Origin of the sequence: Sphingomonas sp. TF3, from assembly GCF_003985085.1 — a bacterium.
GTDB lineage: Bacteria > Pseudomonadota > Alphaproteobacteria > Sphingomonadales > Sphingomonadaceae > Sphingomonas.
This window is the reverse complement of the sequence record NZ_RWKS01000003.1, coordinates 57,181-114,851: the sequence shown is the minus strand read 5'-3', so window position 1 is coordinate 114,851 and position 57,671 is coordinate 57,181. Positions and strand designations below refer to the sequence as shown.

General features: G+C 66.6%; 48 protein-coding genes and 1 tRNA gene (2 of these 49 only partly in view). 20 read left to right on the top strand and 29 right to left on the bottom strand.

What is annotated here, in order from left to right:
- The 4 genes in view from EJC47_RS03350 to nagE are tightly spaced (at most 43 nt apart) and all read left to right on the top strand, a layout consistent with a single transcriptional unit that may run on beyond the window.
- On the top strand, window positions 1-315 hold the end of the coding sequence (locus EJC47_RS03350) for an SIS domain-containing protein (RefSeq protein WP_126845486.1). Its footprint begins 744 nt before the window's first position; only the last 315 of its 1,059 coding nucleotides appear in the window; the start codon falls outside the window, past its left edge; the stop codon is at window positions 313-315.
- Complete coding sequence (gene nagA / locus EJC47_RS03345; protein ID WP_126845485.1) at window positions 312-1,469, top strand: N-acetylglucosamine-6-phosphate deacetylase; 1,158 nt, start codon at window positions 312-314, stop codon at window positions 1,467-1,469. The genes EJC47_RS03350 and nagA overlap by 4 nt, the downstream gene beginning before the upstream one ends.
- A gap of 43 nt (window positions 1,470-1,512) precedes the next feature.
- The gene (gene ptsP, locus EJC47_RS03340) at window positions 1,513-4,023 is read left to right on the top strand and encodes a phosphoenolpyruvate--protein phosphotransferase (protein ID WP_126845484.1); all 2,511 of its coding nucleotides are present in this window, start codon (window positions 1,513-1,515) and stop codon (window positions 4,021-4,023) included.
- Entirely contained in the window at window positions 4,020-5,744 is a 1,725-nt protein-coding gene (gene nagE, locus EJC47_RS03335; RefSeq protein ID WP_126845483.1) for an N-acetylglucosamine-specific PTS transporter subunit IIBC, read from the top strand. The genes ptsP and nagE overlap by 4 nt, the downstream gene beginning before the upstream one ends.
- A 111-nt stretch (window positions 5,745-5,855) precedes the next feature.
- On the opposite strand, the gene galA is transcribed toward nagE, so the two are convergent.
- Complete coding sequence (gene galA / locus EJC47_RS03330) at window positions 5,856-8,759, bottom strand: beta-galactosidase GalA (protein WP_126845482.1); 2,904 nt, start codon at window positions 8,757-8,759, stop codon at window positions 5,856-5,858.
- Between the two features lie 40 nt (window positions 8,760-8,799).
- Window positions 8,800-9,537 (bottom strand): GntR family transcriptional regulator, encoded by a 738-nt coding sequence (locus EJC47_RS03325; protein WP_126845481.1) that lies wholly within the window; start codon window positions 9,535-9,537, stop codon window positions 8,800-8,802.
- A gap of 256 nt (window positions 9,538-9,793) precedes the next feature.
- On the opposite strand from EJC47_RS03325, the gene EJC47_RS03320 reads away from it, so the two are divergent.
- The 6 genes from EJC47_RS03320 to EJC47_RS03295 are packed head-to-tail and all read left to right on the top strand — an operon-like array spanning window position 9,794 to window position 23,003.
- A complete protein-coding gene (locus EJC47_RS03320) occupies window positions 9,794-12,166 on the top strand; it encodes a beta-N-acetylhexosaminidase (RefSeq protein ID WP_312845330.1) in 2,373 nt (790 codons plus the stop codon).
- The gene (locus EJC47_RS03315) at window positions 12,166-14,769 is read left to right on the top strand and encodes a beta-mannosidase (RefSeq protein WP_260591460.1); all 2,604 of its coding nucleotides are present in this window, start codon (window positions 12,166-12,168) and stop codon (window positions 14,767-14,769) included. The genes EJC47_RS03320 and EJC47_RS03315 overlap by 1 nt, the downstream gene beginning before the upstream one ends.
- Window positions 14,766-17,315, top strand: coding sequence for a glycoside hydrolase family 3 C-terminal domain-containing protein (locus EJC47_RS03310; RefSeq protein ID WP_126845480.1), 2,550 nt, complete (start codon window positions 14,766-14,768; stop codon window positions 17,313-17,315). The genes EJC47_RS03315 and EJC47_RS03310 overlap by 4 nt, the downstream gene beginning before the upstream one ends.
- Window positions 17,312-18,742, top strand: coding sequence for a glycoside hydrolase family 125 protein (locus EJC47_RS03305; protein ID WP_126845479.1), 1,431 nt, complete (start codon window positions 17,312-17,314; stop codon window positions 18,740-18,742). Before EJC47_RS03310 ends, EJC47_RS03305 begins: the two co-directional genes overlap by 4 nt.
- Window positions 18,739-21,057, top strand: coding sequence for a GH92 family glycosyl hydrolase (locus EJC47_RS03300; RefSeq protein WP_126845478.1), 2,319 nt, complete (start codon window positions 18,739-18,741; stop codon window positions 21,055-21,057). The genes EJC47_RS03305 and EJC47_RS03300 overlap by 4 nt, the downstream gene beginning before the upstream one ends.
- Before the next feature lie 14 nt (window positions 21,058-21,071).
- Window positions 21,072-23,003: an alpha-L-fucosidase gene (locus EJC47_RS03295; RefSeq protein ID WP_126845477.1), complete on the top strand. Its 1,932-nt coding sequence runs from the start codon at window positions 21,072-21,074 to the stop codon at window positions 23,001-23,003.
- Between the two features lie 3 nt (window positions 23,004-23,006).
- Here EJC47_RS03295 and EJC47_RS03290 read toward each other — a convergent pair whose 3' ends face one another.
- From EJC47_RS03290 to ygfZ, 9 genes are all read right to left on the bottom strand, one after another.
- Window positions 23,007-24,305 carry an Hsp70 family protein gene (locus EJC47_RS03290; protein ID WP_126845476.1) on the bottom strand — a complete coding sequence of 433 codons (1,299 nt, stop codon included), beginning with the start codon at window positions 24,303-24,305 and terminating at the stop codon, window positions 23,007-23,009.
- A 110-nt stretch (window positions 24,306-24,415) separates the two neighbouring features.
- Window positions 24,416-24,718 (bottom strand): hypothetical protein, encoded by a 303-nt coding sequence (locus EJC47_RS03285; protein WP_126845475.1) that lies wholly within the window; start codon window positions 24,716-24,718, stop codon window positions 24,416-24,418.
- 108 nt (window positions 24,719-24,826) lie between these two features.
- Window positions 24,827-25,894, bottom strand: a complete 1,068-nt coding sequence (gene aroC / locus EJC47_RS03280) for a chorismate synthase (protein ID WP_126845474.1) — start codon at window positions 25,892-25,894, stop codon at window positions 24,827-24,829.
- A 155-nt stretch (window positions 25,895-26,049) separates the two neighbouring features.
- Entirely contained in the window at window positions 26,050-26,841 is a 792-nt protein-coding gene (gene fabI, locus EJC47_RS03275) for an enoyl-ACP reductase FabI (RefSeq protein WP_033966815.1), read from the bottom strand.
- An 8-nt stretch (window positions 26,842-26,849) separates the two neighbouring features.
- On the bottom strand, window positions 26,850-27,815 hold the full coding sequence (locus EJC47_RS03270; RefSeq protein ID WP_126845472.1) for a YihY/virulence factor BrkB family protein: 966 nt from the start codon (window positions 27,813-27,815) through the stop codon (window positions 26,850-26,852).
- Between the two features lie 22 nt (window positions 27,816-27,837).
- Complete coding sequence (locus tag EJC47_RS03265; protein ID WP_185867549.1) at window positions 27,838-28,773, bottom strand: DnaJ C-terminal domain-containing protein; 936 nt, start codon at window positions 28,771-28,773, stop codon at window positions 27,838-27,840.
- 78 nt (window positions 28,774-28,851) lie between these two features.
- A complete protein-coding gene (locus EJC47_RS03260) occupies window positions 28,852-29,730 on the bottom strand; it encodes a transglutaminase family protein (RefSeq protein WP_126845471.1) in 879 nt (292 codons plus the stop codon).
- A 127-nt stretch (window positions 29,731-29,857) separates the two neighbouring features.
- A complete protein-coding gene (locus EJC47_RS03255; protein WP_126845470.1) occupies window positions 29,858-32,335 on the bottom strand; it encodes a circularly permuted type 2 ATP-grasp protein in 2,478 nt (825 codons plus the stop codon).
- A 174-nt stretch (window positions 32,336-32,509) separates the two neighbouring features.
- Window positions 32,510-33,220, bottom strand: coding sequence for a CAF17-like 4Fe-4S cluster assembly/insertion protein YgfZ (gene ygfZ, locus EJC47_RS03250; RefSeq protein WP_126845469.1), 711 nt, complete (start codon window positions 33,218-33,220; stop codon window positions 32,510-32,512).
- A 130-nt stretch (window positions 33,221-33,350) separates the two neighbouring features.
- Between ygfZ and EJC47_RS03245 the strand changes: the two genes are divergently transcribed.
- The 3 genes from EJC47_RS03245 to EJC47_RS03235 are packed head-to-tail and all read left to right on the top strand — an operon-like array spanning window position 33,351 to window position 36,449.
- Window positions 33,351-34,673, top strand: coding sequence for a dihydroorotase (locus tag EJC47_RS03245; RefSeq protein ID WP_126845468.1), 1,323 nt, complete (start codon window positions 33,351-33,353; stop codon window positions 34,671-34,673).
- Between the two features lie 58 nt (window positions 34,674-34,731).
- Window positions 34,732-35,736 (top strand): hypothetical protein, encoded by a 1,005-nt coding sequence (locus EJC47_RS03240; protein WP_126845467.1) that lies wholly within the window; start codon window positions 34,732-34,734, stop codon window positions 35,734-35,736.
- Complete coding sequence (locus EJC47_RS03235; RefSeq protein WP_033963573.1) at window positions 35,733-36,449, top strand: ATP-binding cassette domain-containing protein; 717 nt, start codon at window positions 35,733-35,735, stop codon at window positions 36,447-36,449. Before EJC47_RS03240 ends, EJC47_RS03235 begins: the two co-directional genes overlap by 4 nt.
- 70 nt (window positions 36,450-36,519) lie before the next feature.
- On the opposite strand, the gene EJC47_RS20955 is transcribed toward EJC47_RS03235, so the two are convergent.
- Genes EJC47_RS20955 through EJC47_RS03225 form a run of 3 tightly spaced genes read right to left on the bottom strand, consistent with a single transcriptional unit; the run spans window position 36,520 to window position 37,942 of the window.
- A complete protein-coding gene (locus EJC47_RS20955; protein ID WP_169313335.1) occupies window positions 36,520-36,669 on the bottom strand; it encodes a hypothetical protein in 150 nt (49 codons plus the stop codon).
- Entirely contained in the window at window positions 36,666-37,109 is a 444-nt protein-coding gene (locus EJC47_RS03230; protein ID WP_126845466.1) for a DoxX family protein, read from the bottom strand. The genes EJC47_RS20955 and EJC47_RS03230 overlap by 4 nt, the downstream gene beginning before the upstream one ends.
- Window positions 37,094-37,942 carry a DUF1134 domain-containing protein gene (locus EJC47_RS03225; protein ID WP_126845465.1) on the bottom strand — a complete coding sequence of 283 codons (849 nt, stop codon included), beginning with the start codon at window positions 37,940-37,942 and terminating at the stop codon, window positions 37,094-37,096. Before EJC47_RS03225 ends, EJC47_RS03230 begins: the two co-directional genes overlap by 16 nt.
- A gap of 170 nt (window positions 37,943-38,112) precedes the next feature.
- On the opposite strand from EJC47_RS03225, the gene EJC47_RS03220 reads away from it, so the two are divergent.
- Window positions 38,113-38,205 (top strand) — tRNA-Ser (locus tag EJC47_RS03220).
- Between the two features lie 105 nt (window positions 38,206-38,310).
- Here EJC47_RS03220 and EJC47_RS03215 read toward each other — a convergent pair.
- From EJC47_RS03215 to EJC47_RS03205, 3 genes are all read right to left on the bottom strand, one after another.
- Window positions 38,311-39,057 (bottom strand): HvfC/BufC N-terminal domain-containing protein, encoded by a 747-nt coding sequence (locus EJC47_RS03215; RefSeq protein ID WP_033963553.1) that lies wholly within the window; start codon window positions 39,055-39,057, stop codon window positions 38,311-38,313.
- The gene (gene bufB, locus EJC47_RS03210; protein ID WP_126845464.1) at window positions 39,054-39,896 is read right to left on the bottom strand and encodes an MNIO family bufferin maturase; all 843 of its coding nucleotides are present in this window, start codon (window positions 39,894-39,896) and stop codon (window positions 39,054-39,056) included. Before bufB (EJC47_RS03210) ends, EJC47_RS03215 begins: the two co-directional genes overlap by 4 nt.
- Before the next feature lie 161 nt (window positions 39,897-40,057).
- Window positions 40,058-40,705, bottom strand: a complete 648-nt coding sequence (locus tag EJC47_RS03205) for an NrsF family protein (protein ID WP_126845463.1) — start codon at window positions 40,703-40,705, stop codon at window positions 40,058-40,060.
- Window positions 40,706-40,993: 288 nt separating this feature from the next.
- Between EJC47_RS03205 and EJC47_RS20950 the strand changes: the two genes are divergently transcribed.
- Entirely contained in the window at window positions 40,994-41,680 is a 687-nt protein-coding gene (locus EJC47_RS20950; protein ID WP_185867547.1) for a hypothetical protein, read from the top strand.
- A 218-nt stretch (window positions 41,681-41,898) separates the two neighbouring features.
- Here EJC47_RS20950 and EJC47_RS03195 read toward each other — a convergent pair whose 3' ends face one another.
- From EJC47_RS03195 to EJC47_RS03180, 4 genes are read right to left on the bottom strand one after another with little or no spacing between them, the layout of a single operon-like run.
- Entirely contained in the window at window positions 41,899-42,363 is a 465-nt protein-coding gene (locus tag EJC47_RS03195; protein WP_126845461.1) for a DoxX family protein, read from the bottom strand.
- Between the two features lie 2 nt (window positions 42,364-42,365).
- A complete protein-coding gene (locus EJC47_RS03190) occupies window positions 42,366-43,094 on the bottom strand; it encodes an HvfC/BufC N-terminal domain-containing protein (protein ID WP_033963548.1) in 729 nt (242 codons plus the stop codon).
- Window positions 43,087-43,920 (bottom strand): MNIO family bufferin maturase, encoded by an 834-nt coding sequence (gene bufB, locus EJC47_RS03185; protein ID WP_126845460.1) that lies wholly within the window; start codon window positions 43,918-43,920, stop codon window positions 43,087-43,089. Before bufB (EJC47_RS03185) ends, EJC47_RS03190 begins: the two co-directional genes overlap by 8 nt.
- Window positions 43,921-43,931: 11 nt before the next feature.
- Window positions 43,932-44,210, bottom strand: coding sequence for a BufA1 family periplasmic bufferin-type metallophore (locus EJC47_RS03180; protein WP_033963547.1), 279 nt, complete (start codon window positions 44,208-44,210; stop codon window positions 43,932-43,934).
- Between the two features lie 238 nt (window positions 44,211-44,448).
- Here EJC47_RS03180 and bufA2 point away from each other — a divergent pair, with 238 nt between their 5' ends.
- On the top strand, window positions 44,449-44,727 hold the full coding sequence (gene bufA2 / locus EJC47_RS03175; RefSeq protein WP_033963545.1) for a BufA2 family periplasmic bufferin-type metallophore: 279 nt from the start codon (window positions 44,449-44,451) through the stop codon (window positions 44,725-44,727).
- A 78-nt stretch (window positions 44,728-44,805) separates the two neighbouring features.
- Here the strand turns inward: bufA2 and EJC47_RS03170 are convergent, their stop codons facing one another.
- The 4 genes from EJC47_RS03170 to EJC47_RS03155 form a co-directional block, all read right to left on the bottom strand.
- Complete coding sequence (locus EJC47_RS03170; RefSeq protein WP_126845459.1) at window positions 44,806-45,447, bottom strand: NrsF family protein; 642 nt, start codon at window positions 45,445-45,447, stop codon at window positions 44,806-44,808.
- The gene (locus EJC47_RS03165; protein ID WP_126845458.1) at window positions 45,437-45,973 is read right to left on the bottom strand and encodes a sigma-70 family RNA polymerase sigma factor; all 537 of its coding nucleotides are present in this window, start codon (window positions 45,971-45,973) and stop codon (window positions 45,437-45,439) included. Before EJC47_RS03165 ends, EJC47_RS03170 begins: the two co-directional genes overlap by 11 nt.
- Before the next feature lie 189 nt (window positions 45,974-46,162).
- On the bottom strand, window positions 46,163-47,113 hold the full coding sequence (locus tag EJC47_RS03160; protein ID WP_260591459.1) for a helix-turn-helix domain-containing protein: 951 nt from the start codon (window positions 47,111-47,113) through the stop codon (window positions 46,163-46,165).
- Between the two features lie 383 nt (window positions 47,114-47,496).
- On the bottom strand, window positions 47,497-48,045 hold the full coding sequence (locus tag EJC47_RS03155) for a rhodanese-like domain-containing protein (protein ID WP_209516010.1): 549 nt from the start codon (window positions 48,043-48,045) through the stop codon (window positions 47,497-47,499).
- 93 nt (window positions 48,046-48,138) lie between these two features.
- Here EJC47_RS03155 and EJC47_RS03150 point away from each other — a divergent pair, with 93 nt between their 5' ends.
- Both EJC47_RS03150 and EJC47_RS03145 read left to right on the top strand, forming a co-directional pair.
- Window positions 48,139-48,936 (top strand): quinoprotein dehydrogenase-associated SoxYZ-like carrier, encoded by a 798-nt coding sequence (locus EJC47_RS03150; protein WP_033963539.1) that lies wholly within the window; start codon window positions 48,139-48,141, stop codon window positions 48,934-48,936.
- Window positions 48,937-49,884 carry a quinoprotein relay system zinc metallohydrolase 1 gene (locus EJC47_RS03145; RefSeq protein ID WP_126845456.1) on the top strand — a complete coding sequence of 316 codons (948 nt, stop codon included), beginning with the start codon at window positions 48,937-48,939 and terminating at the stop codon, window positions 49,882-49,884.
- Window positions 49,885-49,952: 68 nt separating this feature from the next.
- Here the strand turns inward: EJC47_RS03145 and acs are convergent, their stop codons facing one another.
- The 4 genes from acs to EJC47_RS03125 form a co-directional block, all read right to left on the bottom strand.
- On the bottom strand, window positions 49,953-51,905 hold the full coding sequence (gene acs / locus EJC47_RS03140; RefSeq protein WP_409574468.1) for an acetate--CoA ligase: 1,953 nt from the start codon (window positions 51,903-51,905) through the stop codon (window positions 49,953-49,955).
- Window positions 51,902-53,914, bottom strand: coding sequence for a TonB-dependent receptor plug domain-containing protein (locus EJC47_RS03135; protein WP_126845454.1), 2,013 nt, complete (start codon window positions 53,912-53,914; stop codon window positions 51,902-51,904). Before EJC47_RS03135 ends, acs begins: the two co-directional genes overlap by 4 nt.
- 80 nt (window positions 53,915-53,994) lie before the next feature.
- Entirely contained in the window at window positions 53,995-55,422 is a 1,428-nt protein-coding gene (locus EJC47_RS03130) for a porin (RefSeq protein WP_126845453.1), read from the bottom strand.
- A 111-nt stretch (window positions 55,423-55,533) separates the two neighbouring features.
- Window positions 55,534-56,499, bottom strand: coding sequence for a PQQ-dependent catabolism-associated beta-propeller protein (locus EJC47_RS03125; RefSeq protein WP_033963533.1), 966 nt, complete (start codon window positions 56,497-56,499; stop codon window positions 55,534-55,536).
- A 147-nt stretch (window positions 56,500-56,646) separates the two neighbouring features.
- Between EJC47_RS03125 and pedF the strand changes: the two genes are divergently transcribed.
- Both pedF and EJC47_RS03115 read left to right on the top strand, forming a co-directional pair.
- Window positions 56,647-57,060: a cytochrome c-550 PedF gene (gene pedF / locus EJC47_RS03120; RefSeq protein ID WP_052192066.1), complete on the top strand. Its 414-nt coding sequence runs from the start codon at window positions 56,647-56,649 to the stop codon at window positions 57,058-57,060.
- A gap of 4 nt (window positions 57,061-57,064) precedes the next feature.
- Window positions 57,065-57,671, top strand: the 5' portion of a protein-coding gene (locus tag EJC47_RS03115; protein WP_126845452.1) for a substrate-binding periplasmic protein. Its footprint extends 248 nt past the window's final position; the window shows 607 of its 855 coding nt (coding positions 1-607); the start codon lies at window positions 57,065-57,067; the stop codon falls past the right edge of the window.

The following is a 57,671-nucleotide window of genomic DNA, read 5'->3' as shown; positions in this document are numbered from 1 at the left end:
TCGGCCGAGGTGCGCCACGGCCCGATGGCAATTGTCGGTAGCAGCTTTCCGATCGTCGCCTTCGCCACCTCCGATGTCATCGGCGATGACGTCCGCGCGGTTGCGGCGGAATTTGCCGCGCGCGGTGCGATCGTCAGTCTGGCCGACGCGCGCGCCGACGGGGCGGACACCCCGCCCGCGCTCGCCGCCAACCCCGCGATCGAGCCGATCCTGATGATCCAGAGCTTCTATCGCATGGCCGATGCGCTTTCGCGCGCGCGCGGGTACAATCCCGACGCGCCGAGCCATCTCAGCAAGGTTACCCGTACGCTATGACGTCTCATGCTTTCGTAAACGGCCATATCGTCACGCCGCGCGGAATCCTGTCCGCCGCAACGATCGACGTCGAGGCTGGTGTCATCGTCGCGATCATGGACCGGGCCACCCCCGGCGCGGTCGATCTTGACGGGGGCTGGGTGATGCCCGGCTTCATCGACACCCAGGTCAACGGCGGCGGCGGCGTGTTGTTCAACGACGAACCGACCGTCGACGGGATCGCAGCGATCGGTGCGGCGCATCGTCCCTATGGCACCACCGCCTTCCTGCCGACGCTGATCAGCGATTCGGCATTGGTCATCGGCGAGGCGCTGGAAGCGACCGACGCCGCGATCGCGGCGGGCGTACCGGGCGTCGTCGGCGTCCATATCGAAGGCCCGGTGATCAACGTCGCGCGCAAAGGCATTCACGATGCCGCGCGCTTCGTAACGCTCGACGATACGCTGATGGCGTTGCTGATGCGGCCACGTCGCGGTCGCGTGATGGTCACGATTGCGCCCGAACTGGTGCCCGCCGACCGTATCGCGGCGTTGGCACGCGCCGACGTGCTCGTCAGCCTCGGTCATAGCAACGCGACCTATGCCGAAGCGACGGCGGGGTTCGCCGCCGGCGTGACCGGGGTCACCCATTTGTTCAACGCCATGTCGCCGCTCATTCAGCGCGCGCCCGGCGCGGTTGGCGCGGCACTGGACAACCAGTCGGTCTATTGCGGGCTGATCGTCGATGGCTTCCATGTCGACGATGCCGCACTGCGCATCGCGCTGCGCGCGCGCCCGGCGGATCGCATGATGTTGGTCACCGACGCGATGCCGTGCGTCAACACCGCCGAAACCACCTTCCTGCTGCAGGGCCGCCCGATCCATGTCGAGGGCGGTCGCTGCCTCGGGGCCGACGGCACACTGGCCGGGTCGGATCTCGACATGGCGCGCGCGGTGCGCAACACGATCACACGGCTCGGCATCGCGCCCGAGCGCGCAGCGGCAATGGCGGCGACCCATCCGGCCGCCTTCCTCGGCCTGTCGCGGGATCGCGGGGTGATCGCACCAGGCAAGCGCGCCGACTGGGTACAGCTCGACGCCGCCTTCCACCCGACCGCTACCATTGTTGGCGGAGACCTTGCGGCGACGGCGCGGTCCGAGCCCGTTCCTGCCTGACCTCGCGCGCCCTGCGCGTCCCTGCCCCGTTTGAGGAGAAACCATGGCGTCGATCGTGCTGTCCGCACCGTTACAAGGCTGGGTCACTGCGCTGGACGATGTCCCCGATGCGGTGTTTGCCGGGCGGATGCTGGGCGACGGGCTGGCGATCGATCCGACGGGCGACTGCCTCTATGCGCCTTGCGCCGGGCGCATCGTCAGCGTGCAGTCGACCGGCCATGCGCTGACGATCGAAGCTGAAAACGGCGCGCAAATCCTGATCCACCTCGGCATCGATACCGTCGGGCTGGGCGGGCGCGGCTTCACCCCGCATGTGCGCGCCGGGGACCGAGTCGCTACGGGCGACGCACTGATCGACTTCGATCTCGATCTGCTGGTGCGTGAAGCCCCTGCCGTGATCACGCCGATCTTGCTCGTCGAGAGCGAGGGCTATCAGATTACCAACCGTGCGAGCGTTGGCCCGATCCTCGTCGGTGCACCGCTGATGATGGTGCACGAAGTCGCTTCGGCTGAGGGCACGACGGGCGAATCCGCCGACATCGATGCGGCCACCGAAAGCCGCATACTGCGCATCGACCTGCCCCACGGCATCCACGCCCGCCCGGCCGCCCGCATTGCCGCCTGCGCCCGCGCCTTCGGTGCCTCGATTACGATCGGCAAGGACGCGCGCACTGCATCGGCGCTCAGCCCGACCGGGCTACTTGCACTCGGCATTGGGCATGGCGACACGATCACGCTGGCCGCGCAGGGCAGCGACGGCACCGCTGCGCTCGATGCGCTGGTCGCGCTGATCTCCGGCGGCATGGACGAAGCGCCCGCGCCTGCCGCGCCGCCACCGATCGCGCCGCGTAATGCCGATGTGCCCGAAGGCGCACTTGTCGGCGTGACGGCGGCCCCCGGTCTTGCGATCGGCCCAGTGCGGCATCACCGCGCGATCGACCCCGAAGTGTTGCCGATGGGCAGCGGCGTGGCGCAAGAACAAGCCGCCTTCACCGCCGCTCATGCCGCGCTTGCGGCCGAGATGACACGTCAGGCCGCCACGGCAAACGGCCCGACGCGTGCCATTTTGGAGGCCCACGCCGCGTTGCTGGACGACCCGGCCCTGATCGACGCGACTCGCGCCGGAATTGCGCGCGGCGAGAGCGCTGGCTTTGCCTGGCGCGCGGCAATCCGCCCGCAAGCCGATGCGCTGCGCGCCGGGGGCGACACGCATCTCGCCGAACGCGCCGACGATCTGCGCGATCTCGAACGCCAGTTGCTCGCGCACCTTTTGGGAGTAGCGACGAGCACGCAGCTTTACCCAGCAGGCACGATCCTGATTGCCGAAGACCTGATGCCGTCCGATCTGATAGGGTCGGCCGAGGGCCTGGCCGGCCTGTGCATCGCCAAGGGCGGCCCGACCTCGCATGTCGCGATCCTCGCTGCCTCCATGGGCTTGCCTGCGCTGGTCGCGATCGGCCCCGACGTGCTGGATATCGCCGACGACACCCGCGTCATTCTCGATGCGAGCAACGGCCTACTCCACACCGCCCCCTCCGCCACGCAGTTGGCCGAAGCCGAGGCGGCGCAAGCCAAGGCCGCAGCACGCCGCGCAAGCGCGCTCGCGCGCGCCGGGGTCCCCTGCCACACCGCCGACGGCACGCGCATCGAAGTCGTCGCCAATCTCGGCTCCGCTGCCGAAGCCGCCCCCGCCGTCGCCAATGGTGCCGAGGGCTGCGGCCTGCTGCGCACCGAATTCCTGTTCCTCGAACGCGACACCGCCCCCTCGGTCGCCGAACAGGCCGCCGAATATCAGGCAATCGCCGATGCGCTGGAAGGTCGCCCGCTGATCGTGCGCCTGCTCGACATTGGCGGCGACAAGCCCGCCCCCTACCTGCCGATCGCGGGCGAGGAAAATCCGGCGCTGGGCTTACGCGGCATCCGCGTCGGCCTCGCCCACCCCGCCTTGCTCGAAGAGCAGCTGCGCGCGATCCTCAGCGTACAGCCCACCGGCCAATGCAAGATCATGCTGCCGATGGTCGCCCAGATCGAGGAATTGCGCCGGGTGCGCGCGCTGCTCGACCGGCTGTGCGCGGAACTCGGCATCACCACGGCGGTGCAGCTCGGCATCATGGTCGAAACCCCCGCCGCCGCCGTCACCGCCGATCTGCTGGCGCGCGAGGCCGATTTCCTGTCGGTCGGCACCAATGACCTGACGCAATATACGCTGGCGATGGACCGCGCCAATCCGGCAGTCGCAAGCGCGCTCGACGGCCTCCACCCCGCCGTGCTGCGGCTGATCGGCGAAACCTGTCGCGGCGGTGCCGCGCACGGTCGCTGGACCGGCGTGTGCGGCGGTCTCGCCTCCGATCCGCTCGCCGTGCCGATCCTGCTCGGGCTCGGCGTCACCGAATTGTCGACTGCGCCGGTCATGGTGCCGACGATCAAGGCGCTGGTGTCGGACGTCACACTCGCGGCCTGCCGCGATCATGCCGCCGCCGCGCTCGCCTGCACCTCCGCCGCCGAGGTGCGCGCCCTCGCCCGAACCTTCGCGACCAAGGAGATGTCGGCATGAAATCGATCCTGGGGGCGCTCCAGCCGCTCGGCCGCGCGCTGATGCTGCCGATCGCGGTACTGCCGATCGCCGGCCTGCTGATGCGGCTCGGCCAGCCCGATCTCATCCCCGGCGGCCTGCCCTTTATCGGCGCGGCGGGGCAAGCGATCTTCGACCATCTCGGCCTGCTGTTCGCGATCGGTGTCGCGACCGGCTTCGCACGCGACGGCAATGGCGCGGCGTGCCTGGCGGGTGTCACCTGCTTCCTGGTCACGACCGAGGCCGGCAAGACGCTGCTGACCGTCCCCCCCGAAGCGATCGCAGGCTTTACCGGCCCCTCGGTCGACCTGGCGACAGCGGCGTGGAAAGCCAAGGTCATGGCGCGGCTCGACGTGCCGATCGGCATTCTGTCGGGGCTGGTCGGCGGCCTGTTCTACAACCGCTTCTCCGCGATCAAGCTGCCTGAATATCTCGCTTTCTTCGGCGGTCGCCGCTTCGTGCCGATCGTCAGCGGGCTGGCAGGCCTCGCGCTGGCGCTCGTCGTCGGGCTCGGCTTCCAGTCGATCAGCAACGCCATCGACGCGCTCAGCACCGCGGCGACCAGCGCGGGTGCGCCGGGGCTGTTCGTGTTCGGCTTGCTCAACCGGCTGCTGCTGGTGACGGGGCTGCACCATATCCTCAACAACGTCGCCTGGTTCGTGGTCGGCGACTGGCACGGCACCACCGGTGATCTCCGCCGCTTCTTCGCGGGCGATCCGAGCGCCGGAAGCTTCATGGCCGGGTTCTTCCCGGTGATGATGTTCGGCCTGCCCGCCGCCTGCCTCGCCATGTACCACGCCGCCGCGCCCGATCGGCGCAAGGCGGTCGGCGGCATGTTGTTCAGCCTCGCGCTCACCTCCGCGCTGACCGGGGTGACCGAGCCGATCGAATTCAGCTTCATGTTCCTGGCACCGGTGCTGTTCGGCATCCATGCCGTGCTGACCGGCCTGTCGATGGCGCTGATGGACCTGCTCGGCGTCAAGCTCGGCTTCGGCTTCTCGGCCGGTTTGTTCGATTACGTGCTGAACTACGGCAAGGCGACGCGGCCGCTGCTGCTGCTGCCGGTCGGCGCGGTCTATTTCCTGCTCTATTACGGCATCTTCCGTTTCTTCATCAAACGGCTGGACTTGCCGACCCCCGGCCGCGAGCCGCTCACCGATACGCCTGCGACATCCTCCCCAGTCGCCGCAGGCGGGCGCGGTGCGGCCTTTGCGCAGGCACTTGGCGGCGGGGGCAACCTCACCACCGTCGGCGCCTGCACCACGCGGCTGCGGCTGGTGGTGCGCGATCAGGCATTGGTCGATGACGCCGCGCTCAAGGCGCTCGGCGCACGCGGCATCATCCGCCCCTCGGCGACCGCGCTGCAAGTCGTGCTGGGGCCGATCGCCGATGTCGTCTCGGTCGAGATCCGCGATGCGCTGGCGCTGGGCGGCGGTGCTGTCACCGCACCGGTCGCCGCCACGCCGACCGCTGAGCCCACGCTAACCCTCGCCGCGCCCCTGCTCGCGGCGCTGGGCGGCGCGGACAATATTGCAGACAGCGCGCGCTATTTCGGGCGGCTGCGGATCACGCTGCGCGACGTGGCCAAGGCTGACCAAGCGGCGCTCGACGCGCTCAACCTGCACGCGGTCGCACGCCCCGCACCGGGCCTGCTGCATCTGCTCGGCGACGAAACCACGCTCGGCCGGCTGATCACCGCCTGAGCCACCGGCCCGACGCGCGCTACCCGTTCGTTTCGAGCGTAGTCGAGAAACAGCCACAAGCGCTGTGCCAGGTTTCTCGACTTCGCTCGAAACGAACGGGGGAAGGTAACCCTACCCCGCCGCCAGCGTAACCGGCCCCAAAATCCCCGACTCCGCGCCGGCATCCGCCTCGATCAACAGCGCGATCCGGCGCGCGCCCGCCCCGGCGGGCACGCGCGCGGTCAACGGCCCCGCTGCGCCATCGGCCTTGTCCGCGAGGCGCTGCCCATCGACCCACAGTTCCGCACGCCCGCCGATCGCGGCAAAGCGGAGCATCCCGCCCCCCGCCGCCACCGCGCGCCACGGCGTGATCGCCGCGCGATAGACGCGCCAGCGCCCACCCGTTTCGACCGGCGTCGGCGTCCCGCTGCGCACGAACGCCCAGCTATTGTTATCGCCGTCGCTCGGCGCAAGATCGGGCGAGGGCCGCGCGTCGAACGCCGCCGAGCGCCGCCACTGCGCGATGCGCTGCTGCGGCGAGATCGCTGGAACCTGGCCGGGCGGATCGATCGCCAGCCGGTCGATCGTCAGCCGCGCCGGGGCCAGGCCGTCCGCCTGCGCCGTCATCACGATCCGCCCACGCCCGGTCTCCGCGCGCACGATAACTTGCGCCAGGCCATTGAACAACGAGCGCGCGCCATGGTCGGGCGGCGATTGCTCAGGCTCATGGCTGTTGGGGTCGCCATTGCCGAGCCCGATGATCGCCGCGCCCGCGACCGTGAAGCGCACCGGCAGATTGGCGGTCGGCACGTGCCGCCCCTTTGCATCGACCGCATCGACCGTCACCGGCTGCACATCCTCGCCATCGCCCGCCATCACGCTGCGCGCAGGCGTCAGGCGCAGCGCAACCGGTCGCCCCGCCGTCTCCTGCACCGCGCGCGCGACGATCCGCCCGCCGCGCCGCGCGACGGCCTCGATCCGGCCCGGCGCATAGGGCACTTTCCAACTGTTCCCCAGGAACCGATCGACCGCTTGCGTGCCCAACTCGCGCCCGTTCAGGCTGAGCGTCACCTGTTCGGCATTGCTCATCACCACGACATCGATGCCGTGCCCCTCACGCCCCGGCCACGTCCAATGCGGCGCGAGGCTCAGGACCGGCGCATCGTCGATCCATTGCGCGCTGCGCAGGCCGAAGGCGGTCTTCGGGAAACCGCACAGGTCCAGAATGCCGAAGAAGCTCGAGATCGTCGGCCATTCATACGGCGTCGGCTCGCCATGATAATCGAAGCCGGTCCATACGAACCCGCCAGCCACGAACGGCCGGTCGGCGATCATCTTCCAGCTCGGCCCGTGCGGTGCCCCCCAGCCCGCTGCTTCGCGGTCATAGGACGTCGCGATATGCGCCTTGGGGTCGCTCTCGAATGCGCCGCGCGTCTGATACGCGCTGGTGTCCTCGGTGCTGATGATCGGCTTGGTCGGAACCAGCCGATGATAGACGTCATATTGGTCCTGATAATAATTGAACCCGGTGACATCGACTTCGGTCGAGGTGTTGACCGGATCGTTGAACGCGCCGTTCATCGCGACCGTCACTGGCCGCGCGTCATCGAGCCGCTTCAGCACCGCCACCATCCGCCGCGTCATTTCGACGCCTTGCGGTGTCGATTTCAGCGGTTCCTCGTTCCACAGCGTCCAGATGATCACGCTGGGGTGGTTGCGGTCGCGCCGCACCAGCCATTCGAGCTGGGCCATATAGTCGGGCGATGGGTTGAAATGGCGGTTCTCGTCCATCACCAGCAACCCCATCCGGTCGCAATAGTCGAGCAGTTCGGCGGTCGGCGCGTTGGACGACATGCGCACCGCGTTGCAGCCCATCGCCTTCAGCCGCTGCAGCCGCCAATAGAGCAAGGCATCGGGCATGGCGGTGCCGACCCCGGCGTGATCCTGATGGATACACACCCCTTTGATCTTCACCGGCCGCTCATTGAGGAAAAAGCCGCGCTCGGCATCGAAGCGGATCGTGCGGAAGCCGATCGGGATCTGCCGCACATCCACCACGCCCCCGTCGCGCAGCACCTGCACGCGCAGCGTGTAGAGCGTCGGCGTTTCCACCGACCACAACCGCGCATCGCCAATGTCGAGCGTCAGCCTGGCGTCGGCCTGCTCCAGCACCGGCACCGTCGCCGCAACGCTCGCGCGCTCGACCGCATGGCCCTCGGGGTCGAACAGCGTCGCTTCGACCGTCACCGTCGCTGCGGCGCGCTCGCTATTGGCCAGCGTCGCGACGACGGGCACCTGCCAGCGGCCCGCGACATCGCGACGCGGATCGCAATAGACGCCATCGCTGATGATCGCGACCGGCGCGCGCCGCACCAGCCAGGCGTGGCGATACAGCCCCGCCCCTTCATACCACCAGCCTTCCCAGGCACTGGCATCGACCCGGATCGCGATGACATTGGGTTCGTCGCCAAAGGTCGCAAACGGCGTGATGTCGGCATAGACGCTGGCATAACCCGACCAGCTATGCGCGACGACGCTGCCATTCACCCAGATCGTCGCATTGGTGGCGATGCCGTCGAAATGCAGCTCGATCGTCTTGCCGCGATCGGCGGGATCGAGCAGCAGCGTGCGGCGATACCAGCCGATCCCGCGCGGTCGATAGCCTTGCGAGATGTTCGCGCTCTCGACGAAGGGCTGCGCCGCCGCCCAATCATGCGGCACGCGCACTGCCGCCCAGTCGCTATCGTCATACAGCACCGCCGCCGCACCGATCGCATTCCCGGCCATCGCGGAAAGATAGGTCTCGGCATGGCCCGCCGGTGCGGGTGCTGCGATATCGCCTTCATGAAAGCGCCAGCCAAGCTCGAGCAGCGTCCGCGCCGGGTCCTGGCGGACGGGCCGCGGCGGCAGGCTGTTTTCGGGACGCGGCATCGGAAACCCATCGGCCGTTTGCGGCGCTGCGGCGGCGGCGACGGCCGGAACGGCGCGCAAGGCACTAGCGCCCGCGCTGGCGAGCAGAAGCTGGCGACGGTTCATGGCAACACTCCGGGGAGGAAAGGTCGGCGCGCGAACGCGCCTACAGGTCGGACAGTTCGGCGACGAAGTCGTAGGCGTCACCGCGATAATAAGACCGCGTAAATTCGGCCGCACGGCCATCTTTCAGGAAGCCACGCCGCTCGATCAGCAAGCCCGGATGCCCGGCGCTGACGCCCAGCATCTTGGCATGTTCGGGCCCGAACGGCACCGCGCGCAACCGCTGCAGCGCGCGCACCGGGCGGCTGCCAGCCTTGTCGAGCGCGGTATAGAGCGAGTCCTCGACCGCGCTGATGCCGGGCAGGCAGTAACCGGCGATGGTCGAGAATTCGAGCGCCATCGGCTGGTCATCGGCATAGCGAATCCGGTGAAAGCGGTAGACCGGTGTCCCCGGCGACAGCCCCAGCGACATCGCTTCGTCGGGGTCGACCGTCCCCGCTGCCCGGCTGATCCAGCTGCTCGACGCGGTCTTGCCGCGCGCCGCCATGTCTTCCGAAAAGGACGACAGTTTCGAAAAGCTCTTTTCGACGCGCCCGGTAACGAACGTCCCCGCACCGCGCCGCCGCGTCAGCAGGCCTTCCTCAACCAATCCGCCAATCGCCTTGCGCACGGTGATGCGCGAAATATCATATTCGATGGCGAGGTCGCGCTCCGCCGGAATCGCATCGTCTTGCGCCAGCACATCGTGCGCGATAGCCTCGCGGATGAGGTGCTGAAGCTGCAGGTAGAGCGGTGCCGGATTGCCTTCGCGAAACTGTCCGATCTGTTGCGAAAACGCCAATGCCCATCCCTTTCGCCGCGACGTGATACGCCCCGTCTCGTGCGTGCGTCGCTGTGTGAGCAGCCAGCCTAATCAAAGCGTGGCAGGTGAGCAATCGGGATTGTTGCGATTTCATATTGGTATGCTTCGCACGAATGCCGCACCGGTCGATCCCGCAGTTTTATATCAAAAACCGTTATCCGGTCCGCTTGCAAGTGGACTTATATTGGTTACACTTCGAGCCAAAGATACGCCAGAGCGGCGGCAGGGAGATTTTATGATGCAAAGCAAGCAGCGCGGCACCGCGGAGCGCAATTTTCGGCGGTGCGGTGCTACGCTCGGAATGCTGTCCTCGCTGCTGATCACCGCATCGGCGACGGCGCAAACCACGCCATCTACGCTCCCATTACTCCCGCTTCCCGCCAAGATCACGCGCACGGCCGACAGCATCACCATCGCCAATGGCGCGGGCGTCGCCGTGCCCAACGGCGATGCCGAAGCCGAAGCCGCCGCGCGCCTGCTGATCGCGCAAGTCGCCACCACGCGCGGGCTCGCCCTGCATACCGCCAGCGACGGAGCGGCGATCCGCTTCGTGCGCGATCCAGCGATTGTCGGCGCAGAAGCCTATCGCCTGACCGCCGATGCGAGCGGCATCCGGATCGCGGCTTCGGCGCGCGGCGGTTTCGTCTATGGCGCGATGACGCTGGCGCAATTGCTCAGCCCCGATCAGGCGTTCGGCAAACCCGTCACCGTCCCCGGCGTCGATATCAGCGACGCGCCGCGCTTCGCCTGGCGCGGCGTGATGGTCGATGTTGCGCGGCATTTTCAGCCATTGCCCTCGCTCTACCAGATCGTCGACCAGATGGTGGCGGTGAAGCTCAACGTGCTGCATCTCCATCTGACCGACGATCAGGGCTGGCGTTTCGAGGTGAAACGCTATCCCAAGCTGACCGAACTGGGTGCCTTCCGCGCGCCGCCAAGCACCGGCGGCCCCGCCCCGACCACGCGCGTTGGCGGTTTCTACACCCAGGCCGAACTGCGCGATCTGGTCCGCTATGCCGCCGAACGCGGCATCACGATCGTCCCCGAAATCGATCTGCCCGGCCATGCGCAGGCGCTGGTCGCGGCCTATCCTGAGATCGGCGTGTTCGGGGATCGTCCGGTCGTATCGCACGATTGGGGGGTCAATCCCTATCTGCTCAACCCCGGCCCCAAGGGCGTCGCCTTTGTCGAGAACGTGCTCGATGAACTGATGGCGGTGTTCCCCGGCAGCTTCATCCATCTCGGCGGTGACGAAGCGGTCAAGGATCAGTGGGAACGCTCGCCCGAAGTCCAGGCGCAGATGGCCAAGCTCGGGCTCAAGACCGAAAATGCGCTGCAAAGCTGGCTGATCGACGAATTCGGCCGCTATCTCGCCAGCAAGGGGCGGCGGCTGATCGGCTGGGACGAAATCCTCGAAGGCGGACTGCCGCCTTCGGCCTCGGTGATGTCGTGGCGCGGCGAAAAGGGCGCGGTCGATGCCGCCAATGCCGGACACGATGTCGTGCTGACCCCGGCACCGACGCTGTACGTCGACAGCCTGCAAAGCGACCAGCGCGACGAACCACCCGGCCGTTTGTCGATCCAGACGCTGGCCGATGTCTACGCTTATGATCCGCTACCCAAGGGCATCGATGCCGACCGCGCGAAGCATGTGCTCGGCGCGCAGGTCAATGCGTGGAGCGAATATCTCGTCACGCCGTATCAAGTCCAGCACGCGATCTTCCCGCGTGCGGCGGCGCTGGCCGAAAACACCTGGTCGAACGCGCCGCGCGATTTCACGAGCTTCGCCACACGCCTTGCCCCGCAGGCGGCGCGCTGGCGGCGCGGTGGGATCGAGGTGGCCGACAGCGCCTTTGCTGTAACCTACGCCCTGCAAGGCGCGCGCGGCGATGCGCTGCGGGCAAATAAAGTGACGGTTGCGCTCGCTACGCAAGTCCCGGTCGGCACGATCCGCTATACGCTGGACGGCACCGCGCCGACGGCACGCTCGCCCGTTTATGCAGCACCGCTCAGCCTTGTCCCAGGCGCGACGATCAAGGCCGCCGCTTTTGACACAGACGGCATCGCCACCGCGCGCATCCGCGATTTCGCGACGAGCCGCAGCGCCTTGCTCTACCGCAACGCCTCCGACCTGGTGTCGTGCCCGCGCGGCGCGCTGGGGCTGCGCGTGCCGCTGACCGCTGATGCCGAAAGCAACGGTCCTGCTTTCAACATCAACCTGTTCGACACGTGCAGCGCCTATCCGGCGGCCCCGCTGGACGTGGCCGGCGGTTTCACGATCGAGGTCGCGCGGCTGGCACGCCATTACGGCCTGGCGCATGAGGCCTCGGCCGTGCGCGAGCCCTATAGCGTCACCGCGCATGGAGAATTGGTCGTGCTCACCGGATGCCAGGCAGGCCGCAAGGGCGCGCCCGACAAGGATGCCCCCAAACCCGTCGTGGTCGCGACCTTCCCGCTCCCCGACCCCGCCGCATCGCCGACCAAGATGACGTTCAAGGGCACCTTGCCGCTGATGACCGGGGACCGTGACTTGTGCTTCCAGTTCACCTCGCCCGTCGCCGAGCCTTATTATGCCGTATCGGCGGTCCAACTGACCGAGCGCCGCTAATGCGTAGGACGCTGCGCCGCGCGATCCTCGCCGCACTGCTCGTGGGCGCGGCAGCGCCGCTTGCCGCCGCACCGCGCACCACGGTTAGCCTCGACGACGGCTGGCAGGCGCGGATCGCGCCGTCGGACAGCGCTGCGGTCACCGCGCACAAGGAGTTGACGCGCTGGTTCCCGGCGCACGTGCCCGGCAGCATCCAGCAGGATCTGATCGCACGCCGCCGCGTGCCCGATCCGTTCCTCGCCACCAACGAAGCCGCGATCCAGTGGGTCGGGCGCACCGACTGGCTGTACCGCCGGGCGCTGCAAGTGACGCCCGCGATGCTGGCGCGCGATCATCTCGATCTGGTGTTCGACGGGCTCGACACCTTCGCCACCGTGACGATCAACGGGCAAGTCGCGCTCACCGCCGACAATGCCCATCGCCGCTGGCGCATCGCCGCCAAGCCGCTGCTCAAGGCCGGTGCCAACGAAATCCTGATCACCTTCGCCGCGCCGATCAAGACGCTGCAACCGATGGTGCTGGCGCAAAAGGCTTCGCTGCCGGGCGAATATGATTCCGCATTCGGCGACGAACCCAAGGGCCGCCAGACCTCGCCTTATATCCGCAAACCCAAATACCATTACGGCTGGGATTGGGGCCCACGCATCCTCAACGTAGGTCCATGGCGTCCGGTGCGGCTGGAAGCCTGGGACGAGGCGCGGATCGACACGCTGCGCGTCGACCAGGATGCGCTGAACGATAGCGAGGCGCGCCTGTCGGCCAAGGCCGTCATCCAGGCCGATCGCGAGACTGTCGCCAACGTCCGCGTCACGCTGACCGCGCCCGACGGATCGCAGCAGCAGGTCGTGCAGCAGGTGACACTTGCCCCAGGCAGCAACGCCGTGTCGGTGCCGATCACCGTCGCCAACCCGCAGCGCTGGCAACCGGTCGGCTATGGCACGCAACCGCTCTACCGCGTCACCGCGACGCTCAACCAGAATGGCGAGGCAACCGACACTGCCGAGCGCCGCATCGGCCTGCGTACGGTCGAACTGATCCGCGGCGGTGGCGCAATCGGCTTTCGCGTCAACGGCATCCCGATCTTCGCCAAGGGCGCGAACGTCATCCCGTTCGACAGCTTCCCGGCCCGCGTCACCCCAGCCTCGATGCGCCCGCTGCTCACCGCCGCGCGCGACGCCAATATGAACATGCTGCGCATCTGGGGCGGCGGCTATTATCTCGACGATGCGTTTTACGACATGGCCGACGAAATGGGCCTGATGGTGTGGCAGGACTTCATGTTCGGCGGTGCCGTCACCCCGCCCGATGCCGCCTATCGCGAGAATGTCCGCATCGAGGCGGAGCAACAGGTCGAGCGGCTCGGCAACCATCCCTCGATCGTTCTGTGGTCGGGCGGCAATGAAGTGCTGTCGGGCTGGGAGAATTGGGGCGATCGCAAGGCCTTCAAAAAGGCGGTCGGCGCCGATGAGCAGGAACGCATCGGCGCTGGCATGGCGGTGCTGTTCGATCGTGTGCTGCGCGATGCGGTGCTGACGCGCTCGCCCGGCACGCCCTATTGGCCCGGCTCGCCCTCGACCGATTATGAAGGTCCGGTCGATACCGATGCGTCGGGCGACCGCCATTTCTGGGATGTGTGGTCGGGCTCCAAGCCGGTCGAGCGCTATCTCGACGCGTGCCCGCGCTTCATGTCCGAATATGGCTTCCAGGCGATGCCCGACATGGCGACGGTGCGCGCCTTTGCTGGCAACGGCCCGCTCACCCCCGAAAGCCCGGTGCTGAAGGTGCATCAGAAGTTCCTCGCCGGGGAAGGCAATGAACGGCTGTTGATGTACATTCGCGACCGGCTCGGCGAGCCCAAGGACATTGCCGACTTCGTCTATCTCAGCCAGGTCAACCAGGCAGAGGCGATCGCACTCGCCGCCCTCCACCACCGTTCGTGTCGCCCGGTGACGATGGGGTCGCTCTATTGGCAGTTGAACGACGTGTGGCCGTCCATCTCCTGGTCGAGCATCGATTATGACGGGCGCTGGAAGCTGCTCCATTATGCCGCGCGCCGTTTCTTCGCGCCGCAAGTGATCGTCGCCGAACATAAGGACGCCGCCACCCGCATCGCCTTGGTGTCGGATGCGGTCACGCCGATCGCAGCGCGCTGGCGCGTCCGCGCGTTCGACATGGCGGGCAAGCCGCTTGGTGAACAAAGCGCGGCGGCAAATATGCCTGCTTTGTCCGCCACCGATGTCGCCAAGCTCGACGATGCGACGGTGTTCGCCGGGGCCGATGCCAACAACAGCTATGCCGTCGCCGAATTGCTGGTCGGTGACGCCGTGGTCAGCCGCGCCATCATCGAGCGCGGCGTGCCCAAGACGATGCACTATCCCGATCCCGGCCTGACCGCGACGTGGAGTGGCAAGAGCGTCACCATCCAAAGCACAGCGCTCGCCCGCGCGGTCATGCTCGACTTCGGCCAGATCGGCGCGCATCCCTCCGATAACGGCTTCGACCTGTTGCCGGGCGAAAGCCGCACCATCACCGTGACGTCCACCACGTCGCCCACGGCGCTTGCCGCCGCCCTAACCCTCCGTTCGCTGGGATCCCGTCGATGATCTGGATGTTGCTCGCCGCCGAGGCTGCGCAAGTTGCTCCCGCCCCCGAAACGCTGACCACCGCGCAAAAGGCGGCCCAGCTGCAAAGCAGCGCGCCCGCCGATCCCGCCGCCGGTCTGCCGGCGTATGACTGGTGGAATGAAGGCCTGCACGGTCTCGCGCGCAATGGCTATGCCACGGTGTTCCCGCAGGCGATCGGCATGGCGGCGACGTGGGACGCGCCGTTGCTCAACCGCATCGGCGATGTCGTCGCCACCGAAGCGCGCGCCAAGTTCAACGCGCAACCGGTTTCGGCCGATCGCAAGATCTATCAGGGGCTGACGATCTGGTCGCCCAACATCAACATCTTCCGTGATCCGCGCTGGGGCCGCGGGCAAGAGACCTATGGCGAGGATCCCTATCTCACCGGCCATCTCGGTGTCGCCTTCATCACCGGACTGCAAGGGCCGGACCCGAAGCACCCAAAGGTCATCGCCACGCCCAAGCATCTCGCCGTCCATAGCGGTCCCGAGGCCGGGCGCGACGGTTTCGATGTCGACCCGTCGCCGCAGGATCTGGAAGCGACCTACCTCCCCGCCTTCCGCCTCGCGGTGACCGAGGGCAAGGCGCAGTCGCTGATGTGCGCCTATAACGCCATCCACGGTGTCCCCGCCTGCGCCAATGCGCCGCTGATGGTCGATCGGCTGCGTCATGATTGGGGCTTTGCCGGCTTTACCGTCTCGGATTGCGACGCCATCGCCAATGTCCACCTGTTCCACCATTACCGGCTCGACGCGGCAGGGGCTGCGGCGGCCTCGCTCAAGGGCGGGACCGACCTCAATTGCGGCACCACCTATGCGGCGCTACCCGAAGCGCTCCAGCGCGGCCTGATCACCAGTCAGGACATCGACACCGCGTTCGACCGCGCGATGGCCGCGCGCAAGGCGCTCGGCATCGTTTATGGCGCAACCAGCCCGTGGTCGCGCATTTCGCCCAGCGACATCGGCACGCCCGAACACCACGCCGTCGCGCTGGAGGCAGCGCGCAAGGCGATCGTGCTGCTCAAGAATGACGGCAACCGGCTTCCGCTCAAGGCCGGAACCCGCGTCGCGCTGATCGGGGCGGATGCCGATGACATTGGCGTGCTGCAGGGCAATTACCACGGCACAGCTCGCACCCCGATCACCCCGCTCGAAGGCCTTCGCCAGCAATTTGGCACGGATAATGTCCGCTACGCGCAAGGCTCGGTGCTCGCCGATGGCGCGCCCGTGCTCGTCCCCGAAACCGCCTTGCGCTGGAATGGCGCGCCGGGGCTGCAAGCCGAATATTTTGCGGTCCCCGGCACCAGCGGCACGCCCGTCGTCACGCGCGTCGAGCGCCATATCGATCACGACATCAACCGCGCGGTCCCGGCCCCTGGTCTCGGGGCACAGTGGAGCGCGCGCTGGACCGGCGAACTCGCGCCTCCTGGCCACGGTGCCTATCGCCTCGTCCTTGATGTCCCCGCCTGCTGGAAATATTGCAAATCGCACGATGCCGCGCGGCTGTGGATCGACGGCAAGCAACTCGCCGAAGGAGAAATCAAGAAGGGCCGCATCGAAGTAAACTTCGACAGCGACGGCCAGGCCGTGCCGTTCAAGCTCGAACTCGACCATGTCAGCGACGATGAAGGCGTGCGGTTGTTGTGGCTGCCCCCCGCCGAACCGCTGATCGCCGAGGCCGTGGCCGCCGCCAAGGCCGCCGACGTGGTGGTCGTCTCGGTCGGCCTCTCGCCCGATCTTGAAGGCGAGGCGCTGTCGGTCAGCGTGCCGGGCTTCGTCGGCGGTGACCGCACCGACATCGCGCTGCCGCACGCCCAGCAGCGCCTGATCGCCGCGCTCAAGGCGACCGGCAAGCCGCTGGTGCTGGTGCTGACCAGCGGCAGCGCGGTCGCGCTCGATCCGAACGATGCCGACGCGATCCTCGCCGCCTGGTATCCGGGAGAGTCTGGCGGCACCGCAATCGCCGAGACGCTCGCCGGGCGCAACAATCCCTCGGGACGCTTGCCCGTCACCTTCTACGCCCACACCACCGACCTGCCCGCCTTTGTCGATTACGGCATGAAGGAGCGCACCTATCGCTACTTCACCGGCACGCCGCTGTGGGGCTTCGGGTACGGCCTCAGCTACACCCGCTTCGCGTATACCGCCCCGACCAATACGGTCAGCGTCGCCGCCGGGCAAAGCGCGACGGTGCGCGTGCGTGTCGCCAATGTCGGCGCGCGCGACGGTGAAGAGGTCGTGCAGGCCTATCTCGTCCCGCCGGCCACCAAGGGGGCTGGCTTCACCACGCCAGTGCTCCAGCGCCAGTTGGTCGGCTTCAAGCGGCTTGCGATCGCGCGCGGCAAGGCGGGCGATGCCAGCTTCACGCTCGATCCGCGCAGCCTCAGCCTGGTCGCGCGTGACGGCACGCGCGCGGTCGAGCCCGGCGCGTACCGCCTGTTCGTCGGCGGCGGCCAGCCCGGCAGCGCGCCCGGCAGCTGGATCGACCTGACGATCACCGGCACGCGGCAGGAGTTGCCCAAATGATCCTGACCAGGCGTGAAGCCATCATCGGTAGCGCGGCGGGCGCCGCGCTGGTCGCCTCGCCCGCGCTCGCCGCAGCGCCACTCCCCAACAAGCGCCCGCCGGTCAAGGAACGGCTGTTCACCAGCCGCGCGGTCGAGCGCGAGATCGCGCGCGTCTCGGCCAAGATCGGCGACCCCAAGCTGCGCTGGATGTTTGCCAATTGCTATCCCAACACGCTCGACACCACGGTGCGGATGAGCACGGTGGACGGCGCGCCCGATGCCTTCGTCATCACCGGCGACATCCCGTGCCTGTGGCTGCGCGATTCCTCGGCGCAGCTCGCCCCCTATCTCCATCTCGTCCGCGACGATGCCGCTTTGCGCACGCTGTTCCACGGGCTGATCGCGCGGCAGGCACGCTCGATTCTGATCGACCCTTATGCCAACGCCTTCATGGAAGATCCGACCGCCCGGACCAACCTCGGCTGGGCGAAGGACGACAAAACCGAGATGAAGCCCGGCGTCGCCGAACGCAAATGGGAGATCGATTCGCTCTGCTATCCGATGCGGCTCGCGCACGGCTATTGGCAGGCCACGCAAGATCCCGCGCCGTTCGACGCGCGCTGGGCGGCGGCGGCGCGGCTCAGCATCGCCACTTTCCGCGAACAGCAGCGCAAGCATGGCCCCGGCCCCTACCGCTTCCTGCGCGACTCCGATCGCAATACCGAAACCCAGCCGCTTGATGGCTATGGTAATCCGTCGCGCCCCGTCGGGCTGATCCATTGCGGCTTCCGCCCCTCGGACGATGCCTGCCTCTACCCGTACCTCATCCCCGCCAATCTGTTCGCGGTCAGCGCTTTGCGCGAACTGGCGGTGGTGGCGCAGGGCGCGCGCGGCGATGCGGCCTTGGCGCAAGACGCCAGCGCGCTCGCTGCCGAGGTCGAGCGCGCGCTCGCCCAATATGGCCGGATGCGGCTGCGCGACGGGCGCGAAGTATGGGCCTATGAGGTCGACGGCTTCGGCAATGCGCTCTTCATGGACGATGCCAACGTGCCCTCGCTCTCCGGCCTCGCCTATCTCGGCTGCGTCGCGCAGACCGATCCGCTGTGGCAACGCACCCAGGCTGCCGCATGGGGCCCGGACAACCCCTATTTCTTCAAGGGGCAAGCGGGTGAAGGCATTGGCGGCCCGCATGCCGGGCTGCGCCAGATCTGGCCGATGTCGCTCATCGTCCGCGCGCTGTCGAGCGACGACCCCGCGGTGATCCGCGCCTGTCTCAAGACGCTGCGCGATACCGATGCCGATACCGGCTTCATCCACGAAACCTTCGATCAGGACGACGCCCGCAAATTCACCCGGGCATGGTTCGCCTGGGCCAATGGCCTATTCGGCGAGATGATCGTGCGCCTGGCCAATACCCGCCCCGCTTTGCTGGAAGATACCCTGTGACCATCGACCGCCGCACCCTGCTCAGCAGTTCCACCCTCGCTCTGTTCGCCAGCGCGCTGCCATGGCGGCTCGACGCCCGCGCCCCCGCGACCTCCCCCAATCTGTTCGTCGGCACCGGCGGCGACGGCCATACCTATCCCGGCCCGACCTTGCCCTTCGGCATGGTCCAGCTCGGCCCCGATACCGATGTCGAGCGCTGGGCGACCTGTTCGGGCTATCACCATGGCGACGGCTCGATCATGGGCTTCAGCCACACCCATCTGTCGGGCACCGGGATCGGCGACATGCTCGACGTGCTGGTCGTGCCGACCACCGGACCGGTCAACCTCATCCCCGGACCGCTCGACAACCCCGATGCGGGCTATCGCCAGCGCTATTCCAACGAGATCGCCGAGCCCGGCTCCTATCGCGTCACGCTCGAATCGGGGGTGTGCGCCGAACTGACCACGACCGAACGCACCGGCTGGCACCGCTATACCTATCCGAAGGGGCCGGGGCATGTGCTGATCGACCTGTCGCATCTGATCCTCGACACATCGGACCATGCGCCTTTGGTCGATGAGGCGAGCCTGGCGATCGACGCCGACGGCACCATCACCGGCAGCCGCCGCGTGTTCCGCTGGGCCAAGGGGCGGCGCATCCACTTCGCGCTGCAAAGCTCGCGGCGGCCCGACCGCGTCACTTTCTACGGCGATGGCGATGCCGAGCAACCTGCGGGCACCGCGCAGGTCTCCGGCAAGCGTCTGAAAATGGCGCTGCACTGGAACGATGCCGGGTCGGCACCGATCCTGCTGCGCTGTGGCGTTTCGGGTGTCGATGTCGCAGGTGCGCGGGCCAACCTCGCCGCCGAGGCGTCGCATTGGGACTTCGACCGCACGCTCCGCGCCGCACGCCAGCGCTGGGCAGAGGCGCTGGGCGTGGTGCAGGTCGAAGGCGGCAGCGCCGACCAGCGCAGTATCATGGCCTCCGCGCTCTATCATGCGCAGCTTGCCCCCACGCTCTTCTCGGATGTCGATGGCCGCTATGTCGGGCTCGACGGGCAAGTCCACACCGTGCCGCAGGGCGGTGCCGCCCACAGCACCTGGTCGCTGTGGGACACTTATCGCGCGCTGCACCCGCTGCTGACGCTGGTCGCGCCCGACCGGACCAAGAGCCTGATCGACGACCTCATTCGCCAGACCCAGCAATCGCCCTACGGCCCGTTGGTGTGGCCGCTGCAGGGCAAGGAAACCGGCACGATGATCGGCTGGCACGGCGTCGTCCCGCTGGCCGAGGCCCAAGCCAAGGGCATCCCCGCCGATTATGCCGCCGCCTGGCCCGCCATCGCCAGGCGCAGCTTCGATTTCAAGGCACCCGAGCAGGACAACAGCCTGGGCCGCGAAGTTTATGACAGGCTCGGCTATGTCCCCGCCGACCAGGTGTTCGAAAGCGTCAGCCGCACGCAGGAATATGCCTATGACGATTGGGCCTCGTCGCACATCGCCCGCGCAGCCGGGGCCGAGGCGGACGCGCAGCGCTTGCTCGAACGCTCGGGCAATTGGCGCAATGTCATCGACCGCGACACCGGCTTCGCCCGCCCGCGCTTCGCCGATGGCAGCTGGTGGACGCCCTATGATCCGGTCCAGCTCGGCCATATGCCAAAGCCGTGGTGGCGCGATTATACGGAGGCCAATGGCTGGCAGGCGACCTTCCTCAACCAGCACGACCTCTATGGCCGGATCGCGCATGTCGGCGGCGATGCCGCGTTCGCGGCCAAGCTCGACGCCTTCTTCTCCGCACCCTCGACGCTGCCCGACAATGCTCCGCCCGACATTTCCGGGCTGGTCGGCCAATATGCGCATGGCAACGAACCCGACCAGCACGCCGCCTATCTCTATGCCTATGTCGGCCAGGCGTGGAAGACGCAGGCGATGGTACGGCGACTGTGCACCGAAATGTACCGCAACGCGCCCGATGGCATCATCGGCAACGACGATTGCGGCCAGATGAGCGCGTGGTTCGTCTTCTCGGCGCTCGGTTTCTATCCGGTCGATCCGGTCGAGGCGGCGTATGTGTTCGGCTCGCCCTTGTTCGAACGCGCGACGGTGCGCGTCGGCACGGGCCGTACCCTCACAATCGAAGCACCCGGCAACCGCGCCGACACGCCCTATGTCGCGGCCGTCACGTGGAACGGCAAGCCGTGGAGCAAGAGCTGGATCGACCACCGCACGCTGAGCGGCGGCGGCACGCTGCGCTTCACCATGTCGGCCACGCCCAACCCCAGCTTCGGTGCCGCGCGCGCCGATCGTCCCCCATCCTTCGGCCATTCGGCCTGATCCCGGAGCCCCACATGACCCATCCCTCGCGCCGCGGCGTGATCGCCTCCGGCCTTGCCGCCACCGCTCTGCCCACGCTTGCCACGCCCGCTTTGGCCAAGACCGCGCCCAGCGGTGCGCCAAAGCCATGGGGCGCGACCCCCTCGCCGCGCCAGCTCGCCTGGCACACGCGCCAGCAATATGCCTTCGTCCATTTCTCCATCAACACCTTCACCGACAAGGAATGGGGCTATGGCGATGAGGACCCGGCGCTGTTCAACCCGACCGATTTCTCGCCCGACCAGATCGTAGGCGCGGCGAAGGCTGCGGGGATGACCGGCATCATCCTCACCGCCAAGCATCATGACGGCTTCTGCCTGTGGCCGACGCTGCTGACCGAACGCTGCATCCGCAACACCCCTTACAAGAACGGCAAGGGCGACATCGTCGGCGAGATGGCAGCGGCCACCCGCCGCGCCGGCCTCGCCTTCGGCCTCTATCTCTCGCCCTGGGACCGGCATCATCCAGACTATGGCCGCCCGGCCTATGTCGACTATTTCCGCAAGCAGATCGTCGAGCTGTGCACGCGCTATGGCGAATTGTTCGAATTCTGGTTCGACGGGGCCAATGGCGGCGACGGCTATTATGGCGGTGCGCGCGAGACGCGGAAGATCGATGCCCCGGCTTATTACGACTGGCCGACCACGATCGCTTTGGTCCACAAATATCAGCCCATGGCCTGCACCTTCGATCCGCTCGGTGCCGAAATCCGCTGGGTCGGCAATGAGGATGGTGTGGCGGGCGACCCGTGCTGGCCGACCATGCCCAACCACCCTTATGTCCTGTCCGAGGGCAATAGCGGCGTGCGCGGCGCTGCCCTGTGGTGGCCCGCCGAAACCGACGTGTCGATCCGCCCCGGCTGGTTCTACCACGCCGATGAAGACGCCAAGGTCAAGACGCCCGAGCGCTTGCTCAAGCTGTTCGATGAATCGGTCGGGCGCGGCACCAATCTCAACCTCAACCTGCCGCCCGACCGGCGCGGCCGCCTGGCCGATACCGATGTCGCGGTGCTGCGCTCCTTTGGCGCGGCACAGGCGGCGACCTATGCGCGCGATTTGGCCAAGGGGGCTGTCGCCCATGCCAGCGCGGAGCGCTCCGCCGCGTTCAGTGCCGCGCGCGTACTCGACGGTCGGCCCGACAGCTATTGGTCGACGCCCGATGCCGACCACACCCCGACGCTGACGCTCGATCTACCGCCCGCGCGCAGCTTCGATCTGATCCGTATCCGCGAATATCTGCCGCTCGGCGTGCGCGTCACGCGCTTCGCGGTCGATGCCGAGGTCGACGGCGTATGGAAAACGTTCGCCGAGCATGAATGCATCGGCGCACAACGCATCATCCGCTTGCCCGCGCCCATCACCGCGCGGCGGCTGCGGCTGCGTATCCTGGAAGCGCCCGCTTGCCCGGCAATCAGCGAGATCGCGTTGTTCCGCCAGGTTCAACCCGTCGCCGTCGCCCCGGCGCGGTCGAGCGACCCGACGATCCTGTCGACCAAGGATTGGCACATCGTCGCTGCCACCGCGCCGGGTGCAGAAGCGCTGCTCGACGACGATGCCGCGACCCGCTGGACCACCCCGGCCCCGACGCCGGGCACCCCCGTCAGCGTCACGATCGACATGGGGCAAGTGGTTGCGCTGGCCGGGGTCAGCATCTCGCCCTCGCGCACCATCGCCAAGGATGTGTCCCCGCCGCGCGACTATCGTTGCGAAACCAGTGTCGATGGCACGCACTGGGAAGCGGCGGGCAGCGGCGAGCTTGCCAATATCGCGTATGCGCTCGCCACGCAGCGCCTGACCTTCGACCACCCGCGTCCGGCGCGTTTCCTGCGCCTGTCGTTCGACGCGCCCGCGCTGCCGACGGGATCGATAGCGCTGGCCGGGATCGGAGCGTTTACCGTCAAGCGCTGACGGTCACGCCGCCCAGGCGGCGATATCGTCCTGCTGGCCGATCAGCGCCAGGCCATGCGCGATCGAGGTCAGTTCGCCACCGGCGGCGATGCGCTCCTCCCCTAAGCGTTCGACGAACAGCCGTCGCACGCGCGGGGTGAGCGAGGTGCCGCCAGTCAGGAACACACGGTCGATGGCGCTCGCGTCGGTTTCGGCGCGGGCCAGCGCCTGGTCGACCGCTTGCTCCATCTGCGCGATGTCGGGGGCGATCCACGCCTCGAACGCATCGCGCCGCACCTCCGCCGCGATCGACAGCCCCGCGCCCGCAAAGCGGAACTCGGCCACATCGCTCTGCGACAACGCACGCTTCAGCGCACCGACCGCATCGTACAGTTGATAGCCCAATTCCTGATCGATGATCGCGATCATCCGCCCGATCGCCTCGGGATCGAGCGCGACACGGCGTAGCTTGTCGAGTTCGGCCATCGTGCGGCGGTTGCGCATCAGCGCCAGCCGTGACCAGTCGGCGAAATCGGTGAAATAGCCGCCGGGAATATCCAGCACCTTGTCGAACGACCGATACGACCCGCCCTTGCCCAGCAGCGGCATGACGAGATGATCGACAATGCGAAAATCGAACCGGTCACCCGCAACACCGACACCGGCATGGCCGAGCGGGGTACAACGGCGTACCGCTCCGGGGGCCTCGATCCGCACCACCGAGAAATCGCTCGTGCCCCCGCCGAAATCCGCGACTAGAATCGTCGCCGGGTCGGTGATGCGCGATGCATAGCTGAACGCTGCGCCGATCGGCTCGTAGACATAATGGATTTCCTCGGCGAGGTGGCCGAACATCGCATCATAGCGCGTCCGCGCCAGCGCTTCGTCAGGGCGACTGCCCGCAAATTCGACCGGACGCCCCACCACCAGCCGCGACGTCTTGCCGTTCAGCGCGCCGCGCGCGCGCGCCGCCATCTTACCGAGGAACAAACGCCCCAAATCCTCAAAGCGAAACCGCCGCTCGAACACGCTGGCATATTCGAAGCTCGCATTGGCGGCGACCGACTTGAACGATTGCAGGAAGCGGCTGCCTTGCGGAAAGGCGAGATACTCCTCGATCGCCCACGGCCCCGCTTCGCTCGCCAGGCCCTGCGGCTCGCCCTCTTCCTCCCACAGGCACAGGGCGGAGCGGAACACCGCGCTTGGCGCGGCCGGGCCATCGAACTGGAGCATATCGGCCACGCCGGGCTGACGGGCGAGGGCGACCACCGAATTGGTAGTGCCAAAATCGAGTCCGATCGCGGACGGGAAAGAAATGGTCATGGTCGGCGCGGCCTGTACGGGCAAAGCCGCTTTCACGCAAAAGCTACAGCCAAAAAATCCCGGCCTCGCTCGCGCAAGGCCGGGATCCGAAACCGCAGTATCGCGGTTGATTACATCGGGCGCTTTTTCGACTTTTTCGTGGTCGGCGTCGCCGGATCGGTTGGCGTCTGCGTCGTCATCGTCGAATCCGGACTGGTAGAGGTCGGGCTGGCCATCGGGTCCGCCGGAGTGGTGGCGGGATCCGCAGCCGGGGTTGCCGGTGTGGTCGTGGTCGGCGCGGGGGTAACGGGCGTCGTCGACGGCGTCGCGGGAACCGTGCTGGTCGGCGCGCCCGGTGCGGGCGTCGTGGTTTGCGCAAACGCCGCAGTCGAAAGGGTCAAAGCAGCAATACCGGTCAAAGTTGCAATACGCATTGGTTCTGGTCCTTTAAATCAGTGACCACCAAATGGGTCGGACCTAACAACGCGTCGCCGTACGATCGGTCGCTCCTTTTATCGCGTAGAGACCACGACTGGCCTGCTTTAGCCGCATTGACCCCGATGCAGCAGCTTATGGTCCGCCAATACTAACGCGACCATCGCCTCCACCACCGGCACACCGCGAATACCAACGCAGGGGTCATGCCGTCCTTTGGTCATGATCTCGGTGGCGGTACCATTGCGGTCGATCGTCTGGACCGGCGTCAGGATCGAACTGGTCGGCTTGAACGCGACGCGCAGCGTGATCGGCTGGCCCGTCGCAATCCCCCCGGCGATACCCCCGGCATGGTTGGCGAGGAACTGCGGGCCATCGGTGCCGGGGCGCATCGCATCGGCATTGTCCTCGCCGCGCAAGGTCGCCGCGGCAAAACCATCGCCAATCTCGACGCCCTTCACCGCATTGATGCCCATGCACGCCGCCGCCAGTTCGGCATCGAGCTTGGCATAAAGCGGCGCGCCCCAGCCCGCCGGCACGCCGGTCGCCGCGCACGCCACCACCGCGCCGAGCGAGGAGCCCGCCTTGCGCGCGGTATCGACCAGCCCTTCCCAGCGCGCAGCGGCGTGTCGGTCGGGGCAGAAGAACGGGTTGCGGCCAATCTCGGCGGCATCGAAATTGGCGGGGTCGATCGAATCGCCGCCAATCGCCTCGACCCAGGCGATGATGCGCACCTCGGGGATCACCAGCCGCGCCACCGCGCCCGCCGCCACGCGCGACGCAGTCTCGCGCGCCGAGGACCGCCCGCCGCCGCGATAATCGCGGAAACCATATTTGGCGTCATAGGCATAATCGGCATGGCCGGGGCGATACGCCTTGGCGACCTCTGAATAGTCCTTGGAGCGTTGATCGACATTCTCGATCATCAGGCTGATCGGCGTGCCGGTCGTGCGCCCCTCGAACACGCCCGACAGAATGCGGACCTGGTCCGGCTCCTGCCGCTGCGTGGTGAAGCGCGAGGTGCCGGGGCGACGCTGGTCGAGCCACGGCTGCACATCGGCCTCGGACAAAGCGATCCCCGGCGGGCACCCATCGACCACCGCGCCGATCGCGGGCCCGTGTGATTCGCCCCAGGTGGTGAAGCGCAAGAGGTGTCCGAAGCTGTTAAAGCTCACTTTCCCTCTCCCAACGGGAGAGGGAGGGGCCCATGCGCAGCATGGGAGGGTGAGGGTGATACACCCACGCCTGCTAGATCAATCATGGCGGTCGCCCTCACCCTTCCCACGCCTGCGGCGCGGGCCCCTTCCCTCTCCCAACGGGAGAGGGAGCTTTACGCCAGCGCGATGTCCGGCGCGTCTTCTGCCTTCATGCCGATCACGTGATAGCCCGCATCGACATGGTGCGTCTCGCCGGTCACACCGCTCGCTAAGTCGCTCAACAGGTACAGCGCCGAGCCGCCAACATCCTCGATCGTCACGTTGCGCTTGAGCGGCGCATTGAGCTCGTTCCACTTCAGGATCAGGTTGAAATCCCCGATGCCCTTGGCGGCCAGCGTCGTGATCGGCCCGGCCGAGATCGCATTGACGCGGATCTTGTCGCGACCGAGATCGACCGCGAGATATTTGACGCTCGTTTCCAACGCCGATTTGGCCACGCCCATCACGTTGTAATGCGGCACCACCTTTTCGGCACCGTAATAGGTGAGCGTCAGCATCGATCCGCCATTGGGCATCATCGCCGCCGCGCGCTGCGCGACTGCGGTGAAGCTGTAGACGCTGATGTTCATCGTCATCAGGAAATTGTCGAGCGTCGTGTCGCAATAGCGCCCGCGCAGCTGCGTCTTGTCCGAAAAGCCGATCGCGTGGACGACGAAGTCGATCGTCGGCCATTCCTTCGCCAGTTCGGCAAAGGTCGCGTCGAGCGCCGCCATGTCCGACACGTCGCAATCGAACAAGCGCGCCACGCCAAGCTGTTCGGCCAGCGGCCGCACCCGCTTCTCCATCGCTTCGCCCTGATAGCTGAAGGCAAGCTCTGCCCCCGCTTCGCTGAGTTTCTTGGCAATGCCCCAGGCGAGCGAGCGATCGTTGGCGAGGCCCATGATCAGCCCGCGTTTGCCTGCCATCAATTCCATCACGCCGGTATAGACTCCTTGATTCCGTGAGCGCTCTCTACTCCCGGTTCGGGGGGTTCCGCCAGTGCCGCGTTCAAATGCGCCCCGACGACAATGCCAAGCCCCACCAGAAAGAAGAACAACAGCGCCACGATCACCCCCGCCAGACTGCCATAGGTCAGGCTGTAGCTGCTGAGGCGCGACAGGATCACCGGCAGCAACGCAGTGATCGTCACCCACCACGCGCTGGTGAACAGCGCACCGGGCCATTTCGGGCATTTGCTCAGGCGATATTTGGCGGGGGTGACCGAAAAGAACAGCATGTAGAGCGCGATAAACATCACCACCCCCGGAACCGCGCGCGACACGCCGACCCAGCCCGCGACATCGCGCGCAACCGGCAGCACGTCGTAAATGAAGCGCTCGGCCGCCGTCAGCACGCCCTGCACCAGGAAAGACAGCAACGCCACGACCACCGACACGACGATAACCAGCATCGAACTCAGCCGGTAATGCCAGAACGGACGGCTCATCTTCACGCCATAGGCGCGGCGGAAAATGTCGCGGATCGTCTCGACGAAACTGCCGACCGACCACAGCCCGACAATCGCGCCCAGCCACAGAAGCGAACCCGTCCGCGCCACCAGCACATCGGCGATCGGCTTGGCGAGCAATTCGCTGACATTGGGCGGCAGCACGTGGAGGAAGGAGGCGACCGCGCGCTGCGTCTCCGCACTTTGCCCGATCAGCGATGCGATCGCCGCCGCCAGGATGAAGAACGGGAACACCGTCAGCAGCGCGAGATAGGCCAGATTGCCGGCGTGAATGAAGCCGTCCGAAAACACGCCTATCAGTACGCGCTGCACCACTTGCCATGTCCGCCGCAGCACCCGCCCGAACGGGGATGCATCGACCGGCACCAACGCCCGTCCCACATCGCCATGCGCTTCGCGTTCCTCGGGCGATACGGGGGAAATGTGGCTCACGCGGTCGGTCTCCTGGAACGGGTCAGACGCCCATTCCGCCGCGCGGGTTCCGTAAGTCCTTGTCTTTCCAGCCCTGAACGAACTCGATCAGCGCATCGTCATCGACCGGCAGATCGACCATCAGCGTCACGAGCTGATCGCCGCGCGTGCCGTCCTTACGGTGAAACCCGCGCCCGCGCAGCCGCAGCACCTTGCCCGAATTCGATCCCTTGGGGATGGTCAGCATCACCGCCCCCTCGGCCGTCGGCACGCGCACGCTCGCGCCCAGCACCGCTTCCGACAGGCTGATCGGCAAGTCGAGCCGGACATCGTCCCCGACCCGCTCGAAGAAGCGATGCGGCAGTACAGTGATAGTGACGATGCCGTCGCCATTGCCGCCCGGTCCAACCTGCCCCTTGCCCGCCAGCCGCATTTGCGCGCCGCTTTCGAGGCCCGCCGGCAATTTCAGGTCGATCGTCTTGTTGTCGGCAAGGGTAATGCGCTGCGGCTTGGCCGCCACCGCATCGACGAACGGCACGTCGAGCTTGTACAGCACGTTCGCGCCCTTGGGCTGTTCGCGCCGCCCAAAACCGCCGAAGCCCCCGGCAAAGCCCCCGCGTCCGCTGCTGCCCACGAACATGTTTTCGAAAATGTCGCTGAGATCGGGGCCGTCGGCCTGGAAGCCGGCGCCACCCGGGCCGGGGCGGAACCCGCCGGTATTGCCGCCGCCCGCACCGAAGCCAAAGGGCGAGGTCGGGTTGCCGTCGCCGTCTATCTCCCCGCGATCGAAGCGCGCGCGCTTGTCCTTGTCGAGCAACAGATCATAGGCCTGCGTCACCTGCCCGAAGCGATCGGTCGCCTTGGGATTGTCCTTGTTGCGATCAGGATGCAGCTCCTTGGCGAGCTTGCGATACGCTTTCTTGATCTCCGCATCGGTCGCAGTGCGCGCGACGCCCAGCGTTGCATATGGATCGGCCACGAATGTCCCCGGTGTGCTGATGTGGTCTTAATTGCTGTCTATTTGGGGTATCGCGGGGGCGAGTGCAAACGCCGTCGCCTAGATAAGCGGGGCCACGTCGACGCTGACGTCCATTTTCTGCGCGCTGGAACCCAGCACGACCCCATCGATCGGCGCGATTTCGCCATAATCGCGGCCAATAGCCATCACGATATGGTCGCCCGCCATCCAAATGCCGTTGGTCGGATCGACGCCGACCCAGCCTAGCTCAGCCCCGCACCACAGCAAGACCCAGGCGTGCGTCGCATCGGCCCCCACCAGACGCGGCTGGCCCGGTGGCGGGATCGTGCGGATATAGCCTGAGGCATAGGCGGCGGGCAACCCAGCTGCGCGCAAGCCGGTAATCATGATCTGCGCGAAATCCTGGCAGACGCCGCCGCGCTTCATGAAGGCTTCGTGCGGCGACGTATCGACCAGGGTCGCCTGCGGATCGAACGCGAAATCGTGCTGGATGCGCTGCGCCAGACCAATGGCGGCGTCGAGCGCGGGGCGATCGGGGTGGAGATCCTGTGCGCACCACTCGGCAATGTCGCGATCGAGCGGGATCAGCGGCGAGGGGAAAATGTAATTGGCCGGGCCGGCGGGCGACGGATCGCGGCTGGCGCGTGCAGCGGCGGCGATCTCGCGCAAGGGGGGCGACCCGTTGGCGGGCATCGGCACCGGACGATCGACCTTGATCCGCGACACGCTTTCGATCGTCAGATGCCGCACCGGCGCATCCACCACCATCCGCATCACATTGGCGAGCCCCGCCTCGGCGCGCGCGGGCGACACCCGGCCCGAGGGCGAAATGGTGAGTCGATAGTCGAGCAGATCCTGCCCCGACCAATGGATCGGCTTCAGCCGCAAATTGCAGCGCGCGAATTTCACGTTCGCCCCGTAATCGAAGCGCGTGATGTGGCGGATGTCGTAGATCATCGAACCCAAACCTGCGTCACCCCGGGCTTGTCCCGGGGTCCACCGAGCAGCACGTTCCACACGGCTTGGAATAGCGGCACGGTGGACCCCGGGACCAGCCCGGGGTGACGGTTATGCAGCATGCCAATCACGCCAGCACCATCCCCGCCGCGCGCAGCGGCTCGGCCCCTTGCAGGAAGTACCGCCGCGCAATCGCCTCGGACAATTGGAACAGCCGCCGCTCGACATCGCCCAGCACCTCGGCATCGAGCCCAGCGGCGGTCGCGGTGGAGACGATCGCGGTCAGCACCGTGCCCTGCGTCTGCTGCGGCTCTTCCATGCCGTCATCCTCAAGCACCGGCAGCGCCGCCAGATGCTCGCAGATCCGGCAGATCTGGAAGGCGAGCGAGCGCGGATTGCCGGGGTCGAGCGCGACCAGATCGACCACCGGCACACGCGCAATGCCCGTCAGATAGCGCTGGCGATAGCTGATCTGGCTGTCGGCAAGGTCGAGCAGGCTCGACAGATCGTCGGCACTCGCTTGCGCCATGCCGAACACGCGCAGCGCGCGCGTCACCGTCAGCGCGCGTTCCAGCCGTCGCCCGAGATCGTGGAAGCGCCACGCGGCGGTACGCCCCATATGTTCGGCCGACAGCCCCGACAAAGCGGCATAGCGGCGCTGCAGCGTGCCCGCACGATCGAGCATCCCGCCCTTGGTCGGATAGGGCGCGTCGAGCAGCCGCACGACATCCGCCGCCAGCCGGTCGCGCGATCCCTGGCCGATGCCGCGCGCCAGCCGGTTGATCGACCGCACGCTGTGCCAGTCGCCATCCTCCATCGCCGTACGCGCAAAGGCTGCCAGATCCGCCCGGCGCAAACTCGGCGGGTGCGGTGCCGCGCCGACATTGACCGCCAGCCCGACCAGCCGCCCGACCGTCTCGGGCGCAAGCGCGGCCCCGGCATCGGCATCGATCGAATTGCCCAGCATCACGCGAATGATCGCCAGCAGCGCCTCGCCGCGCTCCAGATAGCGCCCGAGCCAGAAAAAATTGTCGGCGACGCGGCTCGGCAAGGTGCCGGGGTTGCGCCGCACATGGATGGTGTCGGCGGGCGGCAAGAGCGACACCGGCGCGACCGCTTCACCACCATGAATCGCGACATCGGCGGACCAGCAGCCCTCCCCCATCACCGACGCGCGCGGATCTGGATGTTCGGCGATGCGCGCGAAACCGCCCGGCAGCACGGTCCACCCGCCATCGGCCCCGCGCGCCGCGAAGACGCGCAGCGTGAAAGGGCGCGCGGCCAGCCCGGCATCGGTCACCACCGGCATGGTCGACAGTCGGACGATTTCCTGCCCGACATAATCCTGTGGCCGCCGCGTCATGTCGTCGAGCAGGGCGACGCGCGCATCTCCGACAATCTCCGCCCCCGGCACCGCCACCGCGCTGCCGAGACCAAGCGGGGCCACGCCAAAGGCGGGTCCGACCAGCATCTGGTCGAGATCCTCGATCACCGCCGCCCGCGCGTCATCCTGTCCGCACCACCAGGTCGCGATATTGGGCAGGATCAGGTCCGCGCCGAACAGCCGCGTCGCCAGGCGCGGCAGGAACGCACCGAACGCCGCCGATTCGAGCACGCCCGCGCCCGGCGCATTGGCGATAACGACATTGCCCGCCGCCGCCGCATCGATCAGCCCGGCAACGCCGATGCGCGAATGCGAATCGAACGCCAGCGGATCGAGCAAACGCGGGTCGACGCGGTGCCACAGCGCATCGACGCGCTTCAGCCCGCCGATCGTGCGGACATATAATTTGTCCTCCAGCGCAGCGAGATCCGCGCCCTCGACCAGCAGAAAACCCAGATAGCGCGCCAGATGCGCCTGCTCGGCATAGCTTGCGCTGTAGCGCCCGGGCGTCAGCAGCCCGATGCGCGGCTCGGCCCGGCGGCACGCCGCCGCCAGCCCGTCGCGAAACGCCGCGAAGAAGGGCGCGTGGCGCTGCACGTTCAGCCGCGCCTGCAATCCGCCCAGCGTCCGCGCGATCGCCAGACGGTTCTCCAGCGCATAGCCCGCCCCGGCAGGCGCGCGCAGATGATCGGCCAGCACGCGCCATTCGCCGGTCGGCCCGCGCCCGAGGTCCACCGCGATGAACTGCAGATGATGCCCGCCCGACGGCACCAGCCCCGCCATCGGTCGCAGGAAGAAGGGCGATCCCCCGACCAACGCCGCCGGAATCAGCCCGCGCGCCACCAGCGACGCATCGCCGTACAGATCGGCGATCACGGTTTCGAGCAGATCGGCGCGCTGCACGATCCCCGCCTCGATCGTGCGCCATTCCTCGGCGGCGATCAGCAGCGGCACCGGCGATAGCGGCCACGGCCGCTCCTCGCTTTCGCCAATGATGCGGAAGCCGGTGCCGATATCCTCGGCATGGCGCTGCACGCGCTCGCGCGCGAGGCCGAGATCGTCCCCTGCCGCCGCCGCCAGTTCCTCGAACATCGCCGCCCACGCCGGATCGGGATCGGCCGTGAGCACGTCGCCGCTGACCGCCCGCGCGCGATACTCGGCGATCCAGCGCGCCGCGTGGATGCCGGGGTCGAGCAACGACGGGGCGGGCGCGCTCGCCATCAGCGGCGGCACATGCCGGGCCGCACGTGCATCCCCGTCCGGGGCCAGCCCGCCGCCCGTGCGGACGCGTGGCAGATCGATGACGCGCTGTGGATCACTCGGGGCCCCTTATCTCCCGTCCGACATGGCCACAATCCGCTCGCACACGCAACACGCGAGTGCGAACACTCGTGTCTACGCCAGCGCCGCCGCCATCCAGTCGGGCACCCGCGCATCGCCCAGCGCTTCCACCCGGCGCAATTCCACCATCAGGCCCAATTCAGGATACGTCACCCGCGTGCGGTCCCCCGCTTCGCCCAAAGGTGCCACCACCAGCCGCCGGTTGACCTTGCTGCGATGGTGCATCCGCGCGGTATTTTCCTGGCCGACATAACAGCCCTTGGTGAAGCTCACCCCGTTCAGCTCGCGCGCATTGCATTCCAGCCACAGCGTCTGGTCGCTGCCGAGCTCCGCCAGCCCCTCGGTCACGCCCAGTGACAACCGGTGCGCCAGCCAGCCCTCGGCCGCCGCCCCCGCATCGCCGATCCAGCGCCGCCCGAGCGCGGCCAGCCGCGGATCAGGCACGCCCTCCCCGCCCTCACGCGCCCAATGCACCGCGCCGCCAGTGCGCTCGATCGTAATCGCGCGCCGCAACCGGTACATCGACAAGCGCCGCACCAGCGCCTCGGCCGCGCTCGCTTCGCAATCGACCAGGATCGCCTCACCCTCGGCCCACAGCATGAAATCGAACAGCGCCTTGCCCTGCGGCGTCAGCAGCCCACCCCATTGCGGCGCGCCCGGCACCACGCTCGCCATATCCTGCGTAACAAGCCCTTGCAGGAAGCCGCGTGGGTCATCGCCCGCGATACGAAGGAGCGCTCGGTCGGTCAGGGTGGTTTCTGGCATGGCTAACAGGTAGGAAGCCCGCGACTCTTTGTCACCCATCGCCGCGCGCGTGCCGCCCGGCTGCCTATCCCCGACGGGCGGGGATCAAGGTCAGGGCTTCGACAGATTCCGCCCGAACGGAGTGCGTGCAGTGACTTTCGATCTCCTCCTGAAAAACGGCACCGTCCATTTGCCCGCCGGTCCGGTGCAGACCAGCGTCGGCGTCATCGCAGGCAAAATCGCCGCAATTGGCGTGGCTGGCGATGCGGGCGAGACGATCGACTGCACCGGGCTCGACATCCTGCCCGGCGTCATCGACACGCAAGTCCACTTCCGCGAACCCGGCCTCGTCCATAAGGAAGACCTGGAATCCGGCGCGCGTGCGGCGGTGCTGGGCGGGGTGACGGCCGTGTTCGAAATGCCCAACACCAAGCCCAATACCGATTCGGCCGACGCGATCGCCGACAAGCTCGCCCGCGCGCATCATCGCATGTGGTGCGACCATGCCTTCTATGTCGGCGCGACCAACCACAATGCCGCCGATCTCGCCGAGCTGGAGCGGATGCCCGGCACCGCAGGCGTGAAAATCTTCATGGGGGCCTCGACCGGCGATCTGCTGGTGTCGGAAGACGCCTCGCTCGCCGCCGTGCTCGCTTCGGGCCATCGCCGCGTCGCCATCCATGCCGAGGATGAGGACCGCATGAACGCCCGCGCCGACGAGCGCGTCCCCGGCGACCCGTCCTCGCATCCGGTGTGGCGCGACGATGAAAGCGCGCTGCTCGCCACCAAGCGCATCGTCGCGCTGGCCCGCGCGGCGCGGAGGCGCATCCATGTGCTGCACATCACCACCCCCGCCGAGCTGGAATTCCTGAGCGCCCACAAGGACATCGTGACCTGCGAGGTGACCCCGCAGCACCTCACGCTGGCGGGCGAGGAAGCCTATCCCCGGCTCGGCACGCTGGCGCAGATGAACCCGCCGATCCGCTCGGGCGCGCATCGCGACGGGCTGTGGCATTGGGTCGATCAGGGCGTTGCCGACATTCTCGGTTCGGACCATGCGCCGCACACGCTGGAGGAAAAGGCCAAGCCCTATCCCGGCTCGCCCAGCGGCATGCCCGGCGTGCAGACGCTGCTGCCGCTGATGCTCAACCATGTGGCAGAGGGGCGCACCACGCTTGCCCGCGTGATCGACCTCACCAGCGCCGGGCCGCAGCGCGTGTTCGGCATCGTCGGCAAGGGCCGCATCGCGGTCGGCTATGATGCCGATTTCTCGGTGGTCGACTTGAAGGCGCGCTGGACGATCACCGAAGACTGGCTCGCCTCGCGCTGCGGCTGGTCGCCCTTCACCGGCATGGAGCTGACCGGCCGCCCGATCGGCACCATCGTCCGCGGCCACCGCGTGATGTGGGACGGCGCGCTGGCTGGCGCAGCGGTTGGGGAGCCGATCCGGTTCGAGGCGGTGGAGTTTGGGTGAGGGGGCTTGGTTGGACGATCCCAATTGCAGATATGGGCTGACAGGCTAGTCTGCCGCCATGATCTCCCCCGACAGCGACCGTAACCGGCTGTTCCGCCATGACGGGCGCATTGCGATCAACACGATACGCGCCGCGTTTGCAGGATGGAACGACCGCCTTGTCGCTGTGGCCGTGCTGATCATCACATTAGCGATGATCAAATCGTGGCTGGCGGAGCGGCCTTGGACGATCGCGGCGTGGTCGGCAGTCGGTGCCGGTCTCCTCCTCGGCACCAGCGCTGAACGTCTTGTCGCGAAACGTCTGGCGTTCCACGGCTTTGACGGGTTGCTCGCAGTCGACGCGCTGCGCCCAGCAACCCGCAGACGGTATATCGCCGCTTGGCATGGCATCGCGCTCGCCCTGCTGGCCACAGTCCTGCTGGTCGTCGCACCCTCGCTGCTGATCGTCGGCTGTGCGAGCTATTTGGCTGGAACGCTCTTGGCCGCGCTCATGAGCGGCGTCACCGTGCCAAAGAGGTTGGCCGACAGAGTCGGGTCGGCACGGGTAATCCGGGCATGGTTGCGCCATGGGCAAGCGGGTGCCCTTGTCGCCTCGACGCTGCTCGTGGTGCTCCTATTGGAGCGATCGCTTACGCCGAATACGCTGATCGCGATCCTCGGCATCGAGACCACGCTGCTCACACTAGCACTCACCAGCGTCGATTCCGACGTCGTTCGCTTCATGGCGACCACCGGCTATGGGCCATGGCGCATCGTCGGCTATCATGGGAAGAGCATGGCGTACTTCCTCGCGCTCGCGGTGCCGGGATGCTGGCTGATCGCGGGGTCGGTTGCCGCAGCCGTCGTCACGGCGGTCTCGGGCGCGGTGCTGCTGCTTTTGGCACTGCGCGTCCTCGCTTATTGCCTGCACGGGAAGCGGTTCGCCGATCTCATCGTCTCCATCTTCGCGGGGCTGCTCCTGTTTCTAGCCTATTTCCTGCCGATCGCTTTGCCGTTTCTCGCCGTCGCGATCCTGTGGCAGTTGCAACACCGGGCCCGCACGAAGACGTGGCTGCTGGCATGAGCCCCGCGATCCACCTTGCCGGGGCGGCGGTTGAACGGAGCGGACAGCGTGTCGTGCAGGACGTCGATCTGAGGGTCGCGCGCGGATCGTGGTTCGGCCTCATCGGTGCCAACGGATCGGGCAAGACCAGCTTGCTACGCGCGCTTGCGGGCAGGCTGCCGTTCGCGGCCGGATCGTGTCTGGTCGATGGCCAGGACCTAGCCTCGGATCGCGCCGGACGCGCGCTGCGCTTCGGTTTTTGTCCGCCCGCCCATACGCTGCCGGATAGCGTGCGTGTCCGCGACGTTCTCGAACTGGTCGGCGGCAGCTACGATGATGTCCGCCCCCGTTTGGGGCGGTTGTCCCTCGCCTTGGCGCTCGCCCCACTGCTGGACCGTTGGATCGGCGATTGCTCGGCCGGAATGCGGCAGCGGGTCGCGATCGCCTGCGCCTTTGCGGGCGGTCACCCGCGCGTCATTCTGGATGAGCCGTTCAACTGGCTCGACCCCGTGGCGATCTTTGATGTGCGGGAGGTCTTGCGCAGCATGGTTGATGATGGGCTGACGCTGATCACGGCCCTCCACGATCTCGGCACGCTCGCCGCAGCCTGCGATGCCGGGCTCGTCCTTGCGAACGGCGAAGTTGCTTTGGCGCTGGACGAACACGCGCTTCACACGGCGGCGCAAGACCCGCAGGCTTTCGAGCGACAGACGATTGACCTCCTGCGCTCCTGAACGTGTCTAGGCGCCGGTCCGGCCGCTATTGCTATCCGTCCCCTAACCTTACCCGCCGCAGCGCGAACGCTCACTTCTCGGTGAAGCGCTTCACTTTCACCGGCAAATCCTTGCCCTTGGTGCGGCGCGAGGGGATCTGCACCGGGTTCTTCTTCTTCCACGCGGCCCAGGTCATCGGGCCGTCGGGGGTGTCGATGATGGTGTCGTCGATATCGCTCATCGGAAGCTGCTCCGCCGGTGAAAAGGCCAGTCGATCACGCCGCCGGCGAACAGCGCCCACCACACGATCACCGGCTGAAACAGCAAACGCGGGACATGGTACCACAGGCTCAATCCGCCCGTGCCGTGTTCGATATAATCCACCGCATGTTTCACATTGGCGGGATAGACGCACACCGCATACAGCGCCAGCATCACCCCCGCCCACCACCGCCAGCGCGGCAGATACAGCCCCACCGCCCCGGCGATCTCGCACAGCCCGGTGACGAGGATCACCGCCTTGGGAAAGGGCACGAAGCCGGGGGTTATCGACAGAAACGGCCCCGGCACCGCGACGTGCAATACCCCCGCCGCGAGATAGGCCGCAGCCAGCACCGCGCGGAGCACCGCTCGAGTGCGCGGCGCGGCGCTGGCGGGTCGCTGGCTCAGAAGGGGAACCACTTCGATGTATGGCTGAACTTCATATAGCCAAGGTTCACGCCCTGCCGCCAACCGACGCCCAGCCGGATCGGGATCAACACGATATTGCCGCGCCGCAAATAGGTCGCGGCGAAGCCACCGACGAAATAGACGCGCCCCTCGCCCGCCGGGAAGCGCTTGTACAGGTCTTCCGAATCGTAGAGGTTGTAGACCAATACGAACACCTTATTGGCATCGCCGCCGAGATCGAAGCCGACCGACGGCCCGGTCCAATAAACCGGCTGCTGCCCCTCGACCTTGTGGAACATCGTGCCCTTGCCATAGCGCAGGCCGACCACCACCGCGCCCGACGCTTCGCGCCCGGCGATATAGGCATTGGGCTGCCCCTGTTCCTTCAGCGTGCGTTCCAGGATCCCGGCGAGGCCGGCCGCACCCTTGCCGAAGGTGCCCTCGGCGGCGTTGAGCAACTCCTGCTTCTGGAAGGTCTGGCTCGCGGCAGATTCGGCATCGGCCCCGTCGCGCGCGGCCGCCTGCGCCCGTTCATCGCGCACGGTGCCATTTTGTCCGCCTGGGGGCGCTGCCGTCGGGGTCGGGCCCGAGAGCGGCACGCTCGACTGCGGGGCGTCCGGATAGCGCGGGGCATCGGGGTAGCGTTGGCTATCGGGTGTGGTCGGCGTGGCAGCGGGATATTGCGGCTGTGCGGGCGCGGGAGCGTTCTGGCCGCGCAGATCGGAATCAATCGCCTGATTGGGGTCGATGGTGCGCACCTGCCCCGCCACCGGGGCGGAGGCGGTAGCAAGCGCCAACACCAAAGCGGCCCCGCTTCTCGGGACGCTGTGCCATCCTGTTCGCATCGTTCTTCTCCCCACGCCTCAATCCGCCCCCGTAACGCCATCGTGCCTGTCGCGACAATGAACCGCGCGGTTGAGCGCGACCAACCGAGTCGATTTTAGGCCAGGTAACATGCGAACGCGCTGTTGATCCGCAGCGCATGCGCGGCTATAGCCCGCCTTCGCCGTGATCCGGAGACGTGGGTGAGTGGCTGAAACCAGCGGTTTGCTAAACCGCCGTACCGGGTTTACTGGTACCGAGGGTTCGAATCCCTCCGTCTCCGCCATTTCGCCTTAAAATCATTGAACAATGTCCCCGATCCGGGGCGGCAACCCGGTTGGCAACCGGTTTCTGCGACGGACTCTCGCGATCAACGGCGAGCGGTTCGATTTTATTGAATGTCGGTGATCAAACCGTCCTGCAGCCAAGACGTCAGATAGCGCCCGGCGGCAAGGACCGCTTCCTCCACACCACTCGTTTCCGCAAGCCGGTCGCACAGCCGGGCGAAGGTCACGCCGGACGCAGCGAGCTGGATGGCGTCCCTTTCCGTTCGCTCGATCGTCGCAAAATGCGGCTGCAGGTCCACCCGCCACACCCGCACCCAGGCCGGTTCGGGCAGCATCTGTGCGGCGGGAACATCATCGCTGGCCGCGATCGCCGTCCAGATCGCACCGCAATTCGTCCTCACCGGTATCAGTTCAAGCGTTGGGACGAAGTGGATGACGGCATCGTCCCAATCGATCTCGGCGAGGCGCGCTGGATCAAATGGCGAAGCATCGGGGCCATCGAACGCGCGTCGCAGGGCCCAATCGAGCGCGGCGATTTCCGCAACCTCCGGGTCCTCGGGATAGCGGGCGTCGATCGTATCGGCGAAACCGATCCCGTAATCGCCCAGCGTCCAGCTGGTCGGGGCGTGAAGGCCGATATGATGGCGCGCCGCAGCTTCGAAAGCGTCGTCTCCGAGCCATGCCCAAAGCCGTTCGTAGCTGTCCTTCAGACAGGCAACCAGCTGAGCGCTATAGGCATTGTGGTAGACGGCGAGCCCCGGCCCGGCCCCGCCGTTGACGGCAACCGGGATCTCGGTCGGTTGGTCGAGCAGAAAGTCCAGGAACGTCCGCTGCAGGGCGAGCAGGCTCATGCCGCGACCGCCATTGCTTCGGTGGCGATCCGGCGGGCGATGTCGAGTTCGGACAGCAGCTCGCCAAGCGGCGGGATGTTGTCGTCGCGTTCGATCATCGCTGCAACCGGGCCCAATCGCGGGTAGATCCGCCTGAACAGGTCCCAAACTGGATCCGGCACCGGCTGGTCGTGCGTGTCGATCAAGCGCTCTCGCCCCTGGCTATGGCCTGCGAGATGGATCTGGCGGACGCGATCGGTAGGGACACCGGCGAGATACTCATAGGGGTCGAAGCCGTTGTTCGTGCCGCTGACATAGATGTTGTTCACGTCGAGGAGGAGATAGCAGCCGGTGCGCTTGGTCATCTCGGTAAGAAACGCCCATTCGGTCATCTGGTCATCGGCGAAGGTCAGGTAGGTCGACGGGTTCTCCAGCACGAGCGGGCGTTCGAGCACGTCCTGCACGTGGAGGATATTGGCGCACACGGCGTCGAGCGCCTCGTCGGTGAACGGCAGGGGCAGAAGGTCGTGCGAATTGACGCGCTCGACCCGCGACCAGCTGAGATGGTCCGACACCCACAAAGGTTGGACTCGGTCGGCGAGCGCCTTGAGCCGCGTGAGATAGTCCGTGCGCACCCCGTCAGCCGAACCGATCGACATCGAAACCCCGTGCATCGCGACGGGCCAACGTTCGCGCACCTGGTCGAGCACATGGAGCGGGCGACCGCCGGCGACCATGAAGTTCTCCGAGATGATCTCGATAAAATCCACGGGGACGGGTTCGGTGAGGAAGTTTTGGAAGTGCGGGATGCGCAGCCCAAGCCCGAACCCCTGAAATGGCGCGATCTCGACGTTCGGCACTGCTGACCTCCCAATGTTGTGCCGGGGCTCGATCCCGTGGGAGACCGACGCGGCACAAAGGGAAGTTCGGTAGCTGGACGTTGAAGGTTACACGGGCGAGGGAAAAATGCGCCTCGTCCGGCTCGGCCGGGGTGCCAGCGACAAGGCTGGAGCCGCCGATCTCACCATCGCAGGAGGCGGGGACCCGCAACCGCGCCAAGCAACGTCGCAGCGGCAAGGCCAAGCGAGTACCAGAGCAGGACAAACCCCGGCGAGCTTTCGCTGCAGTGCAGCGCGTAGATCGTCGCACCGGTGCCGCCCGAGACGAGGCCCACCGCCGCGCCTGCCGCCCGCAGCCGTGTCGGTGCCAGCCGCGACATCGCCCACATCAACCCGACGAACACAGGCAGCGCGAGCGCGGCGACGTAGGCGGGGCACTGCCACCAGCTCGTCCCCATCCAGAACGCCTTGGAATCGCCGGCTGGGGCCGCGGCCCAGCGCATCGCGGCGATTGCCGCCAACGCCGCGACCGGGGGCCAAAGCAGCCGCGACCAGTGAAGCTTCGCCGCGTCGGGCCTGCTCAGCCGGTCAAGCGCCACGAAACCCAGGGACGCAATCGACGCTGTGTAAAGCAGCTTGATCCAGAACGACGGGGTGATGACAGCTGTCGCGATGTCGGGCCGAGGCCCAAGGCTGGGCCAGAAGAGCACCGCGACCCCGGCGACCACTGCGCCGGCGATGAGCCCCTTACGGAGAAGGATTTTCGTCGCCCCGCGCGGCACCGGCTGCAAGCCGCTGGATAGTTCAGCAATCAACGCTTCGGTATTCATGAAATGCTCCGTCGATCACTCGGCCGACGGGCCTCCACGCCGCGAGTCTTCCCTACATTCGGTGCACAGGAGCAATCGGTTACGCCGAACGAAGATTGAACGGAACCGCCCCGCCCCGGCCGCCGGATCGGGAGAGGCGAGCGTCTGATCCAGGAAACCGCTCCGCCAGCCCGTGCGATCGTCTTGTCGTTCGACGAGAAGAGCCAAATTCAGGCCCTCGACCGATCCCAGCCCGGCTTGCCGCTCAAGAAGGGGGCGTGTAAATCGGCGTCGGGGAGCGATTGAGGCGTGACCGTAGGTCTCACATTCACGAAGAGCGCCCGTCGGGTCGGGATCGTGGCGGCTAGCGGGACTGCTTTCCTTGGTGCCGTATACGTCGCGACGCTGATCGCTGGCCTTTTGTCGCTCCGGTCGCTGCAGCAACCGATTCCGGACCCGCTATTCTCTTTTCTGGAGATCGAGATCCTCTTGCTGATGCCGCTATTCGTCGCGCTTATGGTTTCGGTACATGCATGGGCCGGCGCGGGTGCCAAGGTGTTCAGCCTTATGGCTCTTGTCTTCGCGGGCGTCTTGGCGGGCCTGACATCCGCCTTACACTTCGTCATACTTATTGTCGGCCACCAAGCAGCGTTCTCCAAACTTTCGCCCCTGTTGCTGTCATTCAAATGGCCCTCGGTAGCCTATGCGATCGACATTCTTGGGTGGGACATTTTCTTCGCGCTCTCCGTGCTGTCGGCGGCTCCAGTCTTCAGCGGCGGTCGGCTCGCCACGACGATACGCGTGCTACTGGCAACCAGCGGGACGCTGGCGCTTGCCGGGCTGAGTGGCGTCGTCCTTGGCGACATGCGGTTCCGCAACATCGGAATCGTTGGTTACGCAGGTGTTTTTCCAAGCACGGCGGTGCTGCTCGCGATCCTATTTCAACAGTCGCCGCCTCAAAACGCCTGCCAGGCGGAACGCCCGGTAGTTTCGTAGCCCACTCACGATTGCGCCAGCGGATCACTTCCCGCTGACGTTCACCGCTACGCGCAGTGTGATCGCAGGCGGCGAGCCGGCAAAAATGCCGCAGCGCAAGGCCGTGCTGCCCCGCGCCAAGGTGCCAGATGTCCGCCGCCACCTTGCTGTGCAAGATTCCCCCCGCAGCATAGCAAAGCGCGCCGCGCCGCGAGAGCAGCGGCGCGCCCTGCCGGTGGTCAGTCTGCGGCATAATCCCGAGCCTTGCGCTCGCGCTTCGGATCCAGGCCCAGCAGATAGTCGAGCGAGAATTTGCCGCCGCCACGGAAGATGATCGGGAGCAGGAGGCCTGCCCAGCTCAAATGGGTCGGCCATGCGTCCGGGTAGACGAACACCTCGATGACCGTGGTCATGCCGAGCAGGCCCAGGGCGGCGACCCGGTTGAACAGGCCAAGGACCAGCAGGATCGGAAACAGATGCTCCTGGTAAGTCGCCAGATGCGCAGCGATGTGCGGGGGGATCAGCGGGATCTTATAGTCGGTCTCGAACAACGAGTACGTGCTGTCGGTGATGTGCAGAATACCATCGACCTTGGTCCGGCCCGACATGAAGAAGACCGCAGCGACTCCGAAGCGTGCGACCAGCAGCAGGATCGAGCCGGGAAACCGATCGAGCAGCGAGCAGAAGCGGGCATAGTGGTTCATTGTCATTCTCCCCTTGGAATATCTTCGGCGAAGGCGCCGGCGGACAGCAGCAATGCGAATGTCGAGGCGACGTCTCCGCCTTCGCTCGACGCGTTGGCAGCGGCCTCGGCGAGCGTCTTGCCCGCGAGAAAAGCTCTGGTCGGCCCGTCGATGACGCGGACCTCGACCGCATCGCTTGGGCGCGTGACGAGGATGATCTCCCGATCCCAGGCGATCGCATCGAGCGCGTCGGGTGGGGCGTCGGGCTGGTGCGCAAGCCATAGGCTCGCCGCCGGCATCAGCGCCTTCGCGATCCGCGTTGCGGGGTGCCAGTGCAGGGGCGCCTCGGGATCGATGCCTCGGGAAAGGGCCGCCGCATCCAGCGGCGGGCGGTCCGCGGCAAACAGCGCCTCGGTCACATTGCGTTCGAGCATCGCGACGGGCCCAAGATACGGTGCTTCCGCAAAGGGGGTCCAAGCGTCGACGAAGGGCCCGAACCTGTCGCCATAGAGGCACAGACGCGCCTCGCGTGGCGGTACCGCCTCGATATAGGAGGTTGCGCACGCGGCGAACGCTTCCTCTCCAACCATGGCCGCCGTCACCGGGTAATTGGCGAACAGCGCGTCGCGCGCCGCCTTGCTTGCGGTATTGCGATGGACCGCGAGCGCGCGCCGCATCGCGGGGTCGTTCGACGGATCCGGGGAGGCGAGCATCGTGCCGAAGGCGTGCTGGAAATCGGCGGCATCAAGCATCGATCGACATCCTCTGCTCGAGCAGGCGGTGGGCGCGGTCGCGCTCCAGCATCAGATCCTGGAAGGGTGGCATTTCGTCATCGCGTTCGATCAGGGTCGGACGCGGCCCGACGCGGTCGATCAGGCGCTGATAGAGCAGCCAGACGGGGTCGGAGACCGGCGCATCGTGGCTGTCGATCAGCAACCCGCTATCAGGGTCGGGATCGGGGCGATGCCCGGCGAGATGGACTTCGCCGATGATCGACGCCGGGATCGCGTCGAGCCGAACCTCGGGCGAGAACCGTAGGTTGGCGGCGCTGACGAAGATGTTGTTCACATCGACCAGCAAACCGCATCCGGTGCGCTGGGCCAGCTCCGACAGGAAGGTCGCTTCGTCGAGTTCGTGTCCGGGCAAGTCGATATAGAGGGAGGGGTTCTCGACCATGATCGAACGGCCGAGCGCGTCCTGCACGCGCGCCACGTTATCCGCCGTGATGTCGAGTGCCTGGCGTGTGCGCGGGAATGGCAGGAAGTCCGAATGATGAACACCGTCCCATTTTTGCCATGCGAGATGGTCGGAGATGGCGGCCGGGCGGATCAGGTCAGCGAGGGCCCGCAGCCTGCGGAGGTGATCCTCCGCAGGCGGTTCCACCGACGCCAGCGAGAGGCCGACGCCGTGGAGCGAGATCGCGAAGCGCTCCGCCAGCGCGACGAGCGCTCGCAGGCGCGGTCCGCCATCGACCATGTAGTTTTCGGCGTGGACCTCGAACCACAGGCCCGGGTTACGCGCCGTCAGCGCTTCATCGAGATGCTCGAGCTTGAAACCCAGGCCTGCGGTCATGATCATCGGTCGACTCCTCAGGCGCCCGGCGTGAGCGAGCCGAAGCCCTTGGGAGTCTTGATCTTGGCGCAGGTGCCGGCCGGCACGAGCTTCCACGCGTCCTTCTGATAGTTGACCTTGGAAGTGCCCGCGCAGGTGGTGCCGGCACCGGCCTTGCAGTCGTTCTTGCCGGCCTTGGCGACGCCGTAGCATTTCTCCATCGGCTTGCTCGCCTGGGCGTGGGCGGCCGTGGTGGCACCGGCTGCGAGGGACGCGAGCAGCAGGGCGCTGAGCGCGGTGGTGGTACGACTTGTCATCTTACGGTCTCCAATTCAGCCTCACGTGCGGCGGTCCGTCGGGAAGGGAGGGAGCGCCGCACGGTGGTCCGGGAGGCTGACAGGGTCGGACCACGACGATGAGTCCGCTGGGACGCGCGCCCCGGTTACAGGTCGCCCCCGCAGTTAGATTTTAAAATGCGTCTGTAACCGCCCGTCATCGCGCGGCGAAAACATGGCTGCCACTCGGCAAGTCAACGTCTCAATTCAGGAGTTTGCTATGAAGACCTTCAAGACCGGCGCTGCCATCGCCTCCGCCGCCGCCATGCTCGCCTTCGCAGGTGTCGCATCCGTGAGCCCGGCGCAGGCTGCTGGCGCACACGCATCGGGCAAGGTGCAGCCCTGTTACGGCGTCAATTCGTGCAAGGGCCAGTCGGACTGCAAGTCGGGCACGCATGACTGCAAGGGCCAGAACGACTGCAAGGGCCAGGGTTTCAAGGACCTCTCCGCCAAGTCGTGCGCCAAGATGGGCGGCAGCCTCACCCCGAAGGCGGGCTGAACAGCCGTTGGGCTCGGTTGAACGGCCGGCCCGACTTACGCGGAATATCGTCCGGCGGCGTAAAGCTGTCGGGCGGTATTACCAGCGTGAGGTCAAGGGGAGGATGGCACGCGCGACCAGCGTGATGGCCGCGCAACCGAGTGCGTACCAGAACACGATGTAGAAGGGATCGTCGCTCGGGCAGTGAAAGGCGAAGATAAATGCGCCCCACGCGGCTGCGGCTACGCCGACGGCCGATGCGCTCGCCTCAAGATCGGTCGGCGCACCTCGGCGCATCATATATCCAAGGGCGATCACGGGCGGAACCGAAAGGACCGTCATGACGGCCAGGCACTCGACGCCCATTCGCCACATCAATCGGGCAGCGAGCCCATCCAGGCCTTGACCGGCAACGTCGATAACCACGCCGACCAAGACGATCGCCGTGAGGGCAAGCCCCCAGCGGCGAAGCCCCTTTCGTGGCATGGACACCGGGCTGAAGGACTGCAAAGCGACATTCACGCCAATAAGTGCGAGGACTCCGAGCCCCGCCATCTTCCACCAGAAGGCCGCACGGCCGAGCGCCGCGCCGAGATCGGGCCGGATCGTGCCAAGCGCCAGGAAGCCGACGAGTTCGACGACGGCTAGTATGAGGAGGGTGACAAATTGGGGGCCGAGCCTCGGCCGGGGCACCGGACGAAGATCCCCTACCAGTTTATCGATCAGCGCATCATTCGACATCGGCTTGCTTCTGAACAATCATGGCTAACCGCGCCAGCCCCCGGTGGATATTCACCTTGATAAGGGATCCGGACTGGCCGGTCCTTTCGGAGGCTTCCTCAACCGAAAAACCCTCGATTTTCACGAGCCGAATCGCTTCGGCCTGTGCGGGTTTCAACTCGGTCATCAACCGCGCCAAAATCACCGAGCTGGTCACGTTGTGCTCATGGTCCTCAACAGCGATCTCTTCAGGGAGTTCCTCGGTCCGGGAGCGGCTCATCGACCGCAGGCGATCGATCCATTTGTACCGGGCGACCGCCATCAGCCACGGCTTGAACGGCCTTTCCGGGTCGTAGGTGTGCCGCTTTTCGTGGATTGCAATCAGCGTGTCCTGAACGGCATCTTCCACCATAGCGGGGGGAAGGCGGCGTGCGTAAAAACCCTTCAGCCAATGCCTGATCTCGTCCAGCAGCCGCCGATAGGCGGCGGCATGCCCCTCTTGGGCCGCAGCCATCAATTGACCCCATTGGTCCGCGGTCTCGCTCATCGACGAGCTCCCCGGCACCAGGACCGCAGCGCTGGCCGATCGTTGAACCGCAAGACGAAGGTGGGGTTGCACGTCCCGTCATTCGGCGGAACCGGCTGGACGGTTACAGTCTCGCCCAAAATAAAAACGCGTGGGGTCTTTTTGCACGCCACCGATATGCGTCGTGCTCTCACTGCCGAAAACTTTCGCTCATTGCGCATCCTGGGCATCCCCGTTCAGGCCGTTCCGGCGCATGCGCGTCGGATCGATGCCGAATGCGTTGCGAAAGCTGCGACTGAAATGGCTGCGGCTGGCGAAGCCCGCATGATTGGCGATGTCGGAGATCGAAAGGTCCGTCGACAAGACGAGCTGCCGCGCTTTGTCGAGCCGCGCGCGGCTCACGAATTCCATCGGCGGCGATCCAACCGTCTCCGCAAAGACTTTCGCGAATTTGGACCTGCTCATGCCGGCCGCGCGGGCAAGATCGGCCAGACTATGATGTGAGGCCGGATCCTCGACGACCCGCGCCACCGCCCGCGCCAGGGACGGTCGCTCGAACAGGCCGGGGAGGACTTCCCGCGAGCCACGCTCCTGAGCGGATCGGCGCAATGCCAGGATCAGGCACGCCTTCATCAGCGATCCGATGAGTGCTTTGCTCCCCAGTGCCGCGACGCCCGTTTCACGAAGGATCGTCGAGAAGGCGACGCCAACGACCGGTTCATCGGCGACATACGAACAGATCGGCTCTTTCAGCCCCTCGAACGGCCCGAACGATCCACCGATGTCGGCCTTGATCTGGCCGCAGGCGACAACGACGCTGCCCGGGCTTCCCATCGTAGCGTCGTAGTGCATCAAGCCGTCGCGCCGCCTGCTGCATGTCTCCTGCGAAGTGAGGATCTTGGAGGGCGTGGCCGAACCGCCGATCACCTGATCGATATATGCCGGTACCAGGACCACGCTGCCCACCGGTGCCTCGATGCACGCGCCGTCGGCGAGGCCGAGATAGAGCGTACCCGCGAGAATGAAGTGGACCTCGATCTTGTCGAGCTGCTTGATTTCAATCGCCGAGGTCGCGGTGAACTCGCAGACTGCGAACTCCTTCACGTTCACCGCGAGCGCAGCAAGAATCTGGTCGATCGCAGCGTCGTTCATAACCGGCATAGTGTGCCGTTTTGTCGCAATGATTCCAGACGATTCGCAACGAAGACAAAAATACGGATGATGCGGCACGTCGGTGGATGATCCGGCACGGGCGCATGCGTACAGGCTCGATTATCGATACGGCACGCGTTGGGAGTTCCAAAGAACGGCAGCGACGCGGCTGCAGCCATCCGCATGAAGTCCAGGGCCGCCCTTTGGTACGCTCGTTCGTATTCGCTGGTCATCGTACTCAATGGGCGGCGGCGCTGCCTGCTCAGCGTCATCGACGACTACAGCCGGGAATGCCCGGTGCCAGGACACCGGCGTCGAGTGGCACGACTGGCGTCTCTCTTGCGCGCCTGACGAACCATCGCAGGTCCAAGCGACACTCCATAAAATTCGGTTCATCCCGCTGGAACCGTCAGCGTCACGGCAAAGCCCGCCTCCTTCCAACCGTCGAGCCCGTCGGCGAACCAGCGTATGTCGGGCAGCCCTGCGCGATGCAGGCGCAGTGCGGCGTTCCAGCTCATCCAGCAATCGGCCTGGCAGAACACGACAAGCGGGCGATGGGGGTGCCGGGCAGCCAGACGGCGCACGCCGAGCAGCATGGCTTGCTCGATCCCGGGGTCGAGTTCGCCGCGCCCGCTCTCGGCGAACCAATGCGCGCCTGGGATCGAGGCATGCGGCTCGGCAAGACTCCATCGTCCGGTCTCGACGTCGCGGAGCGCACCGGGTGCAGGATTGACGTCGATAAAAATGGCACCCGCCCGCCACAAGGCATGTGCCTGCGCGACGTCGACGCGCCTGACACCTTCGGGGATTGAAGGGATCACGCCGCGATAATGGCTCATTCGATAACCTGTAATCGGATCGAACAGTGGGGCTTCGGCTGGGGGGCGGGAGTCGGCCTGTACCACACCCCCGGTCGAGGCTAGCACTGCCACCGCAAGCATGATTGCCCTTCGCATCCGCAACGCTCCGCTTGGCCCAAAGTCGCATAGTAGCAGGCGTCGCCGCGCTGCTAAGCTGTGCTTTGGGAGAAGATTATGGTCGTATCGTCGCTACCCTGGATCGGGGGGCTATTGCTGGCGCTGGCACCGCTACCGGCGCACGCGACCCTGCCCGCCGATCCGCTCGGATCGCCGATGTGGCAGCGATTGGGCGACACGCTGTTCGGCAACGACCCCGTCCGCTTCGACGATCGCGTTCATGTGATCTTTCCCGAAATCGCCGAAAACCAGACCAGCTTTCCCGTGACAGTCGACGCGCGCGGCATTGAGGGGGTGAAGCGTATCCTGCTGTTCGCCGACCTTAACCCAATTCCGCTTGCGATCGATTATACGCTCGCCGGTGCCCGGGCGTTTCTTGCGACGCGAATCAAGCTCGACCAGCGCACCCCGGTGCGCGGTGCGGTGCAGCTCGCCGATGGCAGTTGGCTCGTCGGCGGCGGCTGGATCGATGCAGCGGGCGGGGGCTGCTCGACCCCGCCGACAAGTCGTGTCAGGGGCGATTGGGCAGACCATCTCGGCGAAGTCCGCGGTGTCGCGGTGCGCGGGGCCGACGGCACACACATCCGGGTGGCCTTCCGCCACCCGATGGATACCGGCTTCGTCGCGAACATCCCGACGTACAATCTCGACACGCTCACCCTGAGCGGGGCGGGCAAGGCATACGGAACGATGCGGATCGAGGCGTCGGTCGCCGAGGATCCGACGATCTCGATCATCGCCGAGACAGCAGCGGGCGAGACGGTGGCCGTGCGCGCCAGCGACACCAACGGGATCCGCTATGACGGGTCGCTCGCGGTGCGCGAGGCGACACCCGCGCTGGCCGCGGTCCGCTAGATGATCGATCGCCGGATCGCATTGGCGGGTCTGCTTGGCGCGATCGCGCTGCCGGCCCACGCCCAGCCGCTCGCCTATCGGATCAATCCCGAGAAGGTTGCCGATGGGCTGTGGGTCGTGCGAGGCGTCGATGCGCCGATCGCGATGGCCAATGGTGGCGCGATCGCCAATATCACGATTCTCGCAACCGAGGGCGGGACCGTGCTCGTCGATTGCGGCCCGTCGCTGCGCTATGGCGTCGCGCTCAAGCAGGCGGCCCAAGCGCTGACCGGCCAGCCGGTGGTTCGCGTCTATCTGACCCATCTCCACCCCGACCATATTTATGGTGCCGCCGCTTTCGCGCCCGGGATCGTCGCGGCCACGCCACAATTGGCGAACCTCTTGAAGAGCGAGGGTGCCGGCTTTTCTGATGGGATGTACCGGCTGCTCGGCGATTGGATGCGCGGGACCGAATTCACGCCGCCGGGCACGATCCTGACGGCCGATCGCGAGACATTCGGGACACGGCGGTTTCGACTGCTCCCGCTGGCGGGGCACAGCCCGGCCGACCTCGCGATCCTCGACGAAGCGAGCGGAACGCTGATCGCAGGCGACCTCGTGTTCCATGATCGCGCGCCCTCCACCCCACATGCCGACCTGGCGAAATGGCACGATTCGCTGAAGACGCTCGAAGCGTTGGGTCACAAGCGCGTCGTGCCGGGACATGGCCCGGTCGATCCCACCCCCGCCACTGCGATCGTCCAGACGCGCGACTGGCTCGACTGGCTCGCCGCCACACTGCGCGCGTCGGTCATCGCCGGCGACGACAATGTCGCGGCGGGCAACGTCATGATCCCGGCGCGTTTCGCGACGCTGCAGGCCGCGCGCTACGAACTGCAGCGCTCCGTCGCTCATCTCTATCCGGGGCTTGAGGCCGAGCTCCTGCCCCGGATCGACGCAGGGCGCTGACGCTCCGCATAGGCTCCTGCGCACACGGAGCGCTCTCTTTCGCGCGGCAACACGGCGAGACGCGTGTGTTATCCGACGCGGTTGGCGATCAAATCGTCGACCACCGCCGGGTCGGCCAGCGTGCTGGTATCGCCGAGCGTGGCGATGTCCCCCTCGGCGATCTTGCGCAGGATCCGGCGCATGATCTTGCCGGACCGCGTCTTGGGCAGGCCGGGGGTGAACTGGATCGCGTCGGGCGTTGCGATCGGGCCGATTTCGGTGCGGACCCACGCCACCAGATCCTTGCGCAACGCTGCGCTCGGCACCTCGCCGGTATTGAGCGTGACATAGGCGTAAATCCCCTGCCCCTTGATGTCGTGTGGGAAGCCAACCACCGCCGCCTCGACGACGGCGCGGTGCAGCACGAGCGCCGATTCCACCTCGGCAGTTCCCATGCGATGCCCCGAAACATTGATGACGTCATCGACGCGGCCAGTGATCCACCAATACCCGTCGGCGTCCCGTCGTGCGCCGTCACCGGTGAAATAGACGCCGGGATAGGCCGAGAAATAGGTCTCGAAAAAGCGCGCATGGTCGCCCCAGACGGTTCGCATCTGCCCCGGCCAGCTCCGCGTGAGGACGAGATTGCCCTCGATCGCTCCCTCGAGCACCACGCCCGCCGCATCGACCAGCGCCGGCTCGACCCCGAAAAACGGGACACTCGCCGCACCGGGCTTGAGCGGCGTCGCACCGGGCAGCGGCGTAATCATGTGCCCGCCGGTCTCGGTTTGCCACCATGTATCGACGATCGGGCAGCGCCCCTCACCGACGATCTCATGATACCAGCGCCACGCCTCGGGATTGATCGGCTCGCCGACCGAACCGAGCAGGCGGAGCGAGGCGCGACTGGTCTGCGTGACGAAGCCGTCGCCCTCGCGCATCAGCGCACGTAGCGCGGTCGGCGCGGTATAGAGTTGCGTCACCTGATGGCGATCGACCACTTGCCAGATCCGCGCCGGGGTCGGCCAGTTGGGCACGCCCTCGTACATCAGCGTAGTAACGCCGTTGGCGAGCGGGCCATAGACGATATAGCTGTGCCCGGTGACCCACCCGATGTCGGCGGCGCACCAATAGGTGTCGCCGTCGCGGCAATCGAACACGCAGGCATGGGTATAGGCCGCCCAGAGCAGATAGCCGCCGGTGGTGTGAAGCACGCCCTTGGGCTTGCCCGTCGATCCCGACGTGTAGAGCAGGAACAGCGGATCTTCCGCGTTCATCCATTCGGGCGGGCACTCGGCATCCACCTGCGCCGCGGCCTCGTGATACCAGACGTCGCGTCCGTCCTGCATCGCGACGGGGCCGCCGGTCGCGCGCAGCACGATCACCGTGTCGAGGCAGGTGGTGAGTTTGGCGGCGGCATCGACATTGGCCTTGAGCGGGACGCATTTGCCGCCGCGACAGCCCTCGTCGGCGGTGATGACGATATGGCTGTCGCAATCGGTGATCCGCCCGGCCAGCGCCTCGGGCGAAAAGCCGCCGAAGACGATGGAATGGATCGCGCCGATTCGCGCGCACGCCAGCATCGCGAACGCCGCCTCGGGGATCATCGGCAGATATAGCGTTACGCGGTCACCCTTACGCACGCCCTGCGCCTTCAGCACGTTGGCGAAGCGGCACACTTCGGCATGGAGTTCGGTAAAGGTGATGTGGCGCGCAGGGCGATCGGGAGCGTCGGGCTCCCACACGATCGCGACCTGATCGCCGCGCGTCGCGAGATGCCGGTCGATGCAATTGACCGAGACGTTGAGCACCCCATCGGCGAACCAGCGCACGCCGAAATCGGCTTCGTGGAAACTGCTCTGATTGGCCACGCTCGGCGGGGTGAACCAGTCGAGCCGTTCTGCCTGTTCGAGCCAAAACCGATCGGCGTCGTCGAGCGAGCGGGCATAGTCCGTCGCATAGCGTTCCGCGGTGATCGTCGCCTCGGTCGCCCAGTTGGTCGGAACGGGATAGATATCTGGCGTCACGTCTGTCTTCCTCATCGCAAGCGCACGCCGATCCACAGCGTGCGCGGGGTGCCGACGTCGATCGATCCCGCCGCGTTGCGGGTGATCACCGTTTCGCCGGAAAGATTTTCGCCGCGCAGGACGACCGCCACACGCCTGGCGACGGGCAGTGTGAGCACCCCGTCGAGCGTCGTCGCGGACGGGAGCACGTCGGTCTGCAGATCGTCCTCATATTGCTTGCCGACATAGCGCGCGGTGAGCGAGGCGGCGAAACCACGCGGCGATGCCCAGGCGAGCGTCGCGCTGCCGCTGTGCCGCGGGCTCTGCGCCGGGATGAAGCCATCAAGCTGTCGCGATGCACCCGATGCGTGGACCCGGCTGTCGCTGAACGCATAGGAGCCATCGACCGAAAAGCGCCCGCGCGCGGCCCGCGCGGTGAACTCGATCCCCTTGGCGACGATCGCATCGACGTTGCGGCGTTGGCGCAGATTGGGCCCGATCGTGACGTTGGCGATCGCGCCGTCGAGGCGGTTGTAGAAGCCGGTGATCCCGAGGGTGACGCCAGCGACCGGCGTGAGGTCGAGCCCGGCCTCGGCTCCGCGCAGCCGTTCGAGCCCGAGCGCCGCATTGGCTTGCGTGGTAATCGGGAAAACCACAAACGGGCGATAGAGTTCGTTGAGCGTCGGCAAGCGGAAGCCGGTATAACCCGCCGCGCGCAGCGCGAGTGCGTCGCTCGCGTGGAACAGCGCGCCCGCGCGCCCGGTGCCCTCAAACCCATGACGGTCGGGATAGCGCGTGTCGGTGGTCGTCGCGCCTGTCGCGCTGGCCTCGTGGAAGAAGCCCTGGGTGATCGTCCAGCGATCGCCACGAACACCAGCGGTCAGCACCAGTCGCCCGAGCGTCCAGTCATCCTCGACGAACAGGCCGGTCGTGCTGGTATGTCCCCCGGCATTGCGCCGCGCGGTGACCGCGCCGCTCGCGGCATAGGCGTCTTCGTACAATTCGCCGTCGCCGAGCCGGACATCGGCACCGATGCGCAGAACATGGTCGGCCCCGACCGGCGGGCGCAGCTCGATCTTGCCGCCAACCCCCGTCGCCGGCGTGTTGCGCTGGTCGAGCGTGAGCTTGAAGCTGGTCGCGCTGATTACGCGGTTGGAAAAATTGCGCGCCTGGACATATGCCAGCGCATCGATCGCCCAATCCCCGCGATGGATTAGCCGGACGCTGGCATCCTCCCCCTCGCTGCTGCTGTTCGCGCCGACAAAGCGGAGCGTCCGCTCGTCGCGATACAGCAGACCGCGCACCTGGAGTTCGGTCTGCGCATCGATCGGCACGACCGCGCGAATGGTGCCCGATCCATCCCGGTAGCGCGCGCGGACGGTCGCGGCGGTGAACTGGGATGGCGGCGTGGTGTAAAAACCGTCGCCGCGCTCGAACTTGCCCGACACGCTGACGAACCCGCCGCCAATATCGGGCGAGACACTTGCCGACACTTCCTGCGCGTTGTTGCTGCCGTAGAAGGCCTCCGCCGCAATCGTCGGCAGGTCGTGGCGGGTCGCACTCGCCAGCTCGATTGTCCCCGCGACGGCACCGGCACCGAACGCACCCGCGCCGCCGCCGCGCGTCACGCGCACGCCAGCGAGCCGATCCGCCGAGATCGCATTGAAGGGAATGTACCCGAAGAACGGATCGGCCAGCGGGACACCGTCGAGCAGCACAAGCGCGCGGCTCGACGCATTGCCGCCGAGCGCGCGCAACGTCACACCCTGCGCCGAAGGGTTGGCCGAGCGACTGTCCGATCGGCGGAATTGCTGGAACCCCGCAACGTCGAGCAGCACGTCCTCGACCCGCCCAGTCGCATCGCTGGTCAAGCGCGAACGGCCGATCGTTACCGAGCCATAGGCCGGCATCCCCGGCGGAAGCGGAAGCGGCTGGCCGAGCACCACGATATCGGCGGGATCGGCAGACGGTGCGGGGCTTTGCTGCGCGAGCGCAGACGATGGAACCACCAACGCCAGCAACGGAAGGAATGACGAGCGACGCATGACGGGCCGGCGCTTTCAAAATAGGACGGGTGGCGAGATGGGTTCAATCGAACCGCCCCCGCCACCGCATAGTTGCACAATTAGAAGAACAGGATCGACCCGACCGATACGGTATTGGACTTGGCCTCGTTCGGGCCCTGCGCCTCCGCCTTGGTATGGATATATTCGGCGAGCAGCGTAACCCAGCTCGTCAGGCCGTAGCGTAGCTGTCCAACCCAGCTGCTATTCTTGTCGAGCAACGTCGGGTTGACCTCGCCACGCGCGAGATCGAGCTTGCTCTGCCCATAGCTCCCCGCGACCGTGAACTTGTCGAAGGTCAGGCTGGCCTGACCGTAAAAGCCGCTGCTGTCACGCTTGCGCCCGAGCGCATCGGTCGAGAAGACGAACAGCGCCGTCGTCCCCAGCCCCGACCCGCCATAATAATAACCGAGCACATTCAGCGGACCATAGCCGAGCTTGCCACCGACATCGAAGCCGCTGCCGGTATAGCTCGGCGTGCCGGCAAAGCCGTCATGCTTCTGCGTAATGCCCGACGCCCACAGGTGACCCGTGAATGTGTCGGCTTTGAAGTCATAGGTGACCTTACCCTGAAAACCGGGCGTGCCGTTGACCTCGGCCCCGCCCGTCAGCGTCGACAACGGCTGGAAGATTCCTGCCGACGCCTGAAAGCCGCCGAACACGGGCGTGGTGTAGGTGATCTGCGGCTGGAAGTCGGTGTAGATATAGCCGATCCCGATCCGCCCGAGCGAGGTGTTCGACGGGCCCGCATTGCTGCCCGGCGTGCCAACCGACAGCAGGGTGATATCGTTCAGAATCGCATCGGACCCGAACAGGCCGATGTCACGCCCGAGCTTGAAGGTGCCGAGATGCGGCTTGCCGATCGTCATATAGGTCTGCCGGGCATCGATCCCTGCGGTCGCCAGCGCGACTGGCGCACCGGCGGCGTTGGCACCATTGCCGCCGTACGAATTGCTGTTGATGCCGGGATAGAAGCCGAAGTGCGCGGCAATGTCCCAGCCGCCCTGGTTGGTCGACACGTCGAGCCCGAAGATGCCCGGCAGCAGCCCGTTGCGGATCGCCGAACTGTTCTGCGGGCCGGTATTGGCGAGACCGCCGACGACCGTCGTGCCGGCAAGGCGCTTATCGGGCGAATCATGCGTATAGAAGGCGTTGACCGAGCCCGAGAACTTCACCGTCACGCCGCCGACTTCCATGCCGATCCCGCTGCTCGTCATCCGCACCAGCCGTTTGTCGTCGAGCTGCGCGGCAGCTGCGGCCTGCGGCTCGGCGGTCGGGTTGGTCGCGACTGCAGCGGGTTGTGGGGCGGGTGGCGCGGCGGGTGGCTTGCGCGCGATCAGATCGTCATATTCGGTCTGCGTCAGGATGCCCTTCTCCTTCAGCCGCAGCAGCAGGGCGCTGGTCGTGTCGTCTTGCGCGAATGCGGGCGTCGCGCCCGCCAGCAATGCGGCCGCGCAGACCGCCTGCAGCAATGTTGTGGTGCCCCTCACGGATATCCTCCCCCTGATAGCGGCCCGCCTTTCGCGGTGCCTGTGCGCCAACGCTGCGCCCGCGGCGGCGATCGGGGAATTGGACTTTGGTGCGTGGTGCGCGGCGTCCGATCAGGGCGCGACGACGACGCCCCAGGGCGCGCGGCCCACAGCAATCGTCGCGATCACGGCCTTGGTCGCGAGATCGACCACCGAGACATTGTCCGAAAGTCCATTGGCCGAAAAGACGCGGCTCCCTGCGGCATCGATCGCGGAGTGCCACACGCGCCGCCCGACCGGGATGTATCCGGTCACCGTCGCGCTCGCGACGTCGACGATTGCAAGCGTATCGGCGCGCCCCAACGCGACGACGGCCTGTTTGCGGTCGGGCGTGAAGCGGATACCGACCGGCATGATCTTGTCCTTGAACACCCCCGGCGGCGCGAAGGCGATCGTTTTGGTCACCGCGTGGCTGGTCGTGTCGAGAATCTGCACTTCGCCACCGATTTCCGAACTGACCCACAGCGCCTTGCCGTCGGCGGTGAATTCGGCGTGGCGCGGGCGCATCCCGACCGCAGTCTGCGCAAAGTCCTTGTGGCTGGCGAGATCGATCCAATGCACCGAGTCATCGGTCTCCGAGGTCGAGACAACCGTCTTGCCGTCGGGGCTGACCGCCATCCCTTCGGGTTCGACCCCGACATCGACTTGCCAGGCGACGACATGCTTGGCGACATCGATCGCGGTCACCGCAGCGTCGCGTTCGTTCGCCGCGAACAGCATGGTACCGTCGGGCGATAGCGCGAACTGCTCGGGGTCCTCGCCCGACGGCAAGTCAGCGACGACCTTGCCCGTCGCGCGGTCGATGACTTGCACGGCATTGTCGTCGCTCGCGCAGACATAGAGAAACTTGCCGTCGCGCGAGAGGACGATGCCGCGCGGGCGCTTGCCGATCGGCCAGGTCGCCACGACCTTGAGCGACGTCGCGTCGATCACGGTGATACTGTTTCCCTTTTCATTGGAGACGTAGACCGTCTCGGCGCGCGCACTCCCCCCGAAAGCGAGAGCGCAAAGCAAGGGCAGGGTAAGACAAATCCGCATGAGACGGGTCTAGTCCAATCGCGCGCGGGCGCATGCTGTACCTAAGTGCAATAGGGTCGCAGGCCTGCACCCGCCTACATCCCCGACTCAATCGCGAAGACCGCGAAAGCCGTGGAGAGGAAGCCGATGAAGATCCCCAGCCTGTCGATGCTCGCTTTGCTTGTGGCGACGGGACTTGCCACCGCGCTGATCGGCAATGCGGTCTTCGCGCATGGCAATGTGCTGCCGCAACCGGTCGACACGAGCGCCCTGCCCGACATTGGCGAGGCATGGCTCGTCAAAAATCCGTATCGCGGCAATGCGACCGCGATCAAGATCGGCGAATCGGCATATGGCCAGAATTGCGCCCGCTGCCATGGCCTTGAAGCGATGTCGGGCGGCATTGCGCCCGATCTGCGCTATCTCGATGTCGGCGAAGCGGGCGACGAGTGGTTCATCAATCGCTACCAGCATGGCTCGGCGCGCGACGGCAAGGTCTATATGCCGCCGCTCGGCGATGTTCTCGGGCAGAAAGCCGGCTGGGCGATCCGCTCCTGGCTCGACACCAAGCACCAGGATTAGTGCCATGAACCCGGGCTTTACCCGACGTGGCGTGATTGCCGGGATCGGCGCGGCTGCGGCGCTCCCCGCATTCCCGGCGCGCGCGGCGTCGCTCGAAAAGATCCGGAGCGCTGGCATACTGCGCATCGCGGTCTATCGCGATTTCGCGCCTTGGGCGTGGTTGGAAGGCGCAACGCTGCGCGGGATCGACGTCGATCTCGGTACTGCAATCGCGCACAAGCTGGGCGTCAGGCCTGAGTTTCGGGACTTCCTTGCCGGCGACGATGTCGACGACGACTTGCGCAACATGGTGTGGAAAGGCCCCGCCACCGGCGGCACGCTGTCGGACATCATGATGCACGCGCCGTTCGACCGCGCCTTTGCGTTGCGCAACGATCGCGTCGTGATCGTCGCACCCTATTATCGCGAGAGCTTCGCGATCGGCTGCGGCCGCGCGGTCGATTGCGAGGATCCGCCGGCCCGGTTCAAGGGCCACAAAATTGCGGTCGAGCTCAACAGCATTCCCGATTTTTACATGAGCGGCCAATTCGGCGGCGCACTGCGCAGCGACGTCGTGCACATGACCAGCGGCATGGTCGCGTTGGACTCGGTCCGCGAAGGCAAGACCGATC

Bases quoted from the DNA above. Each gene is read 5' to 3' on its own strand.
- bufA2 (WP_033963545.1), top strand. From the start codon at position 44,449: ATGAAGACCTTCAAGACCGGCGCTGCCATCGCCTCCGCCGCCGCCATG.
- EJC47_RS03170 (WP_126845459.1), bottom strand. From the start codon at position 45,447: ATGTCGAATGATGCGCTGATCGATAAACTGGTAGGGGATCTTCGTCCG.
- nagA (WP_126845485.1), top strand. From the start codon at position 312: ATGACGTCTCATGCTTTCGTAAACGGCCATATCGTCACGCCGCGCGGA.
- EJC47_RS03315 (WP_260591460.1), top strand. From the start codon at position 12,166: ATGCGTAGGACGCTGCGCCGCGCGATCCTCGCCGCACTGCTCGTGGGC.
- EJC47_RS03165 (WP_126845458.1), bottom strand. From the start codon at position 45,973: ATGAGCGAGACCGCGGACCAATGGGGTCAATTGATGGCTGCGGCCCAA.
- EJC47_RS03145 (WP_126845456.1), top strand. From the start codon at position 48,937: ATGATCGATCGCCGGATCGCATTGGCGGGTCTGCTTGGCGCGATCGCG.
- EJC47_RS03155 (WP_209516010.1), bottom strand. From the start codon at position 48,045: ATGCTTGCGGTGGCAGTGCTAGCCTCGACCGGGGGTGTGGTACAGGCC.
- EJC47_RS03150 (WP_033963539.1), top strand. From the start codon at position 48,139: ATGGTCGTATCGTCGCTACCCTGGATCGGGGGGCTATTGCTGGCGCTG.
- EJC47_RS03195 (WP_126845461.1), bottom strand. From the start codon at position 42,363: ATGAACCACTATGCCCGCTTCTGCTCGCTGCTCGATCGGTTTCCCGGC.
- fabI (WP_033966815.1), bottom strand. From the start codon at position 26,841: ATGGCAGGCAAACGCGGGCTGATCATGGGCCTCGCCAACGATCGCTCG.
- bufB (WP_126845460.1), bottom strand. From the start codon at position 43,920: ATGATCATGACCGCAGGCCTGGGTTTCAAGCTCGAGCATCTCGATGAA.
- EJC47_RS03295 (WP_126845477.1), top strand. From the start codon at position 21,072: ATGACCCATCCCTCGCGCCGCGGCGTGATCGCCTCCGGCCTTGCCGCC.
- EJC47_RS03260 (WP_126845471.1), bottom strand. From the start codon at position 29,730: ATGATCTACGACATCCGCCACATCACGCGCTTCGATTACGGGGCGAAC.
- EJC47_RS03125 (WP_033963533.1), bottom strand. From the start codon at position 56,499: ATGCGGATTTGTCTTACCCTGCCCTTGCTTTGCGCTCTCGCTTTCGGG.
- EJC47_RS03305 (WP_126845479.1), top strand. From the start codon at position 17,312: ATGATCCTGACCAGGCGTGAAGCCATCATCGGTAGCGCGGCGGGCGCC.
- nagE (WP_126845483.1), top strand. From the start codon at position 4,020: ATGAAATCGATCCTGGGGGCGCTCCAGCCGCTCGGCCGCGCGCTGATG.
- EJC47_RS03135 (WP_126845454.1), bottom strand. From the start codon at position 53,914: ATGCGTCGCTCGTCATTCCTTCCGTTGCTGGCGTTGGTGGTTCCATCG.
- ygfZ (WP_126845469.1), bottom strand. From the start codon at position 33,220: ATGCCAGAAACCACCCTGACCGACCGAGCGCTCCTTCGTATCGCGGGC.
- acs (WP_409574468.1), bottom strand. From the start codon at position 51,905: ATGAGGAAGACAGACGTGACGCCAGATATCTATCCCGTTCCGACCAAC.
- EJC47_RS03225 (WP_126845465.1), bottom strand. From the start codon at position 37,942: ATGCGAACAGGATGGCACAGCGTCCCGAGAAGCGGGGCCGCTTTGGTG.
- EJC47_RS03255 (WP_126845470.1), bottom strand. From the start codon at position 32,335: ATGGCGAGCGCGCCCGCCCCGTCGTTGCTCGACCCCGGCATCCACGCG.
- EJC47_RS03205 (WP_126845463.1), bottom strand. From the start codon at position 40,705: ATGAATACCGAAGCGTTGATTGCTGAACTATCCAGCGGCTTGCAGCCG.
- EJC47_RS03180 (WP_033963547.1), bottom strand. From the start codon at position 44,210: ATGACAAGTCGTACCACCACCGCGCTCAGCGCCCTGCTGCTCGCGTCC.
- EJC47_RS03320 (WP_312845330.1), top strand. From the start codon at position 9,794: ATGATGCAAAGCAAGCAGCGCGGCACCGCGGAGCGCAATTTTCGGCGG.
- EJC47_RS03310 (WP_126845480.1), top strand. From the start codon at position 14,766: ATGATCTGGATGTTGCTCGCCGCCGAGGCTGCGCAAGTTGCTCCCGCC.
- EJC47_RS03190 (WP_033963548.1), bottom strand. From the start codon at position 43,094: ATGCTTGATGCCGCCGATTTCCAGCACGCCTTCGGCACGATGCTCGCC.
- EJC47_RS03215 (WP_033963553.1), bottom strand. From the start codon at position 39,057: ATGAGCCTGCTCGCCCTGCAGCGGACGTTCCTGGACTTTCTGCTCGAC.
- pedF (WP_052192066.1), top strand. From the start codon at position 56,647: ATGCTCGCTTTGCTTGTGGCGACGGGACTTGCCACCGCGCTGATCGGC.
- EJC47_RS03235 (WP_033963573.1), top strand. From the start codon at position 35,733: ATGAGCCCCGCGATCCACCTTGCCGGGGCGGCGGTTGAACGGAGCGGA.
- EJC47_RS03285 (WP_126845475.1), bottom strand. From the start codon at position 24,718: ATGCGTATTGCAACTTTGACCGGTATTGCTGCTTTGACCCTTTCGACT.
- galA (WP_126845482.1), bottom strand. From the start codon at position 8,759: ATGAACCGTCGCCAGCTTCTGCTCGCCAGCGCGGGCGCTAGTGCCTTG.
- EJC47_RS03240 (WP_126845467.1), top strand. From the start codon at position 34,732: ATGATCTCCCCCGACAGCGACCGTAACCGGCTGTTCCGCCATGACGGG.
- EJC47_RS20955 (WP_169313335.1), bottom strand. From the start codon at position 36,669: ATGAGCGATATCGACGACACCATCATCGACACCCCCGACGGCCCGATG.
- ptsP (WP_126845484.1), top strand. From the start codon at position 1,513: ATGGCGTCGATCGTGCTGTCCGCACCGTTACAAGGCTGGGTCACTGCG.
- EJC47_RS03160 (WP_260591459.1), bottom strand. From the start codon at position 47,113: ATGCCGGTTATGAACGACGCTGCGATCGACCAGATTCTTGCTGCGCTC.
- EJC47_RS03290 (WP_126845476.1), bottom strand. From the start codon at position 24,305: ATGACCATTTCTTTCCCGTCCGCGATCGGACTCGATTTTGGCACTACC.